Annotated in this window: 53 protein-coding genes (1 of these 53 only partly in view); 25 read left to right on the forward strand and 28 right to left on the reverse strand. The window is 64.3% G+C overall.

The annotated features are described in order from the left end of the window. The first annotated feature begins 36 nt into the window (after positions 1-36). The 6 genes from ACE04A_RS02615 (at position 37) to ACE04A_RS02640 (ending at position 4,069) form a co-directional block, all read left to right on the forward strand. Entirely contained in the window at positions 37-765 is a 729-nt protein-coding gene (locus ACE04A_RS02615) for a helix-turn-helix domain-containing protein (RefSeq protein ID WP_100856408.1), read from the forward strand. Positions 766-779: 14 nt separating this feature from the next. Next, the gene (locus ACE04A_RS02620; protein ID WP_438858818.1) at positions 780-1,994 is read left to right on the forward strand and encodes a hypothetical protein; all 1,215 of its coding nucleotides are present in this window, start codon (positions 780-782) and stop codon (positions 1,992-1,994) included. A gap of 65 nt (positions 1,995-2,059) precedes the next feature. After that, complete coding sequence (locus tag ACE04A_RS02625; RefSeq protein ID WP_259246202.1) at positions 2,060-2,533, forward strand: ArsR/SmtB family transcription factor; 474 nt, start codon at positions 2,060-2,062, stop codon at positions 2,531-2,533. Next, positions 2,455-2,883 carry an SRPBCC family protein gene (locus ACE04A_RS02630; RefSeq protein ID WP_448716117.1) on the forward strand — a complete coding sequence of 143 codons (429 nt, stop codon included), beginning with the start codon at positions 2,455-2,457 and terminating at the stop codon, positions 2,881-2,883. The genes ACE04A_RS02625 and ACE04A_RS02630 overlap by 79 nt, the downstream gene beginning before the upstream one ends. A gap of 78 nt (positions 2,884-2,961) precedes the next feature. Continuing rightward, a complete protein-coding gene (locus tag ACE04A_RS02635; protein ID WP_279996380.1) occupies positions 2,962-3,660 on the forward strand; it encodes a DUF899 domain-containing protein in 699 nt (232 codons plus the stop codon). After that, a complete protein-coding gene (locus ACE04A_RS02640) occupies positions 3,614-4,069 on the forward strand; it encodes a hypothetical protein (RefSeq protein ID WP_485819831.1) in 456 nt (151 codons plus the stop codon). Before ACE04A_RS02635 ends, ACE04A_RS02640 begins: the two co-directional genes overlap by 47 nt. Here the strand turns inward: ACE04A_RS02640 and ACE04A_RS02645 are convergent. From ACE04A_RS02645 to tssB, 12 genes are all read right to left on the reverse strand, one after another. Beyond that, a complete protein-coding gene (locus ACE04A_RS02645; protein ID WP_279996382.1) occupies positions 4,066-4,398 on the reverse strand; it encodes a 2Fe-2S iron-sulfur cluster-binding protein in 333 nt (110 codons plus the stop codon). The two genes, ACE04A_RS02640 and ACE04A_RS02645, sit on opposite strands and share 4 nt — an antisense overlap. 24 nt (positions 4,399-4,422) lie before the next feature. Beyond that, the gene (locus ACE04A_RS02650) at positions 4,423-5,019 is read right to left on the reverse strand and encodes an NUDIX domain-containing protein (RefSeq protein ID WP_259246197.1); all 597 of its coding nucleotides are present in this window, start codon (positions 5,017-5,019) and stop codon (positions 4,423-4,425) included. Positions 5,020-5,128: 109 nt separating this feature from the next. Next, complete coding sequence (locus ACE04A_RS02655) at positions 5,129-6,382, reverse strand: Hsp70 family protein (RefSeq protein ID WP_259246196.1); 1,254 nt, start codon at positions 6,380-6,382, stop codon at positions 5,129-5,131. A gap of 214 nt (positions 6,383-6,596) precedes the next feature. Beyond that, entirely contained in the window at positions 6,597-7,424 is an 828-nt protein-coding gene (gene icmH / locus ACE04A_RS02660; protein ID WP_448715933.1) for a type IVB secretion system protein IcmH/DotU, read from the reverse strand. Between the two features lies 1 nt (position 7,425). Continuing rightward, positions 7,426-8,763, reverse strand: a complete 1,338-nt coding sequence (gene tssK, locus ACE04A_RS02665; protein ID WP_259246194.1) for a type VI secretion system baseplate subunit TssK — start codon at positions 8,761-8,763, stop codon at positions 7,426-7,428. Then, positions 8,760-9,836 carry a type VI secretion system lipoprotein TssJ gene (tssJ, locus tag ACE04A_RS02670; protein WP_485819832.1) on the reverse strand — a complete coding sequence of 359 codons (1,077 nt, stop codon included), beginning with the start codon at positions 9,834-9,836 and terminating at the stop codon, positions 8,760-8,762. The genes tssK and tssJ overlap by 4 nt, the downstream gene beginning before the upstream one ends. After that, positions 9,833-11,191, reverse strand: coding sequence for a type VI secretion system-associated FHA domain protein TagH (gene tagH, locus ACE04A_RS02675; RefSeq protein ID WP_485819833.1), 1,359 nt, complete (start codon positions 11,189-11,191; stop codon positions 9,833-9,835). The genes tssJ and tagH overlap by 4 nt, the downstream gene beginning before the upstream one ends. A gap of 68 nt (positions 11,192-11,259) precedes the next feature. Next, on the reverse strand, positions 11,260-12,279 hold the full coding sequence (gene tssG / locus ACE04A_RS02680; RefSeq protein WP_279996389.1) for a type VI secretion system baseplate subunit TssG: 1,020 nt from the start codon (positions 12,277-12,279) through the stop codon (positions 11,260-11,262). Further along, complete coding sequence (tssF, locus tag ACE04A_RS02685; RefSeq protein ID WP_485819834.1) at positions 12,243-14,009, reverse strand: type VI secretion system baseplate subunit TssF; 1,767 nt, start codon at positions 14,007-14,009, stop codon at positions 12,243-12,245. Before tssF ends, tssG begins: the two co-directional genes overlap by 37 nt. A 26-nt stretch (positions 14,010-14,035) precedes the next feature. Continuing rightward, on the reverse strand, positions 14,036-14,464 hold the full coding sequence (tssE, locus tag ACE04A_RS02690; RefSeq protein WP_259246189.1) for a type VI secretion system baseplate subunit TssE: 429 nt from the start codon (positions 14,462-14,464) through the stop codon (positions 14,036-14,038). Positions 14,465-14,476: 12 nt separating this feature from the next. Then, a complete protein-coding gene (gene tssC / locus ACE04A_RS02695; protein WP_259246187.1) occupies positions 14,477-15,949 on the reverse strand; it encodes a type VI secretion system contractile sheath large subunit in 1,473 nt (490 codons plus the stop codon). A gap of 47 nt (positions 15,950-15,996) precedes the next feature. Further along, the gene (gene tssB / locus ACE04A_RS02700; RefSeq protein ID WP_448715928.1) at positions 15,997-16,506 is read right to left on the reverse strand and encodes a type VI secretion system contractile sheath small subunit; all 510 of its coding nucleotides are present in this window, start codon (positions 16,504-16,506) and stop codon (positions 15,997-15,999) included. A 326-nt stretch (positions 16,507-16,832) separates the two neighbouring features. Here tssB and tssH point away from each other — a divergent pair, with 326 nt between their 5' ends. Genes tssH through tssM form a run of 5 tightly spaced genes read left to right on the forward strand, consistent with a single transcriptional unit; the run spans position 16,833 to position 27,085 of the window. Further along, the gene (tssH, locus tag ACE04A_RS02705) at positions 16,833-19,397 is read left to right on the forward strand and encodes a type VI secretion system ATPase TssH (protein WP_485819835.1); all 2,565 of its coding nucleotides are present in this window, start codon (positions 16,833-16,835) and stop codon (positions 19,395-19,397) included. 8 nt (positions 19,398-19,405) lie between these two features. Further along, positions 19,406-20,983 (forward strand): sigma 54-interacting transcriptional regulator, encoded by a 1,578-nt coding sequence (locus ACE04A_RS02710; RefSeq protein WP_448715926.1) that lies wholly within the window; start codon positions 19,406-19,408, stop codon positions 20,981-20,983. Continuing rightward, positions 20,980-21,723, forward strand: a complete 744-nt coding sequence (locus ACE04A_RS02715; RefSeq protein WP_448715925.1) for a type VI secretion system-associated protein TagO — start codon at positions 20,980-20,982, stop codon at positions 21,721-21,723. Before ACE04A_RS02710 ends, ACE04A_RS02715 begins: the two co-directional genes overlap by 4 nt. Then, positions 21,720-23,240, forward strand: a complete 1,521-nt coding sequence (tssA, locus tag ACE04A_RS02720; RefSeq protein WP_485819836.1) for a type VI secretion system protein TssA — start codon at positions 21,720-21,722, stop codon at positions 23,238-23,240. Before ACE04A_RS02715 ends, tssA begins: the two co-directional genes overlap by 4 nt. Before the next feature lie 11 nt (positions 23,241-23,251). Further along, on the forward strand, positions 23,252-27,085 hold the full coding sequence (tssM, locus tag ACE04A_RS02725; RefSeq protein WP_485819837.1) for a type VI secretion system membrane subunit TssM: 3,834 nt from the start codon (positions 23,252-23,254) through the stop codon (positions 27,083-27,085). Positions 27,086-27,094: 9 nt separating this feature from the next. Here the strand turns inward: tssM and ACE04A_RS02730 are convergent, their stop codons facing one another. Together ACE04A_RS02730 and ACE04A_RS02735 are read right to left on the reverse strand one after the other, a co-directional pair. Beyond that, a complete protein-coding gene (locus ACE04A_RS02730) occupies positions 27,095-27,433 on the reverse strand; it encodes a hypothetical protein (RefSeq protein ID WP_279996397.1) in 339 nt (112 codons plus the stop codon). A gap of 208 nt (positions 27,434-27,641) precedes the next feature. Next, entirely contained in the window at positions 27,642-27,878 is a 237-nt protein-coding gene (locus ACE04A_RS02735; protein WP_448715922.1) for a DUF3820 family protein, read from the reverse strand. Positions 27,879-28,012: 134 nt separating this feature from the next. Here ACE04A_RS02735 and ACE04A_RS02740 point away from each other — a divergent pair, with 134 nt between their 5' ends. Together ACE04A_RS02740 and ACE04A_RS02745 are read left to right on the forward strand one after the other, a co-directional pair. Beyond that, the gene (locus tag ACE04A_RS02740) at positions 28,013-28,438 is read left to right on the forward strand and encodes a copper resistance protein NlpE (protein WP_259246179.1); all 426 of its coding nucleotides are present in this window, start codon (positions 28,013-28,015) and stop codon (positions 28,436-28,438) included. A 73-nt stretch (positions 28,439-28,511) separates the two neighbouring features. Further along, positions 28,512-29,255, forward strand: a complete 744-nt coding sequence (locus tag ACE04A_RS02745) for an ABC transporter substrate-binding protein (RefSeq protein ID WP_259246178.1) — start codon at positions 28,512-28,514, stop codon at positions 29,253-29,255. Here ACE04A_RS02745 and ACE04A_RS02750 read toward each other — a convergent pair. Next, positions 29,245-29,577: an FmdB family zinc ribbon protein gene (locus tag ACE04A_RS02750; RefSeq protein WP_259246177.1), complete on the reverse strand. Its 333-nt coding sequence runs from the start codon at positions 29,575-29,577 to the stop codon at positions 29,245-29,247. The genes ACE04A_RS02745 and ACE04A_RS02750 overlap by 11 nt on opposite strands. Before the next feature lie 12 nt (positions 29,578-29,589). After that, entirely contained in the window at positions 29,590-30,819 is a 1,230-nt protein-coding gene (fmdA, locus tag ACE04A_RS02755) for a formamidase (RefSeq protein WP_100856421.1), read from the reverse strand. Between the two features lie 235 nt (positions 30,820-31,054). On the opposite strand from fmdA, the gene ACE04A_RS02760 reads away from it, so the two are divergent. Continuing rightward, positions 31,055-31,423: a hypothetical protein gene (locus ACE04A_RS02760; protein WP_448715921.1), complete on the forward strand. Its 369-nt coding sequence runs from the start codon at positions 31,055-31,057 to the stop codon at positions 31,421-31,423. Positions 31,424-31,484: 61 nt separating this feature from the next. Here the strand turns inward: ACE04A_RS02760 and ACE04A_RS02765 are convergent, their stop codons facing one another. Then, positions 31,485-32,972: an aminotransferase class V-fold PLP-dependent enzyme gene (locus tag ACE04A_RS02765; RefSeq protein WP_485819838.1), complete on the reverse strand. Its 1,488-nt coding sequence runs from the start codon at positions 32,970-32,972 to the stop codon at positions 31,485-31,487. Positions 32,973-33,064: 92 nt separating this feature from the next. Between ACE04A_RS02765 and ACE04A_RS02770 the strand changes: the two genes are divergently transcribed. Beyond that, on the forward strand, positions 33,065-33,550 hold the full coding sequence (locus ACE04A_RS02770) for an Lrp/AsnC family transcriptional regulator (RefSeq protein WP_448715919.1): 486 nt from the start codon (positions 33,065-33,067) through the stop codon (positions 33,548-33,550). 177 nt (positions 33,551-33,727) lie between these two features. Continuing rightward, a complete protein-coding gene (locus ACE04A_RS02775; RefSeq protein ID WP_448715918.1) occupies positions 33,728-35,470 on the forward strand; it encodes an ABC-F family ATP-binding cassette domain-containing protein in 1,743 nt (580 codons plus the stop codon). Here ACE04A_RS02775 and ACE04A_RS02780 read toward each other — a convergent pair. After that, the gene (locus ACE04A_RS02780; protein WP_448715917.1) at positions 35,459-36,061 is read right to left on the reverse strand and encodes a methyltransferase domain-containing protein; all 603 of its coding nucleotides are present in this window, start codon (positions 36,059-36,061) and stop codon (positions 35,459-35,461) included. The two genes, ACE04A_RS02775 and ACE04A_RS02780, sit on opposite strands and share 12 nt — an antisense overlap. A gap of 264 nt (positions 36,062-36,325) precedes the next feature. Here ACE04A_RS02780 and ACE04A_RS02785 point away from each other — a divergent pair, with 264 nt between their 5' ends. The 7 genes from ACE04A_RS02785 (at position 36,326) to ACE04A_RS02815 (ending at position 44,395) form a co-directional block, all read left to right on the forward strand. Beyond that, positions 36,326-36,838 carry a winged helix DNA-binding protein gene (locus ACE04A_RS02785; RefSeq protein ID WP_100856425.1) on the forward strand — a complete coding sequence of 171 codons (513 nt, stop codon included), beginning with the start codon at positions 36,326-36,328 and terminating at the stop codon, positions 36,836-36,838. A gap of 9 nt (positions 36,839-36,847) precedes the next feature. Beyond that, the gene (locus ACE04A_RS02790) at positions 36,848-38,701 is read left to right on the forward strand and encodes an ABC transporter ATP-binding protein (RefSeq protein WP_485819839.1); all 1,854 of its coding nucleotides are present in this window, start codon (positions 36,848-36,850) and stop codon (positions 38,699-38,701) included. Between the two features lie 54 nt (positions 38,702-38,755). Then, positions 38,756-40,288 (forward strand): ABC transporter substrate-binding protein, encoded by a 1,533-nt coding sequence (locus ACE04A_RS02795; protein WP_448715915.1) that lies wholly within the window; start codon positions 38,756-38,758, stop codon positions 40,286-40,288. A gap of 47 nt (positions 40,289-40,335) precedes the next feature. After that, positions 40,336-41,259, forward strand: coding sequence for an ABC transporter permease (locus ACE04A_RS02800; RefSeq protein WP_100856427.1), 924 nt, complete (start codon positions 40,336-40,338; stop codon positions 41,257-41,259). A 5-nt stretch (positions 41,260-41,264) separates the two neighbouring features. Then, positions 41,265-42,131 (forward strand): ABC transporter permease, encoded by an 867-nt coding sequence (locus tag ACE04A_RS02805; protein WP_279996405.1) that lies wholly within the window; start codon positions 41,265-41,267, stop codon positions 42,129-42,131. Positions 42,132-42,203: 72 nt separating this feature from the next. Beyond that, complete coding sequence (locus ACE04A_RS02810) at positions 42,204-43,943, forward strand: M14 family metallopeptidase (RefSeq protein WP_485819840.1); 1,740 nt, start codon at positions 42,204-42,206, stop codon at positions 43,941-43,943. Between the two features lie 14 nt (positions 43,944-43,957). Then, positions 43,958-44,395 (forward strand): acetyltransferase, encoded by a 438-nt coding sequence (locus tag ACE04A_RS02815; RefSeq protein ID WP_100856430.1) that lies wholly within the window; start codon positions 43,958-43,960, stop codon positions 44,393-44,395. Positions 44,396-44,610: 215 nt separating this feature from the next. Here ACE04A_RS02815 and ACE04A_RS02820 read toward each other — a convergent pair whose 3' ends face one another. From ACE04A_RS02820 to ACE04A_RS02845, 6 genes are all read right to left on the reverse strand, one after another. After that, positions 44,611-44,793: an oxidoreductase-like domain-containing protein gene (locus tag ACE04A_RS02820; protein WP_279996407.1), complete on the reverse strand. Its 183-nt coding sequence runs from the start codon at positions 44,791-44,793 to the stop codon at positions 44,611-44,613. Positions 44,794-44,802: 9 nt separating this feature from the next. Then, the gene (locus ACE04A_RS02825) at positions 44,803-45,378 is read right to left on the reverse strand and encodes a GNAT family N-acetyltransferase (protein ID WP_448715913.1); all 576 of its coding nucleotides are present in this window, start codon (positions 45,376-45,378) and stop codon (positions 44,803-44,805) included. Between the two features lie 136 nt (positions 45,379-45,514). Beyond that, positions 45,515-47,116 carry a lytic murein transglycosylase gene (locus ACE04A_RS02830; RefSeq protein ID WP_448715912.1) on the reverse strand — a complete coding sequence of 534 codons (1,602 nt, stop codon included), beginning with the start codon at positions 47,114-47,116 and terminating at the stop codon, positions 45,515-45,517. Positions 47,117-47,236: 120 nt separating this feature from the next. Next, positions 47,237-48,508 carry an MATE family efflux transporter gene (locus tag ACE04A_RS02835; RefSeq protein ID WP_485819841.1) on the reverse strand — a complete coding sequence of 424 codons (1,272 nt, stop codon included), beginning with the start codon at positions 48,506-48,508 and terminating at the stop codon, positions 47,237-47,239. Between the two features lie 140 nt (positions 48,509-48,648). Next, a complete protein-coding gene (locus ACE04A_RS02840; RefSeq protein ID WP_259246162.1) occupies positions 48,649-49,011 on the reverse strand; it encodes an SEL1-like repeat protein in 363 nt (120 codons plus the stop codon). 53 nt (positions 49,012-49,064) lie between these two features. Continuing rightward, entirely contained in the window at positions 49,065-49,784 is a 720-nt protein-coding gene (locus ACE04A_RS02845; protein WP_485819842.1) for a hypothetical protein, read from the reverse strand. 159 nt (positions 49,785-49,943) lie between these two features. Between ACE04A_RS02845 and ACE04A_RS02850 the strand changes: the two genes are divergently transcribed. Continuing rightward, a complete protein-coding gene (locus ACE04A_RS02850) occupies positions 49,944-50,879 on the forward strand; it encodes a LysR family transcriptional regulator (protein ID WP_259246160.1) in 936 nt (311 codons plus the stop codon). A gap of 79 nt (positions 50,880-50,958) precedes the next feature. Further along, the gene (locus ACE04A_RS02855) at positions 50,959-51,909 is read left to right on the forward strand and encodes an adenosine deaminase (protein WP_448715909.1); all 951 of its coding nucleotides are present in this window, start codon (positions 50,959-50,961) and stop codon (positions 51,907-51,909) included. 73 nt (positions 51,910-51,982) lie between these two features. Here the strand turns inward: ACE04A_RS02855 and ACE04A_RS02860 are convergent, their stop codons facing one another. The 4 genes from ACE04A_RS02860 to ACE04A_RS02875 all read right to left on the reverse strand — a co-directional run. Further along, positions 51,983-52,774 carry a DUF6708 domain-containing protein gene (locus ACE04A_RS02860; protein WP_485819843.1) on the reverse strand — a complete coding sequence of 264 codons (792 nt, stop codon included), beginning with the start codon at positions 52,772-52,774 and terminating at the stop codon, positions 51,983-51,985. Then, complete coding sequence (locus ACE04A_RS02865) at positions 52,774-56,064, reverse strand: T6SS effector BTH_I2691 family protein (RefSeq protein ID WP_448717275.1); 3,291 nt, start codon at positions 56,062-56,064, stop codon at positions 52,774-52,776. The genes ACE04A_RS02860 and ACE04A_RS02865 overlap by 1 nt, the downstream gene beginning before the upstream one ends. Further along, a complete protein-coding gene (locus ACE04A_RS02870) occupies positions 56,061-57,029 on the reverse strand; it encodes a hypothetical protein (protein WP_448717277.1) in 969 nt (322 codons plus the stop codon). Before ACE04A_RS02870 ends, ACE04A_RS02865 begins: the two co-directional genes overlap by 4 nt. Next, on the reverse strand, positions 57,026-57,137 hold part of the coding region annotated (locus tag ACE04A_RS02875; RefSeq protein WP_485819844.1) for a bacteriophage T4 gp5 trimerization domain-containing protein (this coding region is incomplete at its 5' end). The annotated region continues 563 nt past the right edge of the window; 112 of 675 annotated nt are visible. The genes ACE04A_RS02875 and ACE04A_RS02870, both read right to left, overlap by 4 nt.

Genomic DNA, 57,137 nt, shown 5'->3' on the forward strand with positions numbered 1-57,137 from the left:
CCTCCCCGGCGCGCCGGGCACTATAAAGGTCATCGTATGCAAAAACGGGTTCCCGTTGCCCCGGATGCCGCCCACTGTTCCACGTGTATGTTGGGTCACGTGTGTGTGCCTGTGGGCATGGCCGCCGCCGAAGTGGAAAAGCTGGACGAACTGGTGCAAGAGCGCGTGCGCCTTGAAAAAGGCAAGATGCTGTATTCGCTGGATCATCCCCTTGACGCCGTCTATGGCGTGCGCTTTGGCAGCATCAAAACGCAACTGGAAGACGCCACCGGCCAGATCCAGATCACCGGTTTCCACCTGCCCGGCGAAATCGTCGGCATGGACGGCATGCTGGAAGGCAAGCACGTGTCGGCGGCCGTGGCGCTGGAAGACTCCGAGGTTTGCGTCATCCGCCTGAACGAAGTGGACCGCGTGGCCGCGCACCTGCCCTCGTTACAACAACAGTTCCGCCGCCTGATGAGCCGTGAAATCACGCGCTCGCATCAAATGCTGGCGTCGCTGGGGTCGATGCGCTCTGAACAGCGCCTGGCGGCTTTCCTGCTGAACCTGTCGCAGCGCTATGCCTCGCTGGGTTATTCGTCGACCGAGTTCGTGCTGCGCATGAGCCGCGAAGAAATCGGCAATTTCCTGGGCCTTACCCTTGAGACCGTCAGCCGATTGTTCTCTCGTTTTGCGCGCGAGGGCCTGATCAAGATCAATCAGCGCGAGGTCCGCATCCTGGACTTGCCCGCCCTGAAGCAACTGCTGGGCCAAGAGAGCTGCTGAACGCCCTTCGCGCCATGCGTTGCGCGCCCGCACCTTCCTTATTCCACGTAGGGCCTGGCGCCACGCGCCCGGCCCGTGGGCGTCGGCTGGACGCGGCGTTGGTGCTGACCGCTACACTGGCCGCGCTGCTGGCCCCCTGGGCCGTGCATGCCCAGACCCCACTGCCTCCACCGTACGACTACGACGAGCCCGTCCCCACGCCCCAGCGCGCCGCGCCCCTGCGATGGCAAACCGTGGAACTGGGCAAGCCAGGCCACCGCTACAACATGCCGGTCTACGCCAATCGCAACCTGGCCAAGGATGACCTGCGCGACATCAAGCAGATCGTGATCGTGGTGCACGGTGTCAAGCGGGATGCCGACAGCTACTTCGAGACCGTCGCGCAACTGCTCACGCACAACCCGGATCGGGCGCGCAACACGCTGATTCTGGCGCCGCGCTTCTCGGGCTCGATCGACTCCGGGTTTGGCGGCGTGGCGGCATGGCGTAAAGCCGACTGGGAAGACGGCGGCGAAAGCGTCAAGGCCAGCGGGCGGCCCGCCCCCGTCACGTCCTTCCAGGTGCTGGACGATCTGCTTGGCAGCCTGGATGACCGCAAGCGCCTGCCCACCCTGGCCGGCATCGTGCTGGCCGGCCATTCGGCGGGCGCGCAGTTGGTGCACCGCTACGCCATCCTGAACAATATCGACGGCACGCTGCGGCGCGACGGCCTGTCGCTGCGCTACGTGGTCGCCAACCCCTCGTCCTACCTGTACCTGAGCAACGAGCGGCCGCGTGCCGACGGCAAGGGCTACGCCCGCTACGAGCGCGGCATCTGCCCCACCTACAACCAATACAAGTACGGCACCGACAAGCTGCCCGCCTACGCGGGCGACACCGACGACAGCCGGCTGTTCGTGCGCTATGCCTCGCGCGAAGTCACCTATCTGTTGGGCGGCGCGGACAACAACCCCGAACACCGCCTGCTGGACAAGACCTGCGGCGCCGAGGCGCAGGGCGCCACCCGCCTGGCCCGTGGCACCGGCTACGTGCAATACGAACATGTGCTGGCCGCACGCGGCGCCAAGCCCGTGCCGCTGCATCACAGCAGCTTTGAAGTGGGCGGCGTGGGGCACGACAGCAAGCGCATGTTCGGCTCGGTCTGCGGCGCCCAGGCCCTGCTGGGCTTCGGCGCCCAGACGGGCGAGCGCGCAGCCGCCTGCGACATCATCAAGCCGCGCGGCAAATAGACCTAGGGAAATTCCTGACGTCATTGCCTTGACGCAGGCGTTGTGGCGGGCAGATACTTAACCTTATGGTTAACTTAAATGACGACACGCTGGATAGCGTCTTCTCCGCCCTGGCCGACGGCACCCGCCGCCGCGTGCTGGCGGACCTGGAACAAGGCACCGCGACGGTCAGCGAATTGGCGCGTCCGCACGCCATGTCGCTGCCGGCCTTCCTGAAGCACCTGCGCGTGCTGGAAGACGCGGGCCTGATCGCACGCGCCAAAGACGGCCGCGTAGTCAGTTGCACGTTATCGCCCCAACCCATGCAGGCGGCATCCGACTGGCTGGCGCGTTACGAGAAGTTCTGGACCGGCCAACTCGATTCGCTGGCCCGCTACCTGTATCACGACGAGGAGATCCACCCATGTCCACCGCCCCCAGCAACACCCCCGCCCCCGGCCCCGCCCAGGGCAACACCCCCATCGAGCTCCGGCTCACCCGACGCTTCACCGCCACCGCCGACCGGCTCTGGCGCGCGTGGACCGACCCGCAAGCGCTGATGAAATGGTTCGGCCCCGCCGGCACCCAGCGCGTGCTGCAGGCCGACACCGACGTGCGCGTGGGTGGCGCCTATCAAGTGGGCTTTGTGACCGAAGACGGCCAGGCGCATTACGCCAGCGGCGAATACCAGGAGGTCGAGCCGCAGCGCCGCCTGGTGTTCACCTGGGCATGGCGCGATACGCCGGACGACACTTCGCTGATCACCCTTGAATTCACCCCCGTGCAGGGCGGCACCGAGCTGGCCTTCCTGCAAACCCCGTTTGTCGACAAAGCCACCCGAGACGGCCACGAAACCGGCTGGGCGGGCGCCATGGACCGGCTCGCGGATCACCTGGCAAGCCCGGTCTGACTTGCCGCTTGCCCCACTGGCGGGGCGCACGGCCCGCCCCGTTGCGGGTCTCAGCGCCCGCCACTCAGGAGACGCACCATGCACACCGACCACGCCGTTGTATCCCGCCCGGAATGGGAAGCTGCCCGCGCAGCCCTGCTGGTCCGCGAGAAAGCCCTGACCCGCAGCCAGGACGCGCTGGCCCGCGACCGGCTCGCCCTGCCCTGGATGCGCGTTGAAAAGCGCTACCAGTTTCAAGGCGAACACGGGCCGCTGGGCCTGGCCGACCTGTTCGGCGGCAATAGCCAGTTGATCATCTATCACTTCATGTATGCGCCCGAATGGGACGAAGGCTGCGTGGGGTGTTCATTCCTGGCCGACCACCTGGACGCCGCGTTGGTGCACCTGCGCCATCATGACGTGACGGTGGTGGCTGTATCGCGCGCGCCGCTGGCCAAATTGAACGCGTTCAAGCGGCGCATGGGCTGGCGCTTTACGTGGCTGTCTTCCGAAGGGTCCGACTTCAATGGCGACATGCACGCATCGGTGCCCAACGCCGACGGCAGCATCGAAGACCGGCCCGGGGCCAGCGCCTTTGCCCGCGATCCCGACGGCAACATCTTCCTGACGTATTCCGCCTTTGAACGTGGCGTGGAAAGGTTGGCGGGCGCCTACAACTATCTGGACTTCGCCCCCTTGGGCCGCAATGAGAACGGCCCGAATTTCGACGTGACTGATTGGGTGCGCCATCATGACCGGTACGACCACGCAAACGCGAACTGCCACGCCTGCGGCTAAACGGCTGCGCGCGATCGGCGGGCCGTGGCTTGCCTGCGTGGCGGCCATGCTGATCGGCCTGCTGGTCGACACCCGCCACACGCCCGCCGCCTTGCTGGCCAGCGAATGCGGCGCGCCGGGCGGCTTGCTGGACATGGCGTGGCGGCACGCCATGCTGATGCCCGTGACCAGCGCCGCCATGGCGCTGGCCGCCCTGGCCCCCTGGCCCGCCGCGCCCCCGTTGACCGAACGTGTGCTTTGCGCCGGGATCATGGCCGTGGGCATGGGCCTGGGTGCAAGGTTGGGCGTGGTGACGGCGCGGGGCGCGGGCGCGCCGATATTTGCCGGCCTGGTGCTGGGCATGGCGGTGGGTATGGCGCTTGGGTCGGCGGCCGCGCTCTTACCTTTGGCCGCCACTGGCCGTGTTTAGCGGCGCGCCCCGGTCAGTGGGCGCTCCACCGGCTCGGCGGGCGCTATCGGCGCAGCTAGCGGCGCCTGAATCGTCAGCGCGGACGTGGCCTGCGCCACGCAGGGCAAGATCCAGCCCTCTTCCTTTTCATCCCGCGACAGCCCCGGCCATTCCACGGAATACGTCACGGAACCCTCCAGCATCAAGCACATACAGGCGCGGCAGGTACCGTTGCGGCAAGAGCTGGGCAGTTTGATACCGGCCGCCTGCGCCGCAAGCAGCACCGAACTGCCGGCGTCCGCGTCAAAACGCAGGCCGGCCGGTTCGATCAGAATGGAAAATGCGGCCATGACGACGAATGTGCGGACGACGCCTTAGCCGGCGTTGTCCTGCCAGTCCAGCTTCCAGGCGCCCGACAGCACATTCTGCATCCACAACACGCAGGTCAGCGTCTTGGCGTCGGTGACCTCGCCCTTGCTGCATGCGGCCAGAAGCTCGGCGGGGTCCGCGCTGATCACGTCCAGGAACTCGTCCTGATCCAACTGCCGAGGACCGGCGCGCAAGCCGCGCGCAAAGAAGATGTGGATGATCTCGGTGGAATAGGCGATGGCCAGGTGCAAGGCGCCGGCGTGCGCCCACTGGTCGGCGGTGTAGCCGGTTTCTTCAAGCAATTCGCGCTTGCCGCACACCAGCGGGTCTTCGCCCGGATCCAGCTTGCCCGCCGGAAACTCCGTCATGACGCGCCCGATGGGATAGCGAAACTGGCGTTCAAGCAACACCCTGCCGTCGTCCAGCAACGGGATCACCACGACAGCGCCCGGATGCACGATGTATTCGCGCGTTGCGGTGTTGCCGTTGGGCAGGCTGACGGTGTCGCGGCGAACCTTCAGGAAACTGCCTTCAAACGGCGCTTCGCGGGTCACCAGCGTTTCAACAAGATGCGTATCGCTTTCAGCGGATGGGCGGGTCATGACGGCGTCTTAGTCTCTTGAAACAGGCAGGCGGCAAGCCGCCCCGGGGCAAGCCTTGCAGCTTACCACCGCCGCTGGACGCCGCACGGCCGCTTGCCCGGCCGATGGCTCAATCGAACTTGCGTTTGGCGTCCAGCGCCAGGCCGGCGCCAATGCTGCCGAACAGGTCGCCTTCCACGCTACGCGCGCCCGGCACCAGCGCGGATACGGTTTCGCGCAAACGCGGCACACGGCTGGAACCGCCCGTGAAGAACACCGTGTCCACATCCGCGGTGGCCACGCCCGCATCACGCAGCAACGCGCCCACCGTGGTCTCGACCTTTTCGATCAAGCGGCCCACGCAGGCATCGAACGACGGGCGTGTCACGTCCACCGCCAATTCCGGCGCAATCCGCGACAGGTCGATGCGTGCCGACGGGTTTTCCGACAGCGCGATCTTGGCCTCTTCCACCTGCACCGCCACCCAGTGGCCGGCGCGCTGCTTCACCAGGTTGAGCAACAGGTCGATCTTGTCGCGGTCGCCGGCTTCGGCGCGAATATAGGCAAAGTGCTCAGCGGCCTTGCGGGTGTACGCCTGGTTGATGGTGTGCCAGCACGCCAGGTTGCCGTACTGCGTTGACGGCACATCCTTGCCGCTGCGCAACTGGCTGCCCAAGCCCAGCAGCGGCATGACGTGTGCCAGGCTCAACTGCTTGTCGAAGTCCACCCCACCAATGTGTACCCCGCCGTAAGCCAGGATGTCGTCCCGCCGATCTGCCTTGGCGGCGCGGCCCGGCCCCAGACGGATCAGGGAAAAGTCCGATGTACCCCCGCCGATGTCGATGACCAGCACCAACTCTTCGCGATCAATCTGCGATTCGTAGTCGAAGGCGGCAGCCAAGGGTTCAAACTGGAATTCGATATCGGTAAACCCCACGCTGCGCGCGATTTCGCCCAGCGTGTCTTGCGCGGTCTGGTCGGCGGCCGTGTTGTCATCGACGAAGAACACCGGTCGGCCCAGCACGGCCCGCGTGAAATCGCGGCCGGCGGCTGTTTCGGCGCGCCGCTTCAGTTCGGCGATGAAGCGGGTCAACAGCACACGAAACGGAATCGAACGCCCCTGGACTTCCGTGGACCCATCGATCAACGAACTGCCCAACAGGCTCTTCATCGACCGCATCAAGCGCCCGTCATAACCCGCCAGATAGTCGGAGATCGCGGCGCGGCCATAGCTGACCTCCGCGTCTTCATCGTGGAAAAAAATGGCCGACGGCAAGGTGGTCTTGCCGTCTTCCAGGGCGAGAAGCGCGCGCTGGTCGGGGCGGCTCCAGCCTACGGTGGAGTTGGACGTGCCGAAGTCGACGCCGCATGCGGTGGAGATCATGGAGAATTCTGGGGCTGAAAGCAAAACGGCGGACAAGTGTACTCGCTTCGCCGGGACGGGGGCGTCATGCGCGGTTCAAGCTCATCCGGCCCCTTCATTTGGTGCCTTCATTTGGTTCTCCTCATGGGGTTGCCCTGCTTCACTGCGAAGCTTGGGTTTGCGCCAGCCCCGGCCGTCATTTGGCCAGGATGATGGCCGCCCTCAGCCTTTCAACTCAGTTCTTCAATATGCCGTCCAGCGAATGCAGAACGATTTCCGTGGTGCTGCCCAGGCTTAGCGCAAAGGCCGCATAGACGCCCGCCAGCACAAGAACGGCGCTGACCCATGGGGTCCACCATGGCCATTGGCGGCCCACACGATAGCGGCGCGACGCGACGTTGGCGCTGGCATCGGTCAGGGTTTCCGGGGTTTCGCCGCGCAGCTCGCGCAACATGCGGTGCAGCTTCACGATGATGACCTGCAAGGCCTCGTTCTGGTTGTGCTGCAGCCCGTACTTGCCCTTGAAACCCAGGCACAGGCACAAGTACTTGAACTCGAGCACGTCGCGGTACCGGGGCGCGTCCATCATCATGCGCGACAGCACCGTGAAGAATTTCTCGCCGCCCCAGGTCTCGCTATGGTTGATGCTCAGCAACGAGCGCTCGGCCCATGGCGAATGCGCTCCCCACGCCGTTCCCATCACGGCCTCGTCGATGAAGGTACACAGCGCATAGCGGTAGGCCAGTTGCGTGGCGCCGTCATAGCCGTACTGGCGGATCTCTTCGGCAAGCGCTGAGATCTGGTCGCGCACGGTGGCGTACAGGTTTTGAATATCCTGGTATTCGGACAAGCCGCGTAGCCGGATCACCAGCCCGAACAGCGGCAGCGCGCCGTCCACCAGCGGGTTGTAGCCGTGCCCGCGCAACTGAAAGCCCAGGTCTTCGTCCCGGTCGATATGGCCGATCGTGTCAAAACCGATGCGCGCCTTGTCGATCACCTCGGCGGTGGTGCTGGTTCGGAGGAATTCGGATTCGACGCGCTCGGCGGTGGCGGGAGTATTCATGTCATTGGCTCCTGATGGCCCACAGTTGCAATTCCATCTCGGGGTAATCGCCGGCAATGTGCAGGCCGAAGCCGGCGGTATCCCGTAGCATTTGCCAAGACGGATGGCTGCGGTCGAATTGGAAATAGGTGAAGCCCGCATGGAACGGCAGATGGCGGGGCGCCACCGGCAGCGGCTGCAAGGGAATGCCGGGCAACTGCAGGCTGACGAGTTCGCCCAGCTTTTCCATCGAGGCCACCTTGGTTTGCTGCATGAACTGCTGGCGCAACCTGTCCAGTGGCATGCGCGCGCGCACGGCCAGCACAAAGTCCGCGTCGGCGTACAAGCTGCGGTCATGGACCGCCGCGGTCAACACGCCATATTGCTGGCGCTCGATGGGCAGCGACACCGCGCGCGGTTGCAGCACCGTACTGAGCGCGCGCCGCAAGGTGTCTTCAAGCATCCGGAACGACTGCCTGGGATCGTCGTGCTGGTAGGCCGGAAACTCTTGCGGCAAGCGCCCTTCTTCGGTAAACGTCACCAGCTCGCCGCAGGCCTGGCTGAAGGCGACGTATAGCTGTTCGGGGTGTACATGCCGCAGACGGGACAGGTGCGAAAACCACGGATGCAAGCGGTTCAACACCAACAGCAAGTTGAAGTCGGTTACGTCCGCCACACCCGCCTGGCCCGGTGATCCGATGCGTTCCGCGATGTTCTTCGCACGCTCGCGCATCAGGCCCGCGATCTCGCCCAGGTAGCGCTTGAGCGGCGGGATGGCGTTGAGCGACATGCCGGTGGGGTAGAAGGCGTCGTCCAGCAGCAGGCTGCCATCGGGCCGACGGTCCAGCAGCCGGCACAGCGCCACGCCCGTGAACGCGCTTCGGTCTTCGCGTTCAAGCGTCAGTTGCAGGTTGGGCGCGGCCAGGTCCATGGCCACGTAGTCGCCTTCCTGGCTGTGCGTGTCGCGCACTTCTTCGCTGCGCATCACGTAGCGCGCCTTGGCGTAGGTGTCCGGCCATTGCACTTCCAGCACCCCGTCCGACCGCAACGGCAGGGTCAGGTATACGGTCTGGTTGACGGAAGAGGTATCAGTGACGGCCAACGGCACGGGCGGCGGCTGGTCATTGGGAATGTCGAACACCGTGCCGTCCGGCATGACGCCGCGTGCACGCACGATGGCGATCTTGCCAAAGCTCAGGTATTCCTGGTTAAGCTCCAGCTCGGTCAAACCATAGAGATGTTCACTGACGCCGCCAATGCGCTGGTTGGCATGGTGTTCCAGGGCACGGGCTTGCTGCTGGAAATGCTGGGGTTTGACGAACAGCCCCTCGTTCCAGATGACGGGGTTGCGTGTAGTCATGGTTGGGATCTCGGTTGCGGCGGACGGTAGCTTTCATCGACGATGGCGACACGGTTGCCGTGCAGCGTCATCAGTAGTGCGTACCGGCGGCCATTGGGTTCCAGCCTGAACGCCTGCTTCCACACCGCGCCATTCTGATCATGGAAATCCGCCACGATCGCGACGTAGCGCGTGGCCTTGTCGATGCGGGCGAAGTCGATGAACTTGAACTGGCCGGGCTGAAGTACGTAATCGTCCTCGGTGATGTAGGTGCTGCCCAGCGCCTTCTTCAAGTCCTTGGCCAGTTGTTCCGGGTCAACGTTGAGCAGCAGCGAATCGTCTTTAAGCTGTAGCACCTTGAAGGCGATCGGCGTGGCGGCGCCGCGCGGCGGCGGCGCGGGTTCCGCGGGGGGCAGGCTGTGAGCACGGCTGTATTGGCCCAGCCCCAGGGACAGGCCCGATACCGGCCCTATGCCCGCCCCTTCCTGCGCGGATGTGGCAAGCGCACCTTGCGGCGAGGGCGCAGCCAGCCCGCCCCCCACGGGCAAGGGCACGCCCGAGTAACCTTGCTCAATCACCTGCGGACCCGACCCAAACTGCCGGCCGGGCAGGTAATCCGTGGACACGCCCAGCTTCAGCATCAAGTCCCGCATCACGATGGTGTCTTCGGCAGGCGGGGCCGGCTCCGGCGCGGCCGGATCGCGCAAGATCGTCGACGGCCCCGTGTCCACCCGCCGCAGGGGATGCAGGGATGGGCGCCCGTCTTCAAGCTCTTCCAACAACCCGCGCAGGCTCTCGATCAAATCCTGGCGATCATCGCTTTTCAGTCTGACCTCGTAGGGACCCGCTTCGCGGTTGGATGCCGTGGCGGCGCTGGTGGCGGCTTCGTCGTCGTCGGGCATGCTGGCGGGGTTGGGGTTGACGTCTGGCGCCGCGTACAGGCTCAAACCCACCTGTGAGGGGTGCTCGTCGGGCGGCCCGATCGGGATGGAAGGATCCATCAGGATCTGGCCGGTCTTGGTCAGCACGTCGCCCACCGACCCGCAAGCAGCCAGCAAAGACGTCAACAGCAGCAGGGGCACAATCCGCTTCATTCGGCCTCCGCCCGCAACACCCGGTCGTAGGCTTGTTCGAATACGTCCCAGAACAGCTTTTCAAAGCCGCGTTGGCGCGTCGAGGCCAACTCTTCGTAGTAGTGCGTGTACATCTGCCAGGCCCTGTCGTTGGCATTGGCCGCCGCATTGCCATTGGCGTCCGCCTGCGGCTCGTGCTCGGGTCGGTAGCGTTCAAAGCGTTGCAGCAGCAAAGCGGGCGACAGGCTGCGCAACACCGCCTGCAGGCCCGCTTCAATGGCCTGCGTCACCGCGCCGTGATGCGCGCGCAGTTGGGCCAGGCTTTCATCCATGGCGGCCTTGGGCGACAAATGCACCACGCTGCGGTCACTGGCGAACATCGCTCGCACCGTTTCGGGGTAAGCCAAACCCAGCCGCAGCGGATTGTCTTCAATGGGTTGCAAGTTGCGCCCCAACAGTCGACGTGGTTGCGCGTCGCCGCCGTGCGCCGTATAGACGTCGGCAATGCCCTTGATCGCCGCATTCAACGCCTGCCCGGCTTCACGCAACAACGCCTGCCCCGCTTGCGCATCCAAGGGGCCCAAGGGCACTTCAAGGCCCTGCATCAATAGCTCGGTCGCCTCGCTCGGGTCGCCGACCATGGCTTGCCTGTTGTTCAAGCGATACGCAAGGGTCGACGGGTTTCCAGCTGACTTCGGCATGGGGGATACTCCGGAAAATGGCAGGGGCGAACCGGTAACGGCTTCGAATCGGGTCGTGGCTAGATCGGCCTGGGTGGGCGCGGCGGCACCACCGCGCCGCACGTCCCAAGGCTCCATCAAGACGGGCGCGTGCGCGGCGGCCCGCTCCGCCTCATCCAGTGCGCGCAAGGGGTCGTTGTCGGCACGCGCATCGAACGGTGCGCTCAGCGCCATGAAATCGCGGTCCGACGCAAGGGGCGTAGCGTCAGCGTCAAAGACGTAGGATCCGGCCGGCAAGCCGTCATGGCCGCCCGACTCCCCTACCAGCAATTCATCCAGCTCGTACTGCGCCAGATGGCGAGAGGCATCAAGCTGTTCCTGGTGCGGGCTGTCCAGATGCACGGTCACGTGGAACGGGCCGATGTGCAGGACATCGCCTTCGCGCAGCCGGGCGCCAACCATTTTTCCCAGCGGGGCATTGGCGTCGTTCATGCGGGTCAAGCCGCTGCGGTCCACCACGCAGAAGGCGGCATCCTCGTAGACGATTTCGCTGTGTATGGACTCAACCCGCCCCGCTTTGTCGGTCAGCATCCAGTTGGCCCCTTGGCCGCCGATGGTGCCTCCCGCGGGGGTGAAACTGTGGCGCGGCGTGCTGCCGTGCTCGAGCGCGCCGGGGTTGGCGACGACGAGCGCCAAGCGTGGCACAGGCCGTGGCTGCGACGAGGTATGGGTTGGTGAAAGGGGTGGTGGAGCGTCGGTATAGGTCATAGACGGGCCTTGATGCGGACAGTGAATGGCCGGCGCACCGCCGTGTGCTGGACAAAGCTGGTCCAGCCCAGGTGGGCGCCGGTATCGCGACCCAGGTTGAAGGGCGGCACCTGGTCGTGCCGCAGACCCAGCTCCAGGTCGTAGGCGGCCGGGTCGCGCAGCAGGAAGTCGATCAGCTTGCGCAGTCTTTCGTAGTTTTCGCCGCTGGGCAGGAACTCGCGGAATCGGGCTTGATCCAGGTTGCCGATAACAATGGAGAACTTGCTGTAGCGCGTGCGGACTCGCGCACCGACCACGAAGCTGTCGCCCAGCACGCCATTACGGCGCCCCAGGCGCAACCGCTGGCCAGACGCCACATGCATGTAGCGCAGCTCGAACTCCCGCACCCTCACCTGCTTCAAGTCAAAGCAATGCGCAACGATGCCCGCCACCACCTGCGGCGATCGGCTGCGGCTGGCGATCACGCCGGCATAGCTCAGCAGGCGGCTCCAGGGTATGGGGGTTGCGCCGCGCAACTCGACGTCCCCCAAGCCCACCATCGAAAACACATAGCGCGAGAAGCGGTCGTGCGCCTCGCGGCGAAAGCGCACGTAATAGCGGTACTTGCGCCAGGCCTGATGCAACAGCGTCAGTAAGCGGTGGTTGAAGAAGTCCAGGAAGGCCGGGCGTATGCCCACGCCTTGGCCGTACTCATAGGCCAGGCGGTCCAGGTAATGGCCGGGTAGCGGGGAATCCGGGCCATGCAGGCCAAAGAACGTGGCCTGTACGTGGTAGTCGGTGCGCGCGCCGGCCGGCATGCGCTCGGCCAAGGCCACGTCGGACGCGGGAAACCCCAGGCCGGCATAGCTGCTCAGGCGTACACGCTGGCGCTCGGGCTCGTGGCTATCCCGCGCTTCCAGGTCGTCGTCGTGCAGGCCGTGCAGTTGCTCCAGCAACCTGAAGAAGTCGTAGTTCTTCGCATCGGCCAGCAAGCGGTCCGCTAGATCAGCGGTTGTTTTCCGGTCTGCAATGGCCATTCGTAGTGCTCGTTGTTACCGGTATTGGTGGCTTCCAGCAAGTGGAAGGAATTGATGCTGGCGTACAGCGCAAAGAAGTGGCTCAGCACCGTGCCGAACAGATACAGATCGCCTTCGCACAGGAACGCGGACGGGTCCAATTTCAGTTGTGTCTTCAGGCCACGGATCGGCAGGCCCTTCATCAAGAGATCCGTTGGCTGCGTAACGGCATCGCCGATGCCGTCCAGGCGTTTGCTGCCGGCACGCGCATGCTGGATGTCGTGCAGCGCCGCGAAGTCATAGGCGCGCAACACGGCCTTCAGCGGTTCAGTCGACAACAAGGACAAATAGTTCAGCGACAGGTTGGAGATCAACGTCCACTGCAACGCGCCGTCCAGCACCGGGCGATAAGGCGGCGTCGGACGCACGATGTTGCTGTACGTGGCAAAGGTGGGCGTGGTCTGCGTTTGCACGCAGATGTCGCCCACGCCCAGCGCCAGGGGCAAGTCGCGGTTGGTGCAGGTCAGCGCTAGCGATACGGTTTCGTCTTCGTCGATGTAATCGGTTTCGTCACCGCGAATGAAGGCGATCCGATGCGCCACGCCATCTTCGCCAACCGCGTTCTCGATCCGGCTTCGGTAGTACAGCGCGTGGCGGCCGCGCGCATGCTCGATCTCGTGTTGCAACGATTCAAAGGGGTGGAAGGTCCGCAGGAAGCGGCCCCGCTGCCCCTCCGCGATCCGCTGCCAACCGGTGACTTCGTCAATGCTGAAGATCTCGCAGGCGTCGCCGCGATAGCCGCCCGGTAGCAGCCGCTGATCCACGGCTCGTCCGTTCAGGTTGATGGGTTCGGCGTCCTGCTCGAACAGGTTGACCGCCGGCGCGCAGTACAACGCCAGATCGCCAATGCGCAGACGTATGTCGGCGGGCATGGGGCGGTTGAAATGGAATTCAAAGCGCACGCCCTGGGTGGTTGCTTCGGGCCACAACGAGCGCAGGCCGCTCAGGCTGAAGAACAGGAAGCGGCGCGGAAAAATGAAGTACTCCTGAAGGATCCGATAGCCGTCGAACACATTCTTCGGATACGGAAGCAGCGATTCTTCAGGCGAAAACCCGGGAAACGTCACCTGGCGTGGGGCAATAATGCGTGTCTGCCCGTGAGCCTCCAGCCGGATCTCACCCAGATAGCGCGATAGCCATAGATACAGCGTCATGGCGGTGGTGTCGTCGCCGCTCAGGTGGAAGTCCAGCTTGTCGCAGTCGAAAGAGTCGATGGCGTTGCCGGCCAACGGCGCAAGGTCGATGCGCATGATGGACTTTTCGCGCGTGTGCGCGTCACTCACGTCCACGATCTCCAGCGGGTAGATCACCACGTCCGTGCTGGTGCGAAATTCGCACCGGGTTCCGTCGACAGGCAAGGAATGCACGCGCGTGCCCTTGGGTATGACTTGCCGCGTCGTGATGGCCCGTTCAACGGGGTCGAAGCGCATGATGGTTGCGCTGGGCAAGGGCCGCAAATAATTCGGCCAAAGCAGTTGCAGCAGCGAATGCGTCAGTTCGGGAAGGTCATCTTCAATCTTCAGGCGCAACTTGGCCGTCAGGAACGCAAAGCCTTCAAGCAGCCTTTCCACGTCGGGGTCGGCCGCCTCGTCACCCAGAAACTGCGACAACTGCGGATTGTCGCGAGCAAACTCGCGCCCTAGCCGCCGAAGGTAGTCGATCTCTTCGCGGAACTTTCCTCGCAACGGCATGTTTTCCCGTCTCCGTGGCACCGGGGTCAAACGACCCGGGTATACCGGTCTTGATGGTGAATCACCAGATCTATCTCTACCTGCTCTTCCTGATTGAAGACAGGCACCAGGCACTCCAGCCTGAAGTTCAAGCTAAGCGGCTGCGCGGGGTCAGGCCGCGAATGCACGCTCAAGACCTTGACCCGGGGCTCGTACGCGGCCACCGATGCGCGGATGTCCTGGCTGACGTGCAGCAGCAAGTCGGCGCTGCCCATCGCCGCATCGTTGAAATCGTGCAGGCCCAGGCCGGGGCTGCTCATCGAGCAGCCCCGCCGGCTATTCAAGATGCGTTCCAGGTGGCGCTTGATCGCGTGGATGCGTTCGGCCGCCAGCTCGTGCCGGCTACGGGTGCGCCGGGGCGCGGCGTCCGGGACCAGCCGTTCGAACAAACTGCCTTGTCCCCGCGACCTGGGCATCTTGGGGGCTCCTTATTCCTTGTCGAGCCGACCGACAAGCGACAGTTCGAAGTTGGCGCCCATGTACTTGAAGTGCGGACGCACGGCCAGCGACACCTGGTACCAGCCGGGATTGCCCTCAACGTCTTGCACCATGACCTTGGCGGCACGCAGCGGACGGCGGCTGCGCACGTCGGCCGACGGGCTTTCCTGGTCAGCGATGTACTGCCTGAGCCACGTGTTCAACTCGCGCTCGAGATCCTGGCGTTCCTTCCAGCTGCCGATCTGCTCGCGCTGCAAGACTTTCAGGTAGTGCGCCAGGCGGTTGACGATGAACATGTACGGCAGTTGCGTGCCCAGCTTGAAGTTGGTCTGCGCGGCCTGGCCTTCGGGGGTCTTCTGGAACAGTTTGGGCTTTTGCACCGAGTTGGCCGAGAAGAACGCGGCGTTGTCGCTGTCCTTGCGCATGGTCAGCGCGATGAAGCCTTCTTCAGCAAGCTCGAATTCCTTGCGATCCGATATCAGCACTTCGGTCGGAATCTTTGCCTGTAGCTGCCCCAGCGATTCGTACAGGTGCACGGGCAGGTCATCCACCGCACCACCCGACTGAGGCCCGATGATGTTGGGGCACCAGCGGTACTTGGCGAAGCTGTCAGTGATGCGGCTGGCCAGCAGATACGAAGTATTGCCCCACAGATAGTTCTCGTGGGCGCCGTCGATCGTCTCGCGGTAGTTGAAACTGGTGACGGGATTTTCCAGGGGATCGTAAGGCTGGCGCAGCAGAAAGCGCGGCATCGTCAGGCCCAGATAGCGCGCGTCTTCGGATTCGCGCAAACCCCGCCACTTGGTGAAGCGCGGGCCTTCGAAGATATCGCGCACTTCCTTCAGGTTGGGGAGTTCCTGGAAGCTCTTGATGTTCAGGAATTCAGCCCCGGCCGCGGCCAGGAACGGTGCGTGCGACATCGCCCCCACGGAAGCCACGTAGGCCAGCAGTTTGATGTCGGGCGAAGACGGCCCAAACGTGTAGTTGCTGACAATGGTGGCAACCGGTTCGCCTCCAAACTGGCCATAGCCCGCCGTGTACACCTGCTTGTAGAGGCCGCTGCGCGTGATGTCGCCCGCGGTCTCGAAGTCTTCCAGCATCTCTTGCTTGGTGACGTGAAGGATCTCGATCTTGATGTTCTCGCGGAAGTCCGTGCGATCCACCAGCAACTTCAAGCCACGCCAGGCGGACTCCAGCTCCTGCAACGGCGGTTGATGCAAGATCGCGTCCATTTGCAGACCGAGCTTGCGATCGATCTGCGCAATCATCTGGTCCACCAGTTGCTTGTTGACCTGCTGTTGCGGTTCCTGGGTTCGGAGTATTTCCGAAATGAACGCAGCGACGCCGCGTTCGGCCACCGCATAACCCTCGTGATTGGGTTCAATGCGGGTCTGGGCCATGATCTGCTCCAGCAACCCGATCGTCTGTTTATCTTCCAATTTGGCGGCGGCTTGGGCCTTCATGCTCGTATCCTTTTATTGCGGGTTGGCATTGCGAATGGGGTCACGGCTCAGGCGGCCGGCTTGTCCAACACAAGGTTCAATTCCTTGGCCAGCGCGACGCGCGCCTTGTCATCGGCCAGCAGCGTTTGCAGTTGCTTGCGAAACGCCGGCACGTTGCCCAGCGGGCCCTTCAACGCCACCAGCGCTTCGCGCAGTTCCAGCAGCTTGTTCAGTTCGGGCACCTGGCGCGCAATGGCATCGGGTGCGAAATCGTTCATGCGCCTGAAGCTCAACGACACGTTCAGCGTGTCGTCTTCCTGACCGGTCTCGCCAAGGCGCGACGGCACTTCCATCGTCAAGGCCAATCCGGCTTCGGCAATCACGTCATCGAAGTTGTCTTTGTCGATACGCACCGCCTGGCGCTCTTCCAGCGCGGTTTCCTCACTGTGGCCTTTGAAGTCCCCCGTGACCAACATCTTCAAGGGCAGTTCGATCTCGGCTTGCTGGTCGCCAGTGGCGGGAACGTACTTGATGTTGATGCGTTCCGGCGGGGCGACGGAGACCATTTTCTTCGACATGAAAGCTCCTGTTGTAAATCGGGAGAAGCCGCTCAGGGCAACCGCGATAAGTGGTGCAACGATGCTAAGAGGGCTGGCTGAGCGGTCGCAATAGGAGGAATTCGAAAACGGCAAAACATTTGTGAACGCACGCGATTGATCCACGTATTTGCCGCAATTCAAGCCGCTTTCTGATTCCTCCTATGGATAAAAACGACGTGGCATGGTCTCGTTGCGGATTACCACTTTGTTCGAAGTGTGCGACTCATGATCCGAATTGAGCTTTCTTCCCTGATAGATCGCTTGAATCCCATTTGCCGCCAGGCCGTGGAAGAAGCCGCCAGCCTGTGCATCAGAGCCAACACTGCGCAGAAATTACCGTTGCGCACGTGCTGTACAAACTGGTCGACCAGCCTTTGTCCGACATGCGCGTGCTGATTTCGCATGCGGGTTTGGACGCCGACGAAGTGCGGCAGGCGCTCGCGGACGCAAACCCGTATCGAGAGCGGGACGCGGCGCCTGATCAGTACCCGACGTTTTCACCGCTGTTGATTGAGTGGCTGCAAGAAGCTTGGCTACTCGGTTCGCTGGAACTTGCGCAGCCGCGCTTGCGCGGTGGCAGCCTGATGCTGGCGGCGCTGCTGAATGCGGGGCGGTATCTACCTCTGCCGGCCATCACCCTGTTCGAACACATCAACCGCGAAGCGCTGCGCAAGTCGTTCCAATCGCTGCTCGCGCAAACCTCGGAATCACCGGATACCGCGGCCCAAGCGCCCATGCCGCCGGAGGAGTCCGCGGACACCGCGCTTGCAAAGTACGGGCATGACTTCACCGCGCAGGCTCGGGCCGGCAAGATTGATCCCGTGTTGTGCCGCGACGCCGAAATCGACCTGATGATCGACATTCTTTCCCGGCGGCGCAAAAACAACCCGATCGTCGTCGGCGACGCGGGTGTAGGCAAAAGCGCGGTGGTGGAAGGGCTGGCGCTGCGCATCGTTCAGCAGCGCGTGCCCGAACCGCTGCGCCACGTTGCGCTTTGGGGGCTGGACCTGGGCGCGCTGCAGGCGGGCGCTTCGGTCAAGGGAGAATTCGAGAAGCGCCTCAAGGGCGTCATCGATGAGGTCAAGGCTTCCGCGCAGCGCATCATCCTGTTCATCGACGAAGCGCATACGCTCATCGGCGCCGGTAACGCGGCGGGCGGCAGCGACGCCGCCAACCTGCTCAAGCCGGCACTGGCGCGTGGCGAACTTCGCACCATCGCCGCCACGACCTGGTCGGAATACAAAAAGTACTTTGAAAAAGACCCCGCGCTGGCACGCCGCTTTCAGTTGGTAAAGCTGGACGAGCCCACGCAGGAACAAGCCGTTCATATCCTGCGCGGCCTGCGCAAGATTTACGAACAGGCGCACCATGTGTATATCGGCGACGATGCCTTGCAAGCCGCCGTGACCCTGTCGGCGCGCTACCTGTCTGGCCGCCAGCTGCCCGACAAGGCCATCGACGTGCTCGATACCGCCAGCGCCCGCGTCGCCACGGCATTGGCCGAACCGCCGCGCCGCCTGACCGCGCTTGAACACGAGCAGATGCAGATCATGGCGGAACTCACGCAGTTGCGCCGCGACGCCCGCGCGGGTCGCGAGCCCAACCCGCGCCGCGTCACCGCGCTGGACGCCAGCGGCGCGGACGTCTCCGAACGGATCGCGCAACTGCAACAGGCGTGGGAACAACAGAAAGCGCTGGTGGACCAGATCGTCAACCTACGCGCCGCATTGCCGGATGACACCGGCGAGGACGATGATTCTGCACACGCTGCCCCGGGATTCGCTCCAGATTTCGCGCCAGACCATTCCAAAGATCCTTCCCACGACCTGGCCCGCAAGGTGGCCGAATTATCCAACTTGCAACGCGAAGGCGCCTTGCTGCACGCCGATGTGGGGCATGAACAGGTTGCACAGGTCATTGCCGACTGGACCGGCATCCCCACCACCACCATCAACCGTGGCCAGATGGAACGCCTGACGCAATTGCCCACCGTGCTGCGCGAACGCATCAAAGGCCAGGACATTGCCATCGACCGCATACACAAACACCTGCTGACCGCCACCGCGGACTTGCGTCGGCCCGGCACGCCGTTGGGTGCGTTCCTGCTGGGGGGCCCCAGCGGCGTGGGCAAGACCGAGACGGCGCTGGCCTTGGCGGACGCGTTGTTTGGCGGCCGGCAGTTCCTGACCACGATCAATATGTCCGAGTTCCAGGAACGGCACACGGTGTCGCGCCTGCTTGGCGCCCCGCCCGGTTACGTCGGCTATGGCGAAGGCGGGGTGCTGACCGAGGCCATCCGGCGGCAACCCTATTCCATCGTGCTGCTCGACGAGGCCGAGAAGGCGCACCCCGAGGTCATGAGCCTGTTCTATCAGGCCTTCGACAAAGGTGAGCTTGCCGACGGCGAGGGCCGCCCCATCGACTGCAAGAATGTGCTGTTCTTCCTGACCTCGAACCTCGGGTTCGATCAGCACGATGACGCGCTTGCCGACTTGTCCGAAGACGCGCTGCGGGCCCGCCTGGCCACGTTCTTCAAGCCGGCGCTGCTGGCGCGGATGCAATTGGTTCCCTACCGCTACCTGGACGAAGACGTGCTCGACCAGATCATCCACGGCCGCCTGGAACGCCTGCGCGCGCAATTCGCCACGCGATACGACGCCACCTTGACCATTGACGCCAGCGCCCGCGACGAACTGCGCAGCCGTTGCACCCGCCATGAAAATGGGGCGCGCCTGCTGGACGCCTGCATCGATGGCGAGTTGCTGCCGCCCTTGTCGCTGGCGGTGTTGCAGCAACTGGCCGCGGGCAAGGCATTAAGGGATGCCCGGCTGCATTGGGCGCAGGGCGCATTCGCCGCCCATCTGGATTGAGGCGCGACATGGACGCGCTAGCCGTAGCGGACACCGCCCGCAACATGGCGATGGCCACCCGGCCCGACGCCTTGGCAAGTACCTTCGCGGCCGCCTGCGCCGCCTTTATCGGAACCGGCGCTGTCTGCCTGTATGTGCGCGACGCGACGGGCGACACGCTGGTGGCGTTGGCGATGGCGGGCGTCGACCACGCCGCCGGCGGCTCGTTACCCGACATCAGCATGGACGCGCTGGACGACCCGCTGGTCTATGCCCTGACCAGTGGCAAGCCGTGCCAGATTGAACAGATGTCCGCGCTGGTCGGCGTGGGCCTGGGCTTTGAACGGCTGCGCGACCGCCTGGGTACGCAGCATGCGCTGCTGGCCCTGCCGATGCTGGACGCTAGGCGGCAGCCCTTGGCGGTGCTGGTCTTGGCGGGGCCGGCGTCCGCCGTGTCACGCTGGCGCGCCGACCCTGTCTGGCGCGCCCTGCATGCCGCGCACGAGTCCTTGTTCGCCCGCCTGCATGCGCAGGCTCATGCCGCCGACGACGCTCGCTACCAACGCAGTCTGCGTCAAACACCCGCGGCGGATTCAGGCAAGCAGCGCGCCTCGCGCCTGTTGGCGGCCGAGTTCATCGGCGTCAGCGCGGCGGCTCGAACCATACGGGAGGACATGCTGCGCTTTGCCGATTCGACGCTGGCGGTTCTGCTGACCGGCGAGACAGGTACCGGCAAGGACCACGCCGCCTGGCTGATTCATCAGGCTTCGCCGCGCACCGGAAAGTTCGTGCCGCTCAACTGCGCGGCCATCCCGCAAGAGCTTATCGAGGCTGAACTGTTCGGCAACGTTCGCGGCGCCTTTACCGGCGCCGTGCAGGCCCGTACGGGCCTCGTTGCCGAGGCCGATGGCGGCACCCTGTTCCTGGACGAAATCGGCGACATGCCCATGGCGCTGCAGGGCACGCTGCTGCGCCTGCTCAATGAAAAGAAGTACCGGCCGCTGGGCGGCACACGCGAACACAGCTCGGATTTCCGGCTGATCTGCGCAACCCACCGCCCGCTGCCGCAACTGATCCGCGACGGACGGTTTCGCGAAGACCTGTACTTCCGCATCCGGCAATTGACGCTGGCATTGCCGCCCCTGCGCGAGCGCCCGGAAGATATTCCCGCATTGAGCTTCCACACCGTGCTGCAGCACAACCGCGAGCGCCAGACCCGTGTCGCCGGCCTTGCCCCCGACGCCCTGGCGCTGCTGGCGGCCCACGCCTTGCCCGGCAATGTGCGCCAGCTTCGCAGCCTGGTGTTGGTGGCGGCCGAAAGAACGCCGCAAGGCCAGCCCATACGCGCAGACCGGCTTGACCTATCGCAGGCCGAGATGCCCGCCCTGCCCCAGCACGGCACGGGCGCCGACCTGCTGCATGGCCTGCTTCACACCGACAACCTGCCCCAAGCGCTGGACGCTTTTCAAAGCCTGGTCATCCGGGCGCGCCTGAGACAGGTCAATGGATCTCGCAGCCGGGCCGCGCAAAGCCTGGGCATCCCCAAACGTACGTTGGCGCGCCGCTGCCAGGCGTGGAATCTAGACCGGGAGGACCACACTTCATGAAACCCGTTATCACCTTGCTTGCGCTGTTGATGACCGCGCCGGCCAGCCACGCGGCGCTGGCCGCAGATACGCCCACGCGCCATTGCACCCAGATCATTTCCGGCGTCGAACGGCTGGCCTGCTTCGACGCGGCCGCGGGCACGCCGCCCGCCCCCAGCAGCCCAAGGAGCGCCATGCCACCGGATGCCGATTCCGCCAGCGGCACGTCCGCCTCCGTCGCCTCCAACAGCGACGCGGCGCCCCATCCCGCTGCGGACAACCTGCTGCCGCCCTCGTCGCGCGCGTCCGACATCATTCGGCTTAACGAGTCATCGCGATCCGATGGCGACTCGACGTTCCTGCTGACGGATTCGAACGAGCCGCCTGCCGGCCAACAGCGGGTGGTGATTTCAGCGCCCGCGCTGAACACGCGGCCGCCCATCTACCTGGCCATCACATGCTTGTCCAATATCTCTCGCTTGCAGTTGTTGGCCGAGAAACCCTTCGAACGCCACCAGATGACCGTTCAGCTGTACATGGATGATCGGCCCTTGTCCGCGGCGCGACCGTGGCGCGTACTAGACGAAGGCAACGTGGCGGACGCCGGACGCGGGCTGGTCGCCATTGACCAGTTGCGTCCCTTCGTGGCGGGCCAGCGCCTGCGCATAGAGAGCGACTACGCGCAACTCAACGGCCTGACCTTCGACGCCAGTGGCTTGCAAGCGCTGTTGTCGCGCCAACGCGAGGCTTGTCACTGGTGACCCACTACGCCACGCTAGACATCGAGGCCTTGCTGGCGCCGCTGGACGCCCCCCCCCCGGCCGGCCATTTCGATGAAGAAGACGAAACCTTCCAAGCCATCGACCACGAAATGATCAAGTTGGGCGGCCTGCAAGAGGCACGCCTGGATTGGCTGTACGTCGATGAAGCCGCTCGCCAATACCTGGGCGGCCAGTGCAAGCATTTCCGCGTGGCCGGGCACTTGATTACGGCCCGCCTGAAAGCAAGATCGTGGCCGCGCTGGTCGGAGGCGGTTGACGTGCTGGCCGGCATGGTCGAGCACTACTGGGAAACCGGCCACCCCAAGCCCGGCCCCACCGGGTACCTGGGCAAGCGTCGGCTGGTGGCGCTGTTGGCAGATCGCTTGCGCGACGCCTTGGACGCGCTGCCGGCGGACAGCTTCAACAAGGCGGACCAGGCCCGTGCACAACAGGCGCTGGACCGCCTCCAAGCCCGCGCGCCCGACACCAAGCTGGATCAGACGCAACTGACTCGCCTGGAAGCGCAGTTTTCGCGCTGCGTCGAACAAACCCGCTTTCCCGACACAGCGACGCCGGCCCACACCACCGGCCAGCAACACGGCAAGTCCGGCAACCAGTCTGGAAACCCTTCCAGAAGCCAATTCGGAAGTCGGGCCGGCTCTCAGGCCCGTTCTCAGGCTATCGACGAAGCCTTCTTCAACACACCCAACACGGCGTTGCAGCCCGGCGACGAACGCGAAAACCGGCGGTCCTTGCTGAGCGTGGCCGAATTCATCAATCAACAGGACGTCTATGACCCAACCGGCTATCAGCTACGCCGCTTCGCGCTCTGGGCGCATCTGCACGCCGCCCCCACTACCCGCAACGGCACGCGCACCGAATTGATGGCGGTACCCGTCGACATCGTGGACGGCTACGGCGAGGCATTGGCCGGCAACGCGGTGAACCCCGCGCTGTTGCAGCGCGTGGAAAAAAGCGTGGTCGCGTCGCCTTACTGGATACGAGGCAGTTTCCTGGCCGCGGGTATCGCCGCCCGCCTTGAAATGAAGGACGCCGCCGCCGCCATCCGCCTGGCCACCGAACGCTTCGTGCGCCGCATTCCCGCCTTGCAGGATCTTTGCTTCAGCGATGGGCGCGCCTTTGTCGACAGTGAAACCCTGGCCTGGCTGAGTGGCGCCGACGGCAGCACGGCCAGCGCCGGCCCCAGGCAAGCGTTTGCCGAAATGCGTGAGGAACTGGTCGCGCAATTGGACAGCGACGGCGTCGAAACCGTGCTGCTGCGGTTGCAAGACAAACAAGGCCATTCGGAATCACCGCGCCAGCGCGCGTACGCCGCCGTGATCGCGGCCGACTTGCTGGCCTCGCGCGGGCTGTCCTGGTTGGCCGAAAACCTCTACACGAACGTCGCCATCACGCTACGCGCGCTGCCTGCCCATGAATGGGAACCAGAGCTTGCCGAACAATTGAACAAGTACATGCCCGTGCGCCCCACCGCCGACGCGGAACGCAAGGGTTAAGGAGTCATGCGATGAAAAATATCTGGTCCATCATCAAGCGCTATGGATTGCCCGTGGCGGGTAATTTCAAGAGCGCGATGCCCATCCTGGCGCTACTGGCCATTGTGTTTCTGCTGATCGGAGTCTGGTGGTTGGGACCGCACTGGACCTGGCGCGGCCAGCAGCCGCTGGCCGACCTGCCCATGCGAATTGTGTGCACGTTGGTGATCCTGATGGTGCCGGTGCTGGCCTGGCTCTGGTCGCTGCGACGCCGCAACCGCCGCCTGGAAGCCGAACGCGGCGCGGTAGCGCAACGCCAGGACGACCCATTGCTGCGTTTTGTACAGGCGCAAGAGCGCGCGCTGGATCAAAGCCTGGCGCTGCTACGCACCAATCTGAAAGGGCGCAACGCACTCTACGAGCTGCCCTGGTACCTGGTGCTGGGCCAGGAAAACACCGGCAAGACCAGCTTCATCAACCGGTCCAGCCAGAGCTTTTCACTTAGCAACGAAATCAAGGCGGGAGTGCGCCGCAGCTTCGCCGACCCCGACCTGGCCTATGACATTGATTGGTGGATGGGCGACGAGGCGGTGCTGATCGACCCGCCCGGCGAACTGGTCAGCCAGGCTGACGTTGCGCCGGTGCCGGAGACGGATGTCGACGCATCCCCCGATGCCAACGCACCCGTGCAGCCTGCCGCCACCGCCCCTGAGCCGGCGCGCTACGCCGCGCGGGTGTCGTTGCCGCCGGGCGCCCATGCGCGCCTTTGGGCTGGGCTGGTGGACTGGCTGGGACGCAAGCGCAGCCGCCGCCCCTTGAACGGGGTGGTGCTTATGGTGGACCTGGTCACGCTGCTGAACCAGAAAGCCAGCGATCGCAAGGCGTTGGCCATTCTGCTGCGCACGCGCCTGGCCGAACTGAGCCGGCATCTGGGCACGCGGCCGCCGCTCTATGTGGTGTTGAGCAAGTTCGACTTGCTTAACGGTTTTGAACCGTTCTTTGCACGCTTGCCCCGCGCCGTGCGCGAGGACATCTTCGGCTTCACCTTCACGCTGGACTCGGTCCATGACTACGACGCCTGGCTTGAAGAACTGGCCGAGCGCTACGACGGCTTCATCCAGCGCCTGAACGAGCAGATATTCGATGCGATGGGCGACGCTGCCACGATGGAGGCGCGCGAGGCCCTGTTCTCGCTGGTGCGCCAGTTGGCCGGCATGCGCCCCGTTTTGCTGGGTTTCCTGGAAGAGGTGCTGGGCAGTGACCGCTACATCACGCCCGCCTTGCCGCGCGGCGTGTACTTCTCATCGGTCTACCAGCAGGGACTGCTGTGCGACGCCTTCGTCAACGCCGCGTCGCAATCTTATGGCCTGACCAAACCGACCGCGCACGCAAAACCCAGTGGCCGTTCCGTCGTTTATTTAGCGCAGCAGGTGTTCCAGCGGATCATCTACCCCGAGGCGGGCCTGGCGGGCGACAACCTGAAGGTGATGGCCGACAAGCGGCGCACGCTGATGGTGGGGTTTGGCGTCGCCGCACTGGGTTGCCTGCTGATGGGCGGGGGCTGGTATCACTATCACGACGTGAACCGGCAGATGGCGATGTCGGTGCTGGAGAAGAGCCGCGAGTTCAGCGCGCACAAGATCGACAGCGGCAGCGACCCAACCGGCCGCAACCTTTTGCAGCCGCTGGACCAGATCCGCAGCGCCGTCGCCGTGGTGGGAGACTACCGCAAGGCTTGGCCCGTGGTCTCGGAACTGGGCTTGTACCAAGGCCGCAAGATCGGGCCAAAGGTAGACGAAGCTTATCTCCAGCTATTGTCCAGGCGCTTTCTGCCGGAACTGGCCAACGGCGTCATGAACGCCATCAACGGCGCGCCTTCCGGCAGCAACCAGCAACTGGCGGCGCTGCGCGTCTACCGCATGATCGAAGACCGCCAGAACCGCCGTCCGCCCATCGTGGAAGACTGGATGACGCAACAATGGCAGGCGGCCTTTCCCGGCCAAGGATCGGTACAGAACGGGCTGATGCGCCATCTGGACTACGCCATGAAGTATGCCGATGCCGAACTGCCCCGCAACCAGGCGCGCATTGCCGAGGTGCAGCAGCGCCTGCGGCAGATCCCCATGCCGCAGCGCGTCTACATGACCATGCGCGAGCAGGCCGGCAAGATCCTGCACTCGCCGCTGGACCTGCGCAATGAAGTCGGCCCCGCGTTCGACATCGTCTACAAGGATCCCACCGCGACGGCCGGGCAGGATGGCGCGTCAACCCGCATCGACCCCTTGTTGACGGCGGCCGGGTATCACGGTTACTTCGCGGCGCATGGCAAGGACTACACCGACCTTGCCATGATCGACCGCTGGACGCTGGGCGAGCGCCAGCGGATTGATTATTCAGAAGCCGACAAACAGGTGTTGGCCGAACGGGTGCGCGCGCTGTACAGCAGCGACTACATCGATACCTGGCAACGCGGCCTGAACCAGCTTGAGGTCGTTGACTTCAACGATCTGAGCCAGGCCGTGACCGTGTTGGGCAACGTGATCAGCCCCGCGGCGCCGCTGCGCCGGTTGGTAGAAACAGTGCGCGACAACACCGTGTTGAGCCCACCATCGCCCGGCGTCGCCGCTGCCGGCCAGCCGCGCGACACCGTCGAACCCGTGGCAGCCAACGCCATTACCGGCGCCAACGTGCCGCAGGTGGCGGCCATCGCGCGGCCCTTCGCGCCCTTGGCGGACCTGTTGGTGGCCAAGGGCGACAAGCCGTCCTACCTGGACGAAAGCATGGCCGCCATCAGCCGTGTCCACGACACGCTGAAGACCGTGCACGACAGCCCCGAACCCGGCAAGGCCGCGCTTGCGGTGGTGCTGGACCGTTTTGCGCTCAAGGGCGCGGACCCGATCGGCAACCTGCAGCGTGTGGCCGTCGGCTTGCCCGAGCCCTTGAACCGGCAGGTAAAAAAGCTGGCCGACGAATCGTCGCAAGTGCTGTTGATCGAAGCCCTGAAAGAGCTTGAGCGGCGCTGGGAGACGGACGTGTACCGCTACTACCAGGAGCGCCTGGCCGGACGCTATCCCTTCAACCCGAACAGCCGCATCGACGCATCGCTTGAGGATTTCACCGCGCTGTTCGGGCCACAAGGCAGGCTGGCGCAGTTCAAGGAGCAATATCTGAAACTGTTCTTCGACGACAACCTCGAAGCCCTGTATTCAGAGCGCCGGGGCGGGTATCTGGTTCGGATGGATGTGCTGGCGCAGCTTGAGGCCGCCGACCGCATCCGCGACGCCTTCTTCAACAGCCGGGGCGCGCTGGGCGTGCAGTTCAGTATCCAGCCGCTGGGGCTGACTTCCAGCCGTCGCAGCAGCGTCCTTAGCGTGGAAGGCCAGTTGATCAGCTACAGCCATGGCGCCAGCAACAGCGTGGGGCTGATCTGGCCGAACAACCTGGGCGACTCCACGGAAAGCCGCATCACGCTGGTCAGCGCGGCCGGCACCAGCAGCGGGCTGGCGTATCGCGGGTCCTGGTCGATGTTCCGTTTGCTGAGCCAGGCGCGGCTGGATAGCGCAACGGCCAATAGCGTCGATTTGAGTTTCTCGGCAAACGACGGCGCCATGCGCTACCGGATCACCGCCGAAAAGGCCAACAACCCGTTCACGCAAGCCAGCTTTGACGGTTTTGCGCTGCCCGACACCTTGCTGGCCGAAGCATCCAAACCCACGCCGCCCAAGCCCGCGCCGGTTGCGGCGCCACGGGCTCGCCCGAAAACGCCTGCCTCGAAGAGCCCGCCCCGATCGCCCCCGAAGGCCGGCGCGGCGGCGCCCAGGCTGGCTGATGAGCCAAACGTCTTACCGCACCATGCGCCCGCCTGACGCGCCGCGCTACTGCTGGCGGCGCTGCTCCAGTTCTTTCAGGCACTGCGCCACGCCGGCCTGCATCTGCGCGTTGGAGACGGCGGCGCGGTCGGATACTTCGCGGCAGCGCACGTATTCGGCCTGGCTTTCCGCCGAATCCCGGATCACCACGGGGCCGGAGCCTGGCGCGGGGGTAACCGTCATGCGCAGGGTCGACGGCGGCGACTGGCTGCCATCCTTGGACGGCTGGCTGGGAAACTGCATTTCCTGCGTGGCCGGCGCGGCATTCTGTGCATGCGAGACGCTCACGGCTCCCAAGGCGCACGCCACGGCAAGCAGGCAAGCCGGAACGGAATATTTCTTCATAAAGACCTCTCTCTTGAATGGGCAGGCGCCCCGGGGCGGCGGGCGTTACCCGCTGGCCATCCACAACAGCGTAGCGGGGGATGCCCCCAGGAGCGCGCCGCTTATCGTAGCGCCGCCCGCCGCCACCCGGCGTGCCAAGACGCTACCGGCAACGGCAGAGATGTTTCTCTCGGTTTCGCGGGCTTCCCGCGTGGCCAAACCTGGCTTGCTATCGCTTCGGCGCCGTGCCCGGCCGCGAAGCGCGCAGCGGCGCCAACAAGGACGACAGGCCGTTGTGGTCCAGCTCGTGCATCAGCGCCAGGAGGCGGCCGAGTTCGCCGGGGGGAAAGCCCTTGCGCGCGAACCACGCCAGGTACGGGCCGGGCAGATCGGCGATCAGGCGTCCCTTGTACTTGCCGAACGGCATGTCGCGAGTCACCAACAGATTGAGCAGTTCGGGATCCATGGCGCGCAGTCTACCTCAGGCCCATACCAGAGCGCCGCCTGCCTGCCAAGACCACGCTGCGCACCTTACATCCCGTTTCAGCACACCCTATTCACTGTCCGTATCGTGAACCCGTTTACCAACAGGAGCTCGCCATGATGAAAACCACCCTGACCTGCACCCTGAGCCTTGCCCTGCTTGCCGGCTGCGCCCCCTTTTCGTCGCCTGACGCTCGCGACACGCCCGCCGATGGCCACACCGCGCGCAACGCGCTGGACTGGCCGGGCAGCTATGAAGGCACCCTGCCCTGCGCCGATTGCCCCGGCATCAAGACGCGGCTGACCTTGATGAAGGGCGAGCGCTATGAACGCCAGACCCAATACCTGGACCGCGAGCCGCAGCCCGAGATCGTCACGGGCACGTTCAGTTGGGAATCAGACGGCAGCACCATCCGGCTGGACGCCTCGGGCGATAGCCAGCGCTACTTCGTCGCCGAAAACCAGGTGATCATGCTGTACCGCGACGGCACCCGCCCCACCGGCCCGCTGGCCCCGCACTACGTCCTGCGCCGCGCGCAATGATTCCGTTCCGGCTATTCTTGATGCAAACCGCGCCCCAGGCCCCCCACCCCGGCGCCCCACCCTCAAGGAAGCCATGAAGACCGACCACGAGTTGCTTTCCGCCTTTGCCCCTACCGGCACGCTTCGCGCCTCCATCAATCTGGGCAATCCCATCCTGGCGAACACCGACCCGGCCACCGGCCAGCCCGGCGGCGTGTCGGTGGACCTGGCCACGGAACTGGCGCGGCGCCTGGATGTGAAGCTGGACCTGGTGGTGTTCAAGTCAGCCGGAGAATCCGTCAACGCCGTGGCTACGGAACAAGCGGACGTGGGTTTTTTTGCCATTGACCCGCTGCGCGGCGAGCAGATCGCGTTCACCGCCCCCTATGTCGTCATCGAAGGGGCTTACCTGGTGCGCCAGGACTCGCCGGTCACCGCCATGGAGCAGGTCGACCGCGACGGCGTGCGCGTGGTGGTCGGCAAGGGCAGCGCCTACGACCTTTATCTGACGCGCGAATTGAAGCAAGCCGAAATCTTCCGCGCCCCGACTTCGCCCGCTGTGGTCGACACCTTCTTGCAGGAAAACCTGGAAGTGGCGGCTGGCGTGAAGCAGCAGCTTGAAGCCGACGCCGCGCGCCTGGGCGGGCTGCGGCTCTTGGACGGCCACTTCATGCTGATTCGCCAGGCCATGGGCGTGCCCAAGAGCCGTGGCGACAAGGCCAGTGCGTATTTGGCCGCCTTTGTTGAAGCCATGAAGAAATCCGGGTTTGTGGCGGACGCCTTGTCGCGCCACAAGATCCAAGGCGCTGCCGTGGCGCCGTTGCAGGTCAATGGCTGATCATCCAGGGCCTTGCGCCCGCGAATGATTTTGCGCCATCGGCGCTGGTGCGCGTCTTGCCTGATGCGCGCCCGCCCCCACAACAACCGCAGTTCATGCCATGGCCCGACCGCGAACTGCGCGGCTCGTTCGCGCTGCGTTCGTTCACGGCACGTGCCCGATTCACGGCGGACGACAGCGCGGAGATCGCCGGCGCCCCGCTGATGATGCGGCCCGACGCGGCGCCGCATTGCGGGCAGGCCGCCGGATCGCGCCACTGCGCCAGCGGCCGCAGGGCCGCAAAATCGCCGCACGCGCCGCAGGAATAGTCATACATGGGCATCGCGGCTCTCCTTTAGCGATCGCGCGAGAGCGGCATGTCCACCCCGCCCTGGATGTGCTTGACCGGCCCTGACGCCGAGGGCTGAATGTCGAAGTCGAAGATCTCGGTGGGCAGCCACAGCGTGGCGCAGGAGTTGGGAATGTCGACCACCCCGCTGATATGGCCCTGCACCGGCGCGCAGCCCAATAGCGAATACGCCTGCGCGCCCGAATAGCCGAACTTCTTCAGGTATTCGATGGCGTTCAGGCACGCTTGCCGGTAAGCCACGTTCACGTCCAGGTAGTGCTGCTTGCCTTCTTCGTCCACCGAGATGCCTTCAAAGATCAGGTAGTCCTTGTAGGCGGGGGTGATGGGGCTGGGCTTGAAGATGGGATTCTTGATGGCGTATTTTTCCATCCCGCCCTTGATGAGCGACACGCGCATATGCACCCACCCCGCCATTTCAATGGCGCCGCAGAAGGTGATCTCGCCATCGCCTTGCGAGAAGTGCAGGTCACCCACCGACAGGCCGCCGCCCTGCACATAGACCGGAAAGAACACGCGTGCCCCACGCGACAGGTCCTTGATGTCGCAGTTGCCGCCGTGCTCGCGGGGTGGCACGGTGCGGGCGCCTTCGGCCGCTGCTCGATCGCGGTCTGCACCTTGCAAGGCGCCCATGTGAGCCGTCTTGGGCGCGGGCGGATTGGCCAGCGGCGGCACGCGATTGGGGTTGGTGTCGATCAGCGCCTGTTCACGCCGGTTCCACGTGTCCAACAGCTTTTTATCGGGCAGGCAGCCGATCAGGCCGGGATGGATCAGCCCCGCGAAATTCACGCCGGGAATATGGCGTGACGACGTGAACATGCCGTGGAAATCCCAAATGGATTTCTGCGCATGCGGGAAGTGTTCGGTCAGGAAACCGCCACCGTTGTTGCGGCTGAAAAAGCCATTGAACCCCCACAGGCTGTCGGGCTTGGCGCCGATGTCCAGCAGGTCAACCACCAGCAAGTCGCCGGGCTCCGCGCCTTCCACGCCCACCGGGCCGGAAAGAAAATGCACGGTGGAAAGGTCTACGTCGCGCACATCGTCGGCGCTGTCGTCGTTCTTGATTGCGCCGCCCGTCCAGTCATAGGTTTCCAATACGAAATCGTCGCCGGGCTTGACCCACACGGCCATCGGAATATCCGGGTGCCAACGGTTGTGGATGTGCTTGTTTTCGTAAGGGGACTGGTCCAGATCGACCTTGATGAGGGGTGTGGTCATTCTCTTTCATCTCCAACGTGACGTGTTGATAAAACAGAACTTCAGCCGGAAGGCAGGCGCCCGATTCCGTTGCGGTTCGGGTCTTTTGAATCACAAAGCCGTGGTCGATGGTAGACCGGTTCCCGCGAATCACCATACTGGTTTTCCATGCAGTGGCAGGCGTGCGGCGCAACAGAATCGCGAGCGCTTTTCGCACCAGTTATGATGCACGCCACGCCACACCAAGGTTTTTCGCATGGCAGCAAAGTACCCTCGGCCACTGGCCATTTTTTTGATCTTCGCGGCTTGCGCCGCCGCACCGGCGCGCGCCGATAGCGACTGTGTTGCCCGCATCGACGCGGCAGAGACCAGCTTGAAGCGCAAGCAAGACGTGCAGCGCACGCACGAAGCGGCCAACAACCTGGAACTGAACCGGGATCTTTGCCAAGGCCGCCTGGACCTGCTGGATGCGCGCTACGCGCTCAGCGATGATTTTGAAGCGTGCCGCCGCCAGGGCACCGCGTTCCCGGACACTGTCGTGCGCAGGCTGACCCAGGCGTCCGAGGAACTTGCCGACATGAAGGCCGCCTGGATCCGCACCTGCGGCAGGCACATGCAAGACTGAGGGCTGAAGCCTCGCGCCTGGCCTCGCCACGCCGTGAATCAGCGCGGCGAGGCCTTTGGCATCAGATGGACATTTCCATCTCGGTGTGTTGCGGGAAGAAGATGGCGCGGCTGGGATCGAAGCCGTAGCGCGCTTCGAATTGGCAGGCGTCATTGGCCAGCGCCAGGACTGACTCAAGAATGAAGTCGGCCTTCTCATCCGACAGCAACACGCTGAAGTTCAACCTGACAAAGCCAGGCTTTTCGATTTCGCGACCATCCAGAATGGCTTGGCGCATCTGCCGCGACTGGGCGGGGTCGATGTCCAACAGCCGGTGCACGTACGGCCCCGCGCACGCGCAGCCGCCACGCGCCTGGATGCCGAAGCGGTCGCTGAGCAGGCGGGTCACCAATTGCTGATGCACGAACCCGCCCTGGGCATTGCGCACGCGGAACGAAAAGATGGGCAACCGGTTGGCGCTAAGCGAGCCCAGCAATTCCAACTGGCCCGCGCCCTGCCACGCGGCAAGCGCGCGCTGCACGAAGTGCGCGTTGCGCTGGCGCATGAAATCGGCGCCCAGCGCGTCCTTCACCAACAAGACCAGCGCGGCGCGGATATCGCCCACCACGTTGGGCGTGCCCGCTTCCTCGCGCGATTCCAGGCTGCCGCTGTAATCATGGCCCTCGGGCGACACGAACTTGACGGTGCCGCCGCCCGGCCAGGTCGGCGTGGTGTCGAGCACCGCGTCGCGCCGCACGATCAGCACGCCCGATGCGCCCGGCCCGCCGATGAACTTGTGCGGTGAAAAAACAATGGCGTCGATCTGCGCGTCCGGGGCGGGCGACATCTGGATGGGCAGGTAAGGCGCGCCGCCCGCGTAGTCCCACAGCATTTTCGCGCCCGCCGCCTTGACCTGCCGGGTGATGCCGGCCACGTCCGCCACGATGCCGGTCACGTTGGACGCGGCCGACAAGGCGCAGATCACCAGCGTGCCGGCGGGCGCGGCCAGCGCCGCGTCCAACGCCGCCAGGTCGGGGCCGCCTTGCGCGCTTTCAGGCACTTCGACGATGTCCGCGCCGCATTCGCGCCACGGCAAGATATTCGAGTGATGTTCGTAGGGGCCGATGATGACGCGAACCGGCTTGCCCGCCGCCACCGCCGCATCCACGCCGAACAGGTGTACCAGGCGGTTGATGCCCGCCGTTGCGCCCGAGCCCGCAAAAATCACCGCATGCGCGGCGCTGGCGCCGCAGCAGCGGGCGATTGCGGCGCGGGCCTCGCGGCGCAGGCGCGTAATGAAGCCGCCGCAGTAGGACGCTTCGGTGTGGGAATTGGCGTAGTACGGAAGCACCTGTTCCAGGACGAAGCGCTCGACCTGCATCAGGGCACGGCCCGATGCGACGTAGTCGGCGTAGACCAGGGGCTTGCGGCCAAAGGGGCCATCGATAAAGGCGTCTTTGCCGATCAGGCCATCGGCAAGCGCGGCGGCGATATCGCCGGTTTTCAGGCTGTCTTGAAATTGCTGCAACGGTCCTGCGGTGTCGGAGGCCGTGGCGGTAAGCGTAGTCATGATGGTCTTCCAATTGATCCGAAATATCATACGATGGAAGCCAACAACGAACATCACCGTAATTTTGCGTAAATCTGCTGAAAATGGGTCATATGAACGACCAACTGGAAAAAATAGACAAACTTGATCTAAGCATCATCTCTTGCCTGCAAAAAGACGGTTCGCTGTCGCAGCGTGAGCTGGCCGATCGGGTGGGCCTTTCGCAAAATGCATGCTGGCGCCGGCTTCAACGCCTGAATGCCTGCGGCATCATTCGCGGCACCCGGGCCGAAGTCAGCCTGGTGGCGCTGGGGCTGGACCTGACCGTGTTCGTCATGATCCGCACCAGCCACCACGCCAAGGCCTGGGCCGACGGTTTCCGCCAGCACGTTGAACGCCTGCCCGAAGTGACGGAGTTCTATCGCATCGGCGGCGACTGGGATTACCTGATCAAGGTCGTCTGCCGGGGCATGGCCGGCTATGACCGCTTCTATCAGAAGCTGATCACCGATTTTGAACTGTCAACCGTGACGGGCTTCTTCAGCATGGAAGCTATTATCGAAAACCAGCCGCCGGATCTTCGGCTGCTGGAAACCTGACGTTGCCCGCCCGACTGCCGGCCCACCGCGACAGGCGGGAACTTTGACGGCCGATTCAGTTCGAATCTTTTCGCCCTCACCATGGAGACCCGCAAGGCCATGATTCTTTAAGCCCTCCTTCTGATCCCCCTTTGCCGCCCGCCGCGCAAAGCGTTTCATTATTTCGGAGAGCTATCCATGGCCCGGTCTTCCAGCGCGCCGCCTTCGGCGCAATCCCCGACGCATTCGTCCTTCGTCACGTCCCCTGCCGGCACGTCCCCTGCCGTCGCATCCCCCGCCCTCGCGTCCTCCTTCCTCAGCTTGCAACGCATCAGCGTGGCGCTGCCCGACGGCCGCGTCTTGCTTGACGACGTCAGCCACGACTTCTCCACCGCGCGCCATGGCCTCATCGGGCGCAACGGCGCGGGGAAATCGGTGCTGCTGCGGGTGATGCTTGGCGCGCTGCCCCCGCAGTCCGGCCGCGTGGTGCGCCACGGGCGCATGGCCCATGTGCCGCAGACGCCAAGCTACTGCCCCGACACCATGCTGGCCGATGTCGCCGGCCTGGGCGCCGTTGTCCGCGCCCTGTCCAACATCGAAGCGGGCAGCATCGATCGCGCCGATTTCGATCTGGCTGAAGGTCATTGGTTGATCCATCAGGATTGGGCGCGCATGCTTGCCGACGCCGGCCTGCCGGACTGGCCGCTCGCTCACCCCGCCCATGTGGCTAGCGGCGGCGAACTGACCCGCGTGGCCCTGGCGGGCGCGCTGCTGCAAGGTGCCGACGGCCTGCTGCTGGACGAACCCACCAACCACCTGGATGCCCGTGCGCGCGATTGGCTGATCGAAAAAATCAGCGCATGGCGCGGCGCGCTGATTGTCGTCAGCCACGACCGCCGCCTGCTGAATGTCATGGGCAACATTGTTGAACTCAACGGCGGCAAGCTTAGCGGACACGCCGGCAACTACAGTGCCTGGCGCGCCCAGCGGGACAGGCAGGATGCCGCCGCCGAAGCCGCCCTGGAGCATGCCCGCAACGAACGCGCGGCCGGCTTGCGCGCGTTGCGGCAACAGCACGACGCACAGCAACAACGCAGCGCGCGCAATAGCCGCAATGCCCGCGAGACCAATCAGGCGCCCATCCTGCTAGGCGCAAAAAAGGCCAATGCTCAAGCCCATGCCGGCCGCGACCGGTTACGCCGCCTGCAAGCGGGCGCTGCCTTGGAAAACGCTGTCAGGCAGGCCGCCTCGCGGGCGCCCACTGTGCCAGGCGTGGCCTTGGCCTTGCCCGACACCACGGTGCCTGCCGGACGGCGCGTGCTGCATCTGGAAGACGCCCGGCTTCCCTATCCGGAACAGGCGCAACCGATCAGCTTGAGCCTGGCCGGCCCTTTTCGGCTGGCGATCCAAGGGCCCAATGGCTGCGGCAAAAGCACGCTGCTGGCGATGCTGGCGGGCGATCTGGCAGCCCGTTCCGGCCGCTGCGATGTGCGCGTACCCACCGCCATGCTGGACCAACGCGCGAGCGCATTGCCCGCGCATGCGTCCCTGCTGCAAACCTTGGACACCCTGGGCACGCCGCTATCGCAGGGCGAATTGCGCAGCCGCCTGGCCCTGCTGGGCCTGGGCCCTTCCCTGGTTCAGGCGCCCGCCGCCACCTTGAGCGGCGGCGAACGCATCAAGGCCGCGCTGGCCGCCGCGCTATGGCGCAAGCAGCCCGCCCAATTGCTGCTGCTGGACGAACCCACCAACCATCTGGACATGGCGTCGGCGCAGGCGCTGGAAGACGCGCTGGCGCAGTATCCCGGCGCCATGGTGGTGGTGTCGCACGATGCCGTGTTCCTGGAACGGATCGACCCCACGCATTGGTTGACGTCCAACGACGATGGCACCTGGTCACTGCGGGACGCCGAGCCTGTCGCGGATCGGTCAACGGCCTGACGCGGCGCTTCGCAGCTCGGCGTGAAAGGTCTTTCCTGCTGACGCCCTGGCCTTTCTAAGAAATACATATACGTGCCGGAAGGCGTCATCAACCGGGTGTACGTGATGTTCCACGCCGGCAATCGGTGGCACGAACGATTCGAAGAACTCGCGCGCCACGGGCAACACCGGAAATGGCGCGCGATCGGGGCGGTCGTTATAGCCCAGCACAAACAGGCCTCCGGGCTTCAGTACCTGCTCGCATTGCGTCATCAAACGCCTGAAATCCGATGCGCTGTTGATGCCATAGCCCACCAACCCGTTCGCCACCACCACATCAAAAGCGTTCGGGCCGTAGTGCTCGGCCATCCTGGTGGCGCAGCCCGTCCAATGCCTGTCCGGCTGCCCATAGACCGCCTTGCGGGCCTCGATATCCAGCGAGTGAAACTGGCAACACAACAACCGGGGGTAGTGCCAGTTGTGCTTGTCCAGGCCCACGAACAAAGTCTTGATGTCGTGGTCGGATTCGGCGGCCAGTTCATTCAGGTAGCCGAACACCGATTCTTCCAGGAAGTCGCGGTTTGGCGCCCGCAGCCGGAAATCGATGTTCATGCGTTCGGCGGTCCGAGGGGACAACTTGAACAGTGCCCGCTTAAGTAGAGTATTCAGATCCCGCATCCCTTGCTCCCGTTTTTAGCCCCAACGTCAGGCGATTAACAAAGGCCCAGCACAAGGGACACCAGCAAAAATCGCGCCGCGCTTATGCACTGCCTGGCAGCCCTTATTACCCAGGGTTATCCCGAATGCCTCCATAACAACAAATCGTCAATAATTCGCCAACGTTTTATCATCGATCCGTCCCTACACACGCCTGTCATGTCTGCATCCATCCGGGACGCCATCGTTTCTTCCGCCCATCTCGCCACGTCCGCCCCGCAGTTGTCCGAGGTCGAGTTCGGCCTGATCATCGCGTCCCACGCGTTCAATCGCTGGATGGTGCGCTGCATGGCTTGCGCGGGCCTACCCGACCTGACTTCCCTGGACATCCTGGTGTTGAACCACGTGTTCCATCGTGGACGCGGCAAGAAGCTGGCCGACATCTGCTTCACGCTGAACGTCGAAGACACCCACCTGGTGAACTACTCGCTGAAAAAGCTGGAGCGACTGGGTGTGGTGCAAAGCGCCAAGACGGGCAAGGAAGTGATCTACACCACCACCGACGCCGGCGCTGCCGCCATTGCGCGCTACGCCGAAGTGCGCGAGCAATGCCTCGTCAAATCGTTCATCGACTCCCCCGCGGCGGACGAAGCCAGCCACCAATTGGCCAACACCTTGCGCGCCCTCTCGGGCCTGTACGACCAAGCCGCCCGCGCCGCCACCTCGCTGTGAGAATCCACGTTGTCTAGCACCCCCGCTTCTTCTACCGCCCCGCTGTTGTCCGTGCGCGGCGTATCGGTTGACTTCAATACCGACAACGGCGTGTTCCGCGCTGTCGACAGCCTGGACTTCGACGTCAAGCCGGGCAGGACGCTGGCCATCGTGGGCGAGTCCGGGGCGGGCAAGTCGGTAACGTCCATGGCCATCATGCGGCTCACGGATTATTCCAACGGCCGCATCGCCACGGGCCAGATCCTGTTTCGCGACAACGATGGCCGCGAAACCGACCTGACCCAGGCCACCGACGAGCAGATGCGCGCCATACGCGGCAACGACATCGCCATGATCTTCCAGGAACCGATGACGTCGCTGAACCCGGTGTTCACCATCGGCGACCAGATCGTGGAAGCCATCATGCTGCACCAGCAACTGTCGCGCTCGGCCGCGCGCCAGTCGGCCCGCAAGCTGCTGGACAAGGTGCGCCTGCCGGACGCCGAACAACTGCTGGACCGCTATCCGCACCAGTTGTCGGGCGGCATGCGCCAGCGCGTGATGATCGCGATGGCGCTGTCATGCCAGCCGCGCCTGTTGATCGCCGACGAGCCCACCACCGCGCTGGACGTCACCATCCAGGCGCAGATTTTGAACACCATCCGCGAATTGCAGCGCGACCTGGGCACCGCCGTCATCTTCATCACGCACGACATGGGCGTGGTGGCCGAGATGGCCGACGACGTGGTCGTGATGCTGCGCGGCAAGAAGGTCGAGCAAGGCACTGTTGATGAGATCTTCAACGCGCCCAAGCATCCGTACACGCGCGCGCTGCTGGCCGCCGTGCCGCGCCTGGGCAGCCTGACCGGCCGCGACCTGCCGCTGCGCACGCCGCAAACCGTGCTGGACGGAGACACCCTGCGCGAAGTGGGCGAAACCCGCGAGCAAGACACCGCCAGCTACGACGAACCCGTCCTGCGCGTGGAAAAGCTGACCACCCGTTTTGACGTCGGCCACAACCTGTTCGGCCGCGTCACGCATCGCGTGCATGCGGTGGAAGAGGTCAGCTTTGATGTCTACCCCGGCGAAACGCTGGCGCTGGTGGGTGAATCGGGTAGCGGCAAGTCCACCATCGGCAAGACCTTGCAGCAACTGGTGGCGCCGACCTCGGGCGCGGTGCGCTACAACGGCCAGGACATTTTTTCGATGGATGCCGCCGGCCGCCAGCGCCTGCGCCAGGAAATCCAGTACATCTTCCAAGACCCCTACGCATCGCTGGACCCGCGCAAGACGGTGGCCTTCAGCATCGCCGAACCCATCCGCACGCACGGCCTGTTGCATGGCGATGACGCCATCGCCCGCCGCGTGGGCGAGCTGCTTGAACAAGTGGGCTTGAAGCCCGAGCACGCCACGCGCTATCCGCATGAGTTCTCGGGCGGCCAGCGCCAGCGCGTGTGCATCGCGCGCGCCTTGGCCAGCAACCCCAAGCTGATCATTGCCGATGAATCCGTCTCCGCGCTGGACGTGTCCATTCAAGCGCAGATCCTGAACCTGCTGATGGACCTGCAAAAAGACCGTGGCTTGTCGTACCTGTTCATCACGCACGACATGGCGGTGGTGGAAAAGGTGAGCCATCGCGTGGCGGTGCTGTACCTGGGCCAGATCGTGGAACTGGGTACGCGCCGGCAGATCTTTGAATCGCCGCAGCATGCCTACACGCGCAAGCTGCTGGCCGCCGTGCCCGTGGCCGAGCCTGGCCGCCATATTGATACCTCGCTGATCGAAGGTGAAATTCCCAGCCCGGTACGCCGCGGCGGCGACGAGCCGGCCATCATTCCGCTGACTGAATTCGCGCCCGGCCATCAAGTGGCCCGCGCGGCGTAGCAGCAGCCCCCTTTTTTTCTCGGTGTGATCCGAGTTCCCGTCCCTGGAGCGACCATGCAATTCTTCCGCACCACTTTCACCGCCACCGCCCTGACCCTGGCGTTGGGCGGCGCACTGCCCGCCGTCCTGTCGACCGCGCATGCCGCGGGCACGCTCAGCGTGGCCATCAACCAGGACCCGGGTAGCTGGGACCCCATCGACACCTTCGTGACCTTCTGGGGTTCGGTGGGCGGCAACCTGTACGACGGCCTGACGATGCGCGGCGCCGACCTGAAGCTGCAGCCGGGCCTGGCCACCAGCTGGGAATACCTGGACGAGAACAAGCGCCTGCGCTTCAAGCTGCGCGAAGGCGTCAAGTTCCACAACGGCGAACCCTTCAACGCCGAAGCCGTGAAGTTCACGTTCGAACGCCTGCTGGGCGCGGAAGGCGCCAAGGGCCCGCAAAAGTCCAACTACGACTCCATCGGCGAGATCAAGGTGGTGGACGAATACACCGTCGATTTCATCCTGAAGCAGCCTGACCCCGTGCTGCTGACCAAGCTGGCCGGCTACGGCGCCATGATCGTGCCGCCCAAGTACATCAAGGAAAAGGGCGAGGACTACTTCAACACGAACCCGGTCGGCACCGGCCCGTTCAAGTTTGAAAGCTACCAGCCCAAGGTCAACGTGACGCTGGCGCGCAACGACGAGTACTGGGGCGGCAAGCCCAAGCTGGACAAGGTTGTGTACCGCTTCATCAGCGAACCCGGCACGCAAGTGGCCGAGCTGCAAGCCGGCCGCATCGACATCGCCACGCTGATCCCGCTGGGCCTGATCGACACCGTGAAGAAGTCCGGCAACGCCGACGTCATCTCGACGGGCGGCCCGGTCGCCTACGCGCTGCGCTACAAAACCACGGGCGGCATCACGCAAAACCGCGACGTGCGCCGTGCGCTGATCATGGCGGTGGACCGCGAAGCCATCGTCAAGCAGTTGCTGCTGGGCCAAGCGAAAGTCATCGCCAGCTTCCAGGGCCCGCAATCGTTCGGCTACAACCCCGAGCAAAAGCCCCTGCCCTTCAACCCCGCCGAAGCCAAGAAGCTGCTGGCAGCCGCTGGCGTGAAGCCGGGCGCCACCGTGCAGATCGACGTGCGCGGCAGCGATTCGAACTTCCGCGAAGTGGCCCAGGCCGTGTCGGGCTACCTGCAAGGCGTGGGCGTGCGCGCCACCATCAAGCCGTATGAAACCGGCGTGCTGTTGAACGACATCATCCCGGGCGGCAAGACGGGCGAGATGTGGCAAAACCAATGGGGTGGCTGGACGTATGACTACGACAACACCGCGTACCTGATGTATCACACGGGCCAGAAGTGGAACCCGTATGACAAGGACGCCAAGCTCAACGGCATGCTGGAAGCGCAACGCACCGTCTATGACGTGAAGAAGCGCGAAGCCATGCTGCAGGAAATTGCCACGTACGTCGCCGACCAGGCGCTGGAAATGCCGCTGTACAGCCTGAACACGATCGTCGGCGTGAACAAGCGCGTGAAGAACCTGGAAGTCCCTGGCGACATCCGCTTCCGTTTCCTTGAAACCAGTGTCGATTAAGCATTAACCCAACGATCCGCCCCGGTGTGAAGCCGGGGCGGCGCCTCATGACCGGATTTCTCATCAAACGCGTGTTGCAGGCGGTCTTCGTGATCGTCGCCGTGACACTGCTGGTTTCCTATGCCGTGCGCTTGACCGGCGACCCCGCGCTGATGCTCAGCCAGGGTTCGGGCAGCGTCACCGAACAAGATCTGGCCAACATCCGCCAGGCGCTGGGGCTGAACCGCCCCTTCCACGAGCAATACCTGTCGTACATGCAGGGCCTGTTGCACGGCGATTTCGGCCGCAGTTTCATGGGCGGCACGTCGGTCGCCAAGCTGATCGGCGACGCCCTGCCCGCCACGCTGATGCTGGCGTTTACGTCGTTGATCGTGTCGATTCTGATTTCGCTGCCGCTGGGCATCCAGGCTGCAATCAAGCGCGGCAAGTCCACGGACCAGGCCATCCGCATCCTGTCGCTGGTGGGGCTGTCGTTCCCCAACTTCTGGCTGGCGCTGATGCTGGTGCTGCTGTTGTCGATCACCTTCCCGCTGCTGCCGCCTTCGGGCTGGAGCGGCCCGGCCAGCCTGGTGCTGCCGTCCTTGACGATGGCCATCATTCTTAGCGCCACCAACATCCGCCTGGTGCGCACCACCATGCTGGAAACGCTGTCGGCGCAATACATCATGGTGGCGCGCAGCAAGGGCCTGAAAGAGCGCGTGGTGCTGTACAAGCACGCGCTGCGCAACTGCGCGATTCCGCTCATCACGTATCTGGGCCTGCAATTCGGCGGCCTGATCGGCGGCATCGTCGTGATTGAAATGGTCTTCAACTGGCCTGGACTGGGCACGCTGGCCTTCGACGCCATTTCCGGCCGCGACTATCCGGTGCTGCAAGGCACGGTCACCGTGCTGGCCGCCGTCATCGTCCTGGTCAACCTGATCGTCGACATTGCCTACGGCATCGTCGACCCCCGTATCCGCACGCGCTAAGCCTTATGCAGACAACCACACCCCCCGCCGCGCCCCAGGCCTTCAAGCCGCGCAGCCGCTACCGTTCGCTGGAATTCGTGCTGGGCGCCATCCTGACCGGCGTCATGATCCTGCTGGTGCTGACGTCCGGCTGGCTGTTTCCAGACGGCGGCGAATCCATGGACCTGGCCTCGCGCCTGATGGCGCCGTTCACGTCGGCCGCGCATCCCTTCGGCACCGACCCCTTGGGCCGCGACGTACTGGCCCGCGTGATCGTGGGCGGCAAGATCTCGCTGATGGTGGGCTTTGCCTCCGTCATCGGCGGCGCGCTGCTGGGCATCGTCATGGGCCTGATCGCGGGCTACTACCGCGGCTTCTGGGACATGGTCGTCATGCGCTTTGCCGACGTGCAACTGGCGCTGCCGTTCATCCTGGTGGCCATCACGTTCATCGCCATCCTGGGTGGCGGCCTGTTCAACGTGATCTTCTTCATGATCGTGTCGCAGTGGGTGCAGTATGCGCGGCTGGTGCGCGCCCAGGTGCTGGCGCTGCGTGAGCGCGAATTCGTGCTGGCCGCCCGCGCCTTTGGCGTGCGCGACCTGGCCATGATCCGCCATCACATCGTGCCCAACCTGCTGGGTCCGCTGGTCATCCTGATGACCTTGAACGTGGCCAACAACATCCTGCTGGAAAGCAGCCTGACCTTCCTGGGGCTGGGCGTGGACCCGATGATTCCCAGTTGGGGCGGCATGCTGGCCGATGGCCGCACTTACATGCAGACCGCATGGTGGGTCAGCGTCTTCCCCGGCCTGGCGATCATGCTGACCGTGCTGGGCCTTAATCTGTTGGGAGATTGGTTGCGAGACCGCCTGGACCCGACCGGAAAGGTGTAAAAGATCAGATGCCCCGCAAGGGGCATTTGTCTCTTTGCCGGATGCCGCAAGAACCCCGAAGGAATACGACGCATGTCTTTGCTTGAAAAATCATTTGACCGCACGCTGGACGCCTGGACCCATTCCTATCTGGCGCCCGTCTGGCGTGGCGCGGTGGTGGAAGGCTGGTTGTTTGAAGGTGTTGATGCCCGCCGCGCGGCAGAGGCGCGGTTGGCGCAGGCCGGCGTCAGCGCGCGCTTTCGCAGCGCCTACAAGCCGCTGCTGCATTACTTCCTGGAAGAAGTCGATCGCGACGGCCTGGTGTCGGCGCTGGTGCGCTATCCGCTGCACGAACACGCGCTGGCCAAGCGCTTTACGCTGGAAGCCTACCCGCTGGTCGCGTTGCTGGAAGGCGTGCGCGTCGTGATGCAGGAAGGTGCGTCCGACCTGCACTATGACGTCACCCTGAGCTACGCCGATGGCCGCACGGTCGAGTCCCGCGTTTTCGCGCCTAACGTGCTGGGCGCGGCGCAAGATGGCACGCCGGAACTATCGCCCACGGGCTGGCTGCGCGTGCGTGATGCCGACGGGGCGGTGCAGACCGACGGCGCCCAAGCCACCGAATACCAGCAAGTGTTCCGCAGCATCGTGGACACCGTGCGCAACCATGCCTGGGGCGCGCACGAACCGTATTTCGACCGCCTGGAAATCCGGGTGGACCTGCCCGGCATGGACTTCGCGCTGCCGGTGGACGAAGAAATCGTCAGCACCTTTGAAGCCCTGCACGAAGACGTTTACTTCACGCTGCTGGAACATTTTCAGCACCACTCCGGCCGGCCGTCGGGCGACCGTGGCTTGCAGCCCGGCCAGATCATTCCCGACATCCGCCGCCATGACGGCGCGGCGCGTGTGCAGATTTCACTTGAACCGTTTGCCCCGATCGCGCCGGTTACGCCCGCGCTACCCGATGCGCCGCTGGCGCAACGTCGCGAACCACTGACGGCCGCCCAGATTGCCGGCTGTGTGGCGGCGTTTGGCGGCGCCACCTTCCAGGCGGTATCGCGCCAGGGGCGCCCGGTGCTGGGCACCTATGTGCGCGGCCCCGGGCCTGCCGTCTTCATCTCGGGCGCGCAGCACGCCAACGAAACGTCGGGCATTGTCGGCGCGCTGCGCGCCGCGCAGACGTTGGCCGAACGCGGCAACGCGCACTTTGCGCTGGTCGCCGCCGAGAACCCCGACGGGTACGCGCTGTTCAACCGCCTGCGCGAACATCATCCGCGCCACATGCTGCACGCCTCGCGCTACAGCGCGCTGGGCGACGACATCGCCTACCGCGAACATGCCCCGTTCTTTGAACGTGACGCGCGTCATCAGGCCCAGGCAATCAGCGGCGCGCAGTTGCACATCAACCTGCACGGCTACCCCGCGCATGAGTGGACGCGCCCCCTGTCCGGCTATCTGCCGCGCAACTTCGAGCTGTGGACGATACCCAAGGGGTTTTTCCTGGTGTTGCGCCATCATCCGGGCTGGCGTGAACGCGCGCACCGGCTGATCGAAGGGGTCACCGCGCGCCTGGCCGCCAACGTGACCGGGCTGGTGGAATTCAACGCCCGCCAATTGGAACTCTTTCACGCGCATGCGCTAGAAACCGGCTTCGAGGTCATGAACGGCATTCCGGTACAGATCACGGAGACGGATCGCGAAGATCTGCCGATGGCCTTGATTTCCGAGTTTCCGGATGAAACCGTCTACGGCGACCGCTTTGTCTTCGCGCATACTGTGCAAATGGAAACCGTCCTGGCCGCGACCGACCTGTATCGCTCGGGACTGTAAACACCAACAAGAACATGAATATCCGAGAACGCAACCACGGCGACGACCTGGCCTTGGCGGACATCTGGCTCCGCTCGGTCCGCGCCACGCATTCCTTCCTGACGGAAAAGGAAATCCAGGCGATGTACCCGCAGGTCCTCAACACCTATCTGCCATCGGTGCGGGTGTGGGTCTGTGAGGACGGAGACGGCGAGATCGCCGGCTTCATGGGGCTGTCAGGCAACAAAGTCGAAATGCTGTTCGTAGACGCCAGCAAACGCGGCAAAGGCGCCGGCCGCCGCCTGCTGAATTTCGCGCGTTCGCTGCACGGCACCCTGCTGGTGGACGTGAACGAACAGAATCCGCAAGCGCACGGGTTTTACAAACACTACGGTTTCGTCGACACCGGCCGCTCGGCCCACGACGACGCTGGCCGCCCGTTTCCGATCGTCCATATGAAGCTGGCGGGTTGAGGCAGACGATTGCGATGCGCTGATTTCCGCTACGTGCCAATCGTAGGATGGGTGAAGCGCGAAAGACTGGCCAAGAGAAAACGAACGGCGGACGCGCGTAACCCATCGAACAACGGTGCCATCCAATCGATCGCCACCATTGCGATGCGCTGCATGATGGGTTTGCGCGCTGGGTATCTGCTTTCTTCTATTTACCCGTGCGCGCCACACCCATCCTACGTGCCTTCCGCTTCATGCCTTAGCCGCCACGCTTTCAACGCCTGGCGGTACTTGTCCATGGCTTCGTCGTACATGTCGTACACGCACGGAATGCAGCCGCTGTTGCAGCATTCTTCCGGCGCGGGGCGTTCGGGGGGGACCGGCTGGGGGTCGTCGTCGGGAATCTTGGTGGTGCTCATAGCCGAATGTTAACGCCGGGGCTGTCGCGTGTTGTCGGTAGTACTTTGACGCGCCTGCCAATCCGAGCGACGGATCTCGTAGCGCACCTTGACATTGGCGCTGTTGCCCGCCGCTTCGCCCACATAACGCATGCCGCTCTTTTCCAGCACGCGGCGTGACGCCGTATTGGATTGGATCGCCACCGCGCACAGCGCGTCGACCGGCAGCAGCTTGAAGCCCAGCGAGATCAGCGCCGCTGAAATTTCCACGGCATAGCCTCGGCCCCAGCATTCCGGCGCAAACGCATAGGCAAGCTCAATGGCGCCCTGCTCGTCAGACACCGTGTACTTCAAGCCCGCGCGTCCAGCCAGCGCGCCCGTTTCCCGATCTTCCAGCACATACATGCCGTAGCCGTGATCCATCCAATGAGCCTCGTTCTGCGCCAGGTACAGCCGGCTGGCCGCCGCGTCGCGCGTGCCGCCCATCGTGGCCATCACATCGGGATTGGCGTGCATCTGCTCAATGAACGGCAGATGCGCCTGGCTCATCCGCTGCGCGCGCAGCCGAGGTGTCAGGAAAACGTCAGGAAAACCAGCGGACGGCATGACATTCTTCACAAAGCGTGGGCGGGGATCCATCATAGCGGCGCTTGACCGCGCATGGCATCCACCGCCCCATCAATGACGAATGCCGCGCCGATCAGACGCTGACATTCGCCGTGCCCTGATGCGGGCGGCAGACTTACTGGGACGGGCGCGCGCGCAAGGCGTCAGGCTTGTCGGCCTTGAGCGCGTCCAGGATCCGCTTGCCCACACGACCATCTTGCGGCAGGCCACGGCGCTCTTGTTCGGCGCGCACGGCATCGCGGGTTTTGGCGCCGGGAATGCCGTCCGCTTCGCCCACGTCGTAGCCACGTCCGTAAAGCGCCTCTTGCAATTCCTTGATCTGGGCGCGAGACAGGCCGGGGTCATCCGTAGGCCAGGCCGTGATGATGCCCGGACGGCCCTGCAAACGGTTCAGCAACAACGACACCGCCAAACCGTAACGGCGCGACTGGTTGTAATGCAGGATGGCGTCGAAGTTGACCGTGGCCAAAAACACCGGCCCCTTGGCGCCGGTGGGTGCAAACAGATAGGCCTTCTCGTCGTTACCTGACGGCAGCTTCAAGACCGAACCATCACCCTGCTTCAACCCGGCTTGCGCCCATTGCGCAATGGTGCGGCGGTCTTGCGAGCCCACGTATTCCGCGTCGGGTTCAGGCGGGATCGCGGCAGCCACGTCAGCCGGCACCCGCACTTCCACCACGGCGGGCAGGCCGTGCGTCCACTTGGCGCGGCGCTTGCGCAGGTGGTTGGCGGTGGAGGCCAGCGCGTCGGGCAGCGAATGGTAGAGGTCGATGCGGCCATCGCCATCACCGTCCGCCGCCAGCTCATAGAAAGACGTCGGGATGAATTGCGTCATGCCGAACGCACCGCTCCAGGAGCCAACAAAGCTGTCGGCCGGCACGGTCCCGTCGCGCAGCAGCCGCACCGACGCATAGGCGTTCTTTTCCCACAGCGTCTTGTTCTCGGTGCAAGCGCGCGTCAGCCAGGCGTTCAGCACATCGGTCTTGCCGATCTGCCGGCCGTAGTTGGTTTCGATACCAAAGATGGCGACCAGCGTCGCGGGGTCCACCTGGTATTGCTGGCCAATCGCGGACAGTTGCGGCCCCACCTTCTTCATCACGGCCAGCCCGTCGTTGACGCGCTCATCGTCCACGGTCTTGGCGATGTAGTCCCACCAGCTTTCGCGCCCTTCGGGCTGACCCTTGGCAGACGCCACGGTCGTGGGCAGCAGCTTGGCATTGGCGGTGTACTTATCCCAATCCGCAACGGTCAGGCCATTGGCCGTGGCACCGTTACGCAACTTGGCAATACACGCCTTGGTGTCAAGCTCGGTCGGGATGATGACAGTGGGGGCTGCGGCGGCGGCGGCGGGTGCAGCGGGTGCGGCAGTGGCGGCAGGTGCGGGTGCGGCAGCGGCGGCTGAGCCCGAAGGTGCGATGGCGGGCGTGGCAGACCCCGCGGAAGACCTCGTTGCCGGCGCCGGCGCGGCTGCTGCGGGGGCAGCCGTCGGGGCACCAGATTTTGCCGCTTCCTGCGCGGCAACCACATCATCAAAGCTGCGCTTGGGCGTCAAGGCCGGTTGCGGCTGTGCCGGCGCAGGCGTGGTCTGCGCGCGCGATCCGGTGGCGGACGCGGGCGATTGCGCCTGGGCGGTGCCCGCGGCGGCGGCCGTAATGCAAGCCGCAAGCACAACACGGGAAAGCGAATCGATTCGAGGGCGTGATGAACGCTGACGCATGGTATTCCTGAAAAATCGAAGTCAGCCAGGATCGTACCGCGACCGGCTGTTGAAATCGAACGCGCAGGCTGGCGCAATGTCGGGTCGCCCCTGCGCGCGCCAAGTCACTACCCCAACGCACTACGCGGCGGCGCCCCTTACAGGCTCAGCCGGAGGGGCACGCAACACGCGCAGGCAGATACTCATCGCAATCACGCTGAACAGGGCAAAGCCCAGCGTCTGCCCCAGCAGCACGCCTTCCGCGCCGCCGTAATGCGCGCCCAACCACACGAACGGCAAGGTCCCCACTGTGGCCCGCAACCAGCCGATGACCGTGGAGTAAGTGGCGTATCCCAGGTTGTTGAACACGGCAATCGCCACGAAGAACAGGCTGTTCACCGCCCACGCAAAGCTGCCGAATCGGCAAAAGAAGATGATCAGGTCGCGCCCCGGTCCGGCCATCTGGAACATGTCGGCCACCCAGGGAGCAGCCAGCGCCAGCACCGTGGCAGCGGCAAAGCCGTACAGCAAGGCCCACCGCGAGGTCAGCCACACCGTTTGTTTCACGCGGTCCCATTGGCCCGAGCCCAGGTTCTGCCCAAGAATGGGACCAATCGCACCGGGCAGCACGAAGTACAGGGAATAAGCCAGTTGCAGCACACGATCCACCACCGTCGCCCCCGCCATGACACTAGAGCCGAACGTTGCGTAGGTGGATACCGTGAAGATCACGGCGGCGGGCGTCGCCAAGGCAGTTAGCGCGGCGGGCAATGCGATCTTGCCGATGGCAGCCAGGTCGGCCCGCAGCGCGCGCCGAACGGGCCACGCCACCAGGCGATGTTTGCCGAACACCAGCCAGGCGCCCAGCACCACCGTCGCCACCCGCCCCACCCCGCCGGCCCCGGCAATGCCTTCCATGCCGCCGTCCAAAATGAAGATGACAATCGGGTCCAGCACCGCCACCGTCGCGGTACCGGCCAGCAACACCCACATGGACTGCCGGCCGCGTCCAGACGCCCGCAGCAGGTTGGACAGCATCATGCCCAGGCCCATCACCGCCGCGAACGGCGTCGTGATCAACACATACGACAAGAGGTGCTCGCGCACGTCTTGGGCCAGCCCGATCGCTGCCGTGAACGGACCAATCGCCGCCAGGAAGATGGCCCCGGCAGCCAGCGCGGCGCCTGCCATCAGGATCAACGACGCGCCCGCCAAGGTGCGTGCGCGCACCATGTTCCCCGCGCCCAGTGCGCGCGACACCAACGCGGCGCCGCCCACGGTCACGCCGATGCAGACCGAGGTAATGGTGAACTGCGTCATCGACCCAAAGCCCACCGCGCCCAGCACCGCTTCGTCTTGCAGCGTACCCAGGTACAGCAACGACAAGAACTCAACGGCAAAGACGGCCAGCATGCTGGCCCACCCGGTCAGGACCATTTCAAGTACGTGCGGCCCCAGCGGCCCGGACACAAACCGGGCGCGCGTGCCGTCTGCGGGTAAGTCGGTGGGCGTCGAGGAGGATCGGGCTGTAGCCGGTACGTTCAAGGCGATGCCTACCGAGCCGCCGCCTGCCCGCGCAGTTGCGCCAGGCGCTCGATGGAAGCCTCATGCCCTTGGGCGGCTGCCGTCTCGTACCAGCGCAGCGCCTCTTTCATGTCCACCTGTTCCAGCATCAGGCCCTGCATGAACTGCGCCTCGGGGTTGCCGCGTTGCGCGTCGGCCAGCAAGGCTCGCAGGGCCTGGGCGTCTTCGCGTGGCGACTCGCCATAGACGTGCGCGTTGCTGCCCACCGGGTCTTCGATCAGCCCACGCAGCGAAGGCGGTGTGTTGGCGAACTGATGGCGCCAGAACAAGGCGACCAGCAGCGTGAACGCAATCAGGAGCAAGGTCGAGATAAACAGGCTTTTACGTGTCATGAGTCAGAAGCTAATCGGCAAGCCGCAGCCGCGGCATCACCCAGTTAAAAATATCAGCGCGCAACCGGTGCGAACCAGTACTGCGACACGCTGCTTTCGTTGGAATACCAGGGCAGCATTCCGATGCTGTCCGACTCGCGTTGCACGGTTACGAGCAGGCCGCCGGCTTGCGGACGGAATACCGCCACGTGGCGCCTGACGCCCATGGATTCATGTTGGCGCCAGTCGTGCCGCACGCTGACCCACAGCCGGCCTTGCGTGCAGCCGGTATAGCGGCGGATGTCGTCGGGCAGATAGAAGCCGCCCTCGCCGGACTTGGCCGCCGGATCCTCGCCGCCATCCAGCATGGGCAATCGCGCCGTTGAGCGCGCGCCCTGCCCGTCCAGGGCCAACACGTTCCATCCCTTGCCGTCGGCCGACAGCGACACCGTCGCGGTGGGCGTAGAGCGCCATTCCGGCAAGAGCGTGTCACGCATGCCGGGCAGCCCCAAGGGATACAGGAAAAAAGTGCGCAGGTCTTTCAGGGAATAGGAGGGTTCACCCGACCGCAGTTCACCCTGGGCGCGGTAGGTACCGCCCAAGTCCGGGCATTGGGCCGGGTCCGACGCCAGCACCACCGGCGTCACGCTCTTGAAAGACGGCCACTTGACCGACACCTCATCCACGCGGGACACGCCGCAGCCGCTTAGGGCAAGCACCATCAGGCCGGCCCCCGCATACTGGGCAAGCCGCCGCGCGCGGGGTGTGGAAATAGCGGATAGGGATGGATGCATGTTGTGCCTTTCTTGCCGCTGCTCACTCGGTCAACGCGGGGGGGCAGCGCGATGGATTCGAGGCCTCGCTTGGCGACGAACTATATCTGAATCCCGCATCGCCGTTGCCAAGCGTTGCGGGGCAGAGAATAATCGGCACATCGCCACCGGCCGCTTCCCATGACACCGTTCCGAGGCAAACTCCGCATCCGGCACCTGGAAATCGTGCTGACCGTCTCCGAATTGGGCAATCTGTCCAAAGCGGCGGCGCAGTTGCACAGCACGCAGTCGGGCTTGTCGCGCGCCATCGCTGAAATCGAAGAGCTGGTTGGCGCGCGCCTGTTCGAGCGTACGGCCAAGGGCACGACCTGCACGCCGCTAGGCGACGCCATGTGCCGCCATGCCCGCCTGCTGCTTACCGACTTCCGCAAGGCCGAGATCGATCTGGCCGCCGTGTCGCGCGGCGACGAAGGCAGCCTGACGGTCGGCTGCTTTTCCATGTTCGCGGGCTGGCCGGTGGCCGAAGCCGCGCGTTCGTTCCGGCAGGCTTATCCGCGCATCACGCTCACCATCGAGATCGGCACGCACGAGCGCCTGATCGAAGACCTGGACGCGGGCGCGGTGGACGTGCTGATCAGCCGCTTTTCGTCCACCGTGAACCCGCAGGTGTATCGATCCACCACCTTGCTGGAAGACCCCGTCGTGCTGGGCTGCGCCACGGATCACCCCTTGGCGGGGCTGCCGGACTCTACGCTGGCCGACTATGTGGCTTACCCCTGGATTACCGCGTTGCCCGGCAGCCGCATCCGTGGCGAACTGGAAATGTCGCTGCGCCAGGCCGGTTTGGCAATTCCGGATATGATCGGCGCCCTGTCCCTGGAGTTCGGCCGCGAAATGCTGCTGGACGGGCACTACCTGTGGATGCTGCCCGGCAGCGTGGCCGCCGTCCGCCAGGCGCGAGGCGAACTCGTCGTGCTGCCCGCGCGCCCCGCCATCAAGAAATCGCCCCTTGCCGCGATATGGCGGCGCGATCGCCCCAGCACCCGCCAGGCGCGCGCCTTTGCGGCGCACCTGGAGCAAGCCATCCAGGCGGATCAGACCGCGCTGGCCGCCTAGGCCGCCGCGCTCAGCCCCCCACGCTTAGGCCCCACGCTCAAGCCCCCTTTGAATACGCCCCTTTTTTATCGGAGCACCTATGTACGACTGGCTCAACGCACTGCCCAAGGCGGAACTGCACCTGCACCTGGAAGGCTCATTGGAACCCGAGCTGCTGTTCCAGTTGGCGCAACGCAACGGCGTGGCGCTGCCCTGGCCCGACATCGATGCCCTGCGCGGCGCCTACAACTACGGCAACCTTCAGGAATTCCTGGATCTGTATTACATGGGCGCCAACGTCTTGCGCACCGAACAGGACTTCTACGACCTGACCTGGGCGTATCTCCTGAAGTGCCGCGAGCAGAACGTGGTGCACACCGAACCCTTCTTCGACCCGCAGACGCATACCGATCGCGGCATCCCCTTTGCCGTCGTGCTGGAGGGCATCAGCCGGGCGCTGGAAGACGGGCGCAAGCAACTGGGCGTCTCCAGCGGATTGATCCTGAGCTTTCTGCGCCACCTGCCCGAAGAGCAGGCCATGCGCACCCTGGACGAAGCCCTGCCCTATCGCGACGCCTTTGTCGCCGTCGGCCTGGACAGCAGCGAAATGGGCTTTCCGCCGCGTCTGTTCCAGCGCGTATTCGACCGCGCCCGCGCCGAAGGCCTGCCCGCCGTGGCGCACGCGGGCGAGGAAGGCCCGCCCGAATACATCTGGGAAGCACTGGACCTGCTGAAGGTGCTGCGCATTGACCACGGCGTGCGCGCCGCCGAAGACCCGAACCTGATTGCGCGGCTGATCGACGAACAGATCCCCCTGACCGTCTGTCCGCTGTCCAACACGCGCCTGCGCGTGTTCGAACACATGCGCGACCACAACATCCTGTCGCTGTTGGAGGCCGGTGTGAAGGTCACGGTAAATTCCGATGATCCGGCTTACTTTGGCGGCTATGTGAACGAGAACTTTCAGGCCTTGCATGAGCATCTGGGCATGACGCAGGAACAGGCCAAGGCGCTGGCGGACAATAGTTTGGAGGCGCGGATAGTGAAGTGAGGCGGGACGTGGGTGCGGTGGCGGTGGCGGTGGCGGTGGCGGTGGCGGCCGTGGAGATACCTGACACCGCCCTTCACGGCGCACTCCGAGATTCGGCATCCATCGCCTCCGGCCATACAACCCTTGGCGCCCAACGCAGCGCCAGGTTGTATGCCGGCACGTCATTCGCGTCACGCGGTTCGATATCGCACGGTGGCAAGGCTTCCGGGCCTTGCTGCATATAGGTGCAGACGTAGGCCCAGAGATTGTCCAGGTCTTGGTTGTAAGTGCTGAGGTGGAAACGTTCGATGACTTCGTTCGTGGCGGGTTTGACGATGGCTATTGAGACGCCCCATTTGATCATCAAGCCACCACCAGAAGTGGCGCCCCATTGCTCCCATACTTCGGCGCGAACGTCGTCCCAGTCGTAGCTGGCGGTGTTCACATAGCGGCGAGCGAAGGGATTCCACCAGACCATATGGAAGCCGTAGACGTAAATTCTGCGACGGGCGCGGTTAAAGCGAATAGGTAGATCGCGCGGTGTAGAAACGTCCATGTGGAACAGAAACGCTGCAAGGTACAAATAGGCTGCTGAACAAACGGCCATTACCAAAATAGCCAGCAATCGATCCGTCATGTCTCCAGACGAGAACCATTCATAGCGAATCGCGATAGTTAGCTGCCAAATGAGGAAACAAACGCACAGCGGAACGGATACAACGAAAGTTCCTCGGATACTGGAAGAACGTCTGGACAGTTCCAAACAGACGGCGTTCACGTAATTAGGTGGGGTCTCGGGACTACGCGGAGCATCGGGCGGATCGTTCGGTCCGGGCAAGTCGCGCTTCCATCCAGGACACGGCGGGTGGAGCAGAGGATCGGGCATCACGTCTCCTCCGTGCGACGCAACTGCGCATATCCCGCCAGATCATCCTTGTCTGGCCAGTAGCAAATATCGATGGTAGCGGCCTTAATAGCGTGCATGCTGCCGAGCCAGTAGCTGCAACGTAACACTGGCTTATCCTCGCCGGGCATCCTAATGTGTTCTGGCACCAATCCAGGCACAGCATCCAGCTCGGGCGCTCGACCTTGACTATTGTGATACACAGTTGCAAGCACAGACGACGCTGTCGCAGGGGTACGTCGACCCTTTTCCACACCAAATTTCTCAATACTTAGGGTGAATTCGTAGCGGGACTTGATAGGATCAAAGCCAGGAAGGAGGATCCGGTAACTCAACACGGTGCCGGATTCCAGCCCTCCTGTTTCCTTAACCAGCAAAACGTCTGCTGTCACAAATTGATCAAAGTCTATGGCTCGCTTGTCCGAGTCAAATCCAAGGGCTGCCTCCATTCCCAGAACCGCGGCATTTAGCGCGGCGACGGAAAGATCCATCTGGTCCGCGTCCGCCCACCTCAATTCCACTCTAGAATTTCCAAAATACGAGTGTCGCGCCCACAGTTCCAGGGCATCAGATTCCAATTTCTTTGCTCCAGCCGCGAAGACGAAGGCGGAGAGGCCAAGCGCGATACCGATCCCCAAAGGTCCGAGCAGCGCACCGCTGCCAATTGCGCCAGCCCAAGCAAACCCGCCACCGAGGATCGAAAGAGTTGCCGCGGCTGCATTTGCCAATCCTGCCGAGGTATCGCCTCGCTTTGCAACACGCATCGCCGCCCCTAAACTACCCACTCCATCCGCCACGCCCCCCAAAGCCGCAATCGCGCCACCCGCTTTTACTAACCCCTTCCCCAGCCCAATCGCCTTCGCGATCATCCCCGCCTCTGCACTCGCCATCCGGCGCATGAACGGCTGCACAGCCTCTCCCGCCACGCTAAGCGCCAACCCGCCTGCTTCCACACCCGCGCCCAGCATGCCCATGCCCGCCCCATACAGCGCGGCCATCGCCTCCGCATGTTCCGCGCCTACCGCCTTTTGAGCAGCGTCCAGGCTGGACCGCACACTGTCATGCAGAAAATAAAGGCTGACCAGCGATAACCCGCCGTATCCCGAACCCACAGATAAACGTTTCAAGCTGGCGAAGCCGTTCTTGGCGAACTCCCGTGCGTGCTCCGCACTGAGTTCCAAACCGATGAGCAGTTGGGCCGCAGGAACATCCAGATGTTTGATGCCCACTGACAGCTTGCGCATCGCGCTACAAGATATGCCGCGTGCGCTGTGTGTCACGCCGCCGATTGCCTCCTGCACGTCTTGCATCACGTCGCGAGTCACGTCCGCCGCGCCGGTCTTCAGTTCTTTTATTCGCTCGGCGATCTGTTCCGCGCTGCCTTCCAACCAGATCGTCACGTTGACCAATATCTTGTGCAACGCGGGGTCCGGGATGCTGATCAGGCCGGAAAAGATGAAGGCGCGTACTCGGCGGCCGGTGTCTTGGTTCAGGGACTCGCCGACACGTTGAAGTTCGTCGGCGTAGATTCCTAGCAGTTCGCTGACGGTCAGCTGGATCACGACCTGCGTCATCTGCGCGCCACGGTACAACCATGCGCCGCCGACGTGCACGGCATCAATCGCCGCGCGGGGGCCTTCGTTCAGAAGATTCTGCAGCCGGCTGCTGGCGCCATGCATGGCGGCCAAGAGTTGGTCTGCCGCGTCCGCCGCCAAGCCTTCGCGCCACACGCCGATCTCTTTGCTGCTGACCACGCCCTTTACCGCGTCGAAGTACTTCTTGGCGGCATCGTTGGCCGCGCCGCCCGCGCCCGCGCTGAACAAGGGCAGAAAGCTGGATTGCAAATCGCTGCGCTGGCCGTTCAACGCCACATAGACCGCGCTGTGCGGATCGGACAACAGCTCCTGCCATGCCTGCGACGTGGGACCCGGCTTGGGGGCAACCGCCGGCGCGCCCGTTCTGCTGATAACAGGTGCTTCCACCGCGTCGGTAATACCGCCGTCCAGGCACGCGCTGACCATCAGCAGGCGCAAGCGGCGTGATCGTTCGTCGATGTCGCTGTAGTCCAGATCGACTATCCGCCTCCAGGCGGCGCTGCGCACAACCCCCGCCCAGTCTTTGCCATAGGCATCGATGTCGTCCTCCAGACGTTTGCACTCCTTGTCATAGCTCGCTTGAAAACTGGCGCGGCCCTGCCGGCCTCGCTCGGACGGCGGGTCGGTTTCCCAATAGCGTTCCTTCAGTCGACCCATCCGCCGTGCCACCTTGTGCGCCACGCGTTCGCGGCGCTCCTGTGCGGGGTCCCAGAAACTCGGCCCCATGCCGGATGCGGTGGGTATCAGGTCTTGCAGGTACGTAGGGCTCGCCGGTATCTCGGCATCGGCCTGGGCGGCGTAGAGCTGCTCAATGCCCAACAAACATTGCGACGTCAGATAGGCATAGCGCCGTTGCGGCTCTTCCGCCCACATCCGCTTCTGCGTGTACGCGGCCAATCGAAAGTTATTCAGTTCCTGCGCCATGCCCACCGGGTCCGGCAATATCAACCCCGGCACGCCTTGCGGCAGGCGATGCTGGCGTTCCATCATCTTCAGATAGTTGCGCATGCCCGTGGCTTGCAGGGCGCGCGAATGCCAGCCATGCACGCTGCCGAAGTCGCGCACATCCAAGCTGTACTCCGCAACGTGCTTATGTAGTGGATGCGCGTGTTCCAGTGCCAGCGCGGCGCCGCCCGCCGTGGGGTCTTGCCGCAGGGTGGTCAGGTCCACGATCACGAAGCGTAACGGGTGGACGGTTTTCCGAGCCTGAGCCGCCGGCGTGGCGCCAGACTTGTACGCATCCAGCACGGCGGTGGGCCACGGGTCTTGCGCATACGCGATCCAGGCCGTCTTGTACTTATCCACGTCAATGCCGATGAAGGACGCCGGCAGGTCGTGGGCATGCTGCACACATCGTTCAGACAGGGGCTCGGGGGCATCCCTGCCCATCTCGTAGGGGTCGAACAGGCGTAGGTGGCCGGCTTCGGTAACCTCATAGGCCTGCCAGACATTGCCGTCCAGCAACACGTACACATAGCCGCTACGCAGCACGCGCAGCGTCTGTTGCAGGCCGGGATGGGTCAATGCGCCGTGCTTGTTCAGGGCCGGCGTCTTGGGAATAGCGGCCTCGCGCAGCAGCAAGATGGGGATGCCGGTGCGTTCGCAGGCTTTGCAACTGCCCAGCGGTAAGGGCAGCATCTCCTGGACGGTGATGTCGAGTTGGCGGCTGAGCGTCATGAGGTGGTTTCCGCGAGGTTCAGGTGATGGGCGATGCGCTGCCACGCAAGGTCGCCATAGGCCGCCAGCGCGGTGGCGGCACCGCCGGGGGACGTTCGGCTCAAGGCCAGGCGCAGTGGCTCGTAATGCAGCAAGCGCGGATGTATCGTCTCTTGATGCAGCGCCAGCACGATGATGTCGCGGTTATCCGTCAAGCCAATCTGTCGCGCCTGCCGGATCATGCGAAAGGCTTCTGCGGCGGCCTGGGGTGGCAGCGGCGTCTTGCCTTGCCAGCGCCTTGGCGCGTAGGCCAAAGGCTGTTGCAATGACCGCCGCCATGCGGCCAACAGCGTTGCGATCAGCACCGCGTCCTGTTGCGTCTGACGGGCTAGCGCCGGCAGAGGATCGGCCTGAGCGCTTGAGGCGTCCGCGGCAGCCGGTCCACCCGGTGCACCATTCACGATGGCAAACGAGCCCCAACTGGTGGGCAACAGCCACGTGCGTATTGGCCAGAGCCGATGGCCCAGCGACTCCTTGGGCATCGAGGCGGCCAGCAGTTCCAGCCGCAACGGCTCGAACCATGGCGACATGCCGCCCACGGCGCTGCCTGAAAAGTCCATGCAGCGTGCGGCGACATGTTCGGCCAAGGCGTCGGCGTCGAAGGGGCTTAGCAGCAGACCGCAGATATAGCGTCTGCGGTGCACGACGTCGGCCAGTGCGTGTTGCGATACCTGACGGATAAATGCCGTGGCAGGCTCCTGGCCGGGACCCGCCAAGCGAATCAACACCGGGCAGGCGCTTGGCGTGTGCGCAAGATCAGGCCGCGCCACCGTGGTCAGGGCGTCAGCGCCCAATGCCTCCATCAACGACGCCAGGCTAAGGGGCTGCTCTGGCGCGCAGTCGGCCAGCGGATCCACCAGCAGATAAATGGCATCTTCCGCATGGCGGCGTTCGGCGATCAGGCTGGGCATGACAGCGGCTGTCATCGCGTGCGTTCCATGCAGTCTTCTATCAGCCCCTCAACCACGTCGCTCGCCATCGTCAGCGAATTACCGCCCCCATTCGCCTGCGAAATCGGGCCTTTGAGGTTGATG

The organism is Achromobacter colocynthidis, from assembly GCF_057334535.1.

Bases quoted from the DNA above. Each gene is read 5' to 3' on its own strand.
- ACE04A_RS02810 (WP_485819840.1), top strand. From the start codon at position 42,204: ATGTCTTTGCTTGAAAAATCATTTGACCGCACGCTGGACGCCTGGACC.
- ACE04A_RS02805 (WP_279996405.1), top strand. From the start codon at position 41,265: ATGCAGACAACCACACCCCCCGCCGCGCCCCAGGCCTTCAAGCCGCGC.
- icmH (WP_448715933.1), bottom strand. From the start codon at position 7,424: ATGAATACTCCCGCCACCGCCGAGCGCGTCGAATCCGAATTCCTCCGA.
- ACE04A_RS02760 (WP_448715921.1), top strand. From the start codon at position 31,055: ATGGCAGCAAAGTACCCTCGGCCACTGGCCATTTTTTTGATCTTCGCG.
- ACE04A_RS02710 (WP_448715926.1), top strand. From the start codon at position 19,406: ATGGACGCGCTAGCCGTAGCGGACACCGCCCGCAACATGGCGATGGCC.
- ACE04A_RS02820 (WP_279996407.1), bottom strand. From the start codon at position 44,793: ATGAGCACCACCAAGATTCCCGACGACGACCCCCAGCCGGTCCCCCCC.
- ACE04A_RS02825 (WP_448715913.1), bottom strand. From the start codon at position 45,378: ATGCCGTCCGCTGGTTTTCCTGACGTTTTCCTGACACCTCGGCTGCGC.
- ACE04A_RS02650 (WP_259246197.1), bottom strand. From the start codon at position 5,019: ATGACCCGCCCATCCGCTGAAAGCGATACGCATCTTGTTGAAACGCTG.
- ACE04A_RS02780 (WP_448715917.1), bottom strand. From the start codon at position 36,061: ATGAACATCGATTTCCGGCTGCGGGCGCCAAACCGCGACTTCCTGGAA.
- ACE04A_RS02730 (WP_279996397.1), bottom strand. From the start codon at position 27,433: ATGAAGAAATATTCCGTTCCGGCTTGCCTGCTTGCCGTGGCGTGCGCC.
- ACE04A_RS02645 (WP_279996382.1), bottom strand. From the start codon at position 4,398: ATGGCCGCATTTTCCATTCTGATCGAACCGGCCGGCCTGCGTTTTGAC.
- ACE04A_RS02615 (WP_100856408.1), top strand. From the start codon at position 37: ATGCAAAAACGGGTTCCCGTTGCCCCGGATGCCGCCCACTGTTCCACG.
- tssE (WP_259246189.1), bottom strand. From the start codon at position 14,464: ATGCCCAGGTCGCGGGGACAAGGCAGTTTGTTCGAACGGCTGGTCCCG.
- ACE04A_RS02865 (WP_448717275.1), bottom strand. From the start codon at position 56,064: ATGACGCTCAGCCGCCAACTCGACATCACCGTCCAGGAGATGCTGCCC.
- ACE04A_RS02625 (WP_259246202.1), top strand. From the start codon at position 2,060: ATGGTTAACTTAAATGACGACACGCTGGATAGCGTCTTCTCCGCCCTG.
- tssF (WP_485819834.1), bottom strand. From the start codon at position 14,009: ATGCCGTTGCGAGGAAAGTTCCGCGAAGAGATCGACTACCTTCGGCGG.
- ACE04A_RS02850 (WP_259246160.1), top strand. From the start codon at position 49,944: ATGACACCGTTCCGAGGCAAACTCCGCATCCGGCACCTGGAAATCGTG.
- ACE04A_RS02860 (WP_485819843.1), bottom strand. From the start codon at position 52,774: ATGCCCGATCCTCTGCTCCACCCGCCGTGTCCTGGATGGAAGCGCGAC.
- fmdA (WP_100856421.1), bottom strand. From the start codon at position 30,819: ATGACCACACCCCTCATCAAGGTCGATCTGGACCAGTCCCCTTACGAA.
- ACE04A_RS02795 (WP_448715915.1), top strand. From the start codon at position 38,756: ATGCAATTCTTCCGCACCACTTTCACCGCCACCGCCCTGACCCTGGCG.
- ACE04A_RS02775 (WP_448715918.1), top strand. From the start codon at position 33,728: ATGGCCCGGTCTTCCAGCGCGCCGCCTTCGGCGCAATCCCCGACGCAT.
- ACE04A_RS02835 (WP_485819841.1), bottom strand. From the start codon at position 48,508: ATGCTGGCCGTCTTTGCCGTTGAGTTCTTGTCGTTGCTGTACCTGGGT.
- tssK (WP_259246194.1), bottom strand. From the start codon at position 8,763: ATGACTACACGCAACCCCGTCATCTGGAACGAGGGGCTGTTCGTCAAA.
- ACE04A_RS02740 (WP_259246179.1), top strand. From the start codon at position 28,013: ATGATGAAAACCACCCTGACCTGCACCCTGAGCCTTGCCCTGCTTGCC.
- ACE04A_RS02770 (WP_448715919.1), top strand. From the start codon at position 33,065: ATGAACGACCAACTGGAAAAAATAGACAAACTTGATCTAAGCATCATC.
- ACE04A_RS02845 (WP_485819842.1), bottom strand. From the start codon at position 49,784: ATGCATCCATCCCTATCCGCTATTTCCACACCCCGCGCGCGGCGGCTT.
- ACE04A_RS02655 (WP_259246196.1), bottom strand. From the start codon at position 6,382: ATGATCTCCACCGCATGCGGCGTCGACTTCGGCACGTCCAACTCCACC.
- ACE04A_RS02715 (WP_448715925.1), top strand. From the start codon at position 20,980: ATGAAACCCGTTATCACCTTGCTTGCGCTGTTGATGACCGCGCCGGCC.
- ACE04A_RS02815 (WP_100856430.1), top strand. From the start codon at position 43,958: ATGAATATCCGAGAACGCAACCACGGCGACGACCTGGCCTTGGCGGAC.
- tssG (WP_279996389.1), bottom strand. From the start codon at position 12,279: ATGGCCATTGCAGACCGGAAAACAACCGCTGATCTAGCGGACCGCTTG.
- ACE04A_RS02635 (WP_279996380.1), top strand. From the start codon at position 2,962: ATGCACACCGACCACGCCGTTGTATCCCGCCCGGAATGGGAAGCTGCC.
- ACE04A_RS02750 (WP_259246177.1), bottom strand. From the start codon at position 29,577: ATGCCCATGTATGACTATTCCTGCGGCGCGTGCGGCGATTTTGCGGCC.
- ACE04A_RS02870 (WP_448717277.1), bottom strand. From the start codon at position 57,029: ATGACAGCCGCTGTCATGCCCAGCCTGATCGCCGAACGCCGCCATGCG.
- tssJ (WP_485819832.1), bottom strand. From the start codon at position 9,836: ATGAAGCGGATTGTGCCCCTGCTGCTGTTGACGTCTTTGCTGGCTGCT.
- ACE04A_RS02640 (WP_485819831.1), top strand. From the start codon at position 3,614: ATGACCGGTACGACCACGCAAACGCGAACTGCCACGCCTGCGGCTAAA.
- ACE04A_RS02745 (WP_259246178.1), top strand. From the start codon at position 28,512: ATGAAGACCGACCACGAGTTGCTTTCCGCCTTTGCCCCTACCGGCACG.
- ACE04A_RS02855 (WP_448715909.1), top strand. From the start codon at position 50,959: ATGTACGACTGGCTCAACGCACTGCCCAAGGCGGAACTGCACCTGCAC.
- ACE04A_RS02735 (WP_448715922.1), bottom strand. From the start codon at position 27,878: ATGGATCCCGAACTGCTCAATCTGTTGGTGACTCGCGACATGCCGTTC.
- ACE04A_RS02765 (WP_485819838.1), bottom strand. From the start codon at position 32,972: ATGACTACGCTTACCGCCACGGCCTCCGACACCGCAGGACCGTTGCAG.
- ACE04A_RS02800 (WP_100856427.1), top strand. From the start codon at position 40,336: ATGACCGGATTTCTCATCAAACGCGTGTTGCAGGCGGTCTTCGTGATC.
- ACE04A_RS02840 (WP_259246162.1), bottom strand. From the start codon at position 49,011: ATGACACGTAAAAGCCTGTTTATCTCGACCTTGCTCCTGATTGCGTTC.
- tssB (WP_448715928.1), bottom strand. From the start codon at position 16,506: ATGTCGAAGAAAATGGTCTCCGTCGCCCCGCCGGAACGCATCAACATC.
- ACE04A_RS02830 (WP_448715912.1), bottom strand. From the start codon at position 47,116: ATGCGTCAGCGTTCATCACGCCCTCGAATCGATTCGCTTTCCCGTGTT.
- ACE04A_RS02620 (WP_438858818.1), top strand. From the start codon at position 780: ATGCGTTGCGCGCCCGCACCTTCCTTATTCCACGTAGGGCCTGGCGCC.
- tssC (WP_259246187.1), bottom strand. From the start codon at position 15,949: ATGAAGGCCCAAGCCGCCGCCAAATTGGAAGATAAACAGACGATCGGG.
- ACE04A_RS02785 (WP_100856425.1), top strand. From the start codon at position 36,326: ATGTCTGCATCCATCCGGGACGCCATCGTTTCTTCCGCCCATCTCGCC.
- tssM (WP_485819837.1), top strand. From the start codon at position 23,252: ATGAAAAATATCTGGTCCATCATCAAGCGCTATGGATTGCCCGTGGCG.